The following is a 57,671-nucleotide window of genomic DNA, read 5'->3' as shown; positions in this document are numbered from 1 at the left end:
TTATGTGCTCCTCAGGAGATCTATGGTCATTGAAATCAGTTCGCGGGCCTGTTTGACGACCTGCAAATTGGCTTCATAAGAACGGTTGGCTTCACGCATGTCCGCCATTTCGACGACCATGTTAACGTTAGGATATTTCACATAACCACGCGCATCCGCAGCCGGATGGCTTGGATCGTATTCTTCAATGAAAGCGGAGGTATCCTTGCCAACTTCAGCAACCCGAACTTCGGCAGCGCCCGTGCCCTGCTCGACTTCCGTGCGGAAGGATACAGTCTTGCGACGATAAGGATCGGCATCGGCAGTCTTGGCGGTCGCCTGTGCATTGGCAAGGTTTTCAGAAACGATGCGCAAACGGGTCGACTGTGCCGAAAGGCCCGATGCGGCAATCTTCAAGCTATTCTGCAAAGCATCTGACATAGCCTACCCCTTCGCCACCGATAACATCATGCGATGAAACGCCTTCACGATGCTTGTGTTGAGCGAATATTCGCGAGCAATCTCGCCAGCCTTCATCATTTCACGTTCAACATCGACCGTATTGCCCGAATGGGTCTGCTCAGTGATATCTTCGGGGCGCAAGCGTGCACCGGCAATACCATTGGCTTCGGCTTCCAGATGTTGCGGGCTTGTTGCAGCCATGGTGAGCTGGGTCTTGTCGAGCACATCCGCAAAGGGCTGAACATCACGCGCCCGAAAATCCGGCGTGTTCGCATTGGCAACATTGCCTGCAACAGTGGCCTGTCGTACCGACAACCACTGTGCCTGCCTTGCAGCCAGATCGAAAAGATGAATGGAGCTCATGGAGTTTCCCGCCTTTATAATCTGTTAACTTAAAGGTCGGAACTTGCGTCAAGCTTGCGTGGCTTAAGCCATACGGCACAAGCGAAAAGAGAAAATACTGCTTTTGAAGAAGCGGGCGCGGAAAACTGCCCGCCCTGCGGTTTATTTGCGCATCTCAATCACGTCGCCGGTGGATGTTGTAAGCTTCCAGGTGCCAGCTTGATTGCCGCGCCCAATTGAAACGAGATGGCTGCCATCAGGCAGAAGCGAGCCTTTTTCAACGAACCAATAGCCTGATGTGTCTTCGATCATCGCCATGCCGCCAACCACTTCGCGAAGAGCAAATACCGGCTTTGGAAGAGATTGACCTTCGCCATCACCATCGCCACCGGTGCCAGCGCCTGTTCCGGGCAATCCCTTACCATTGGACATAACCGAACCAGTTGTGGTGGTATCGATATCTTCGTTGGGCGCAACCTGATCCTTTGGCTGGAACGACGGGAAGCTGCGCACTGTCTTTTGTTCGGAACGGTCGAGCGGATCGACAATCTTGCTATCGGCCTTTTGACCAGGGCTGAGATCAACGCGCTGCAGATAAGTGATGAAAGGAAGCATCGCACAGCCAACAGCGAGTGTAATAGCCGCGATCTTCAGATAGCGGTCGACCTGACTTTGCAGCTTTTTGGTTTCACTCGCCGTAGCAGCTTCAACCTCTGCGGCGAGATCGGCGAGAATGTCCTCTTCCCGTCTGTTGCGAGCCCCCTTCATTATGTTCTTCATGTCTGTTTTTCTCCGCGTAACGCTGCGGCAAGGTCGTGATAAGGATCTTCCGACAGACCTGTTTCGGGCGATTGTTGCAGCGCATCATAAATACGCGGAACCAGATCGACCGCCTGATCCAGCAACCCGTCATTGCCTTTTTGATAAGCGCCAATCGCGCGCAGATCGCGCGTTTCCTCAAAACGCGCCACCATGCTGCGTAACTGACCCGCAAGTTTGCGCTGTTCCGGCGTCCAGTTGTGCTTTGCAAGACGCGATACTGACGCCGGGATATCAACTGCTGGGAACCGCCCCTGAGCGGCAATAGCCCGATCGAGCACGATATGTCCGTCCAGCGTGCCGCGAATGGTATCGGAGACTGGATCATTGTGATCGTCACCATCAACCAGCACCGAATAAATGCCGGTGATGCTACCACCGGCCTCGGTGATACCCGGTCCTGCCCGCTCAAGAAGGCGGGGTAGCTGGCTGAAAACACTTGGCGGATAACCGCGCGAAACCGGCGGTTCCTCGGCGGCTATCGCCACTTCGCGCGCCGCGTGGGCAAAACGTGTAACGGAATCCACAATCAACAGTACGTTCTGGCCGAGATCACGAAAATATTCGGCTATCGCCGTCGCTGTATTCGGCGCAAGACGGCGCATCATCGGGCTCTCATCACCAGTGGCAACCACCGTCACGGTCTTGTTGAGATGCCCGGCCATCGTCTCTTCAAGCATCTCGCGCACTTCACGACCACGCTCGCCTGTCAGGGCCAGAACCACAGTGTCAAAATCGCCAGCGCGGGTCATCATGGCGAGCAATGTTGATTTGCCGACGCCAGAACCCGCAAAGATGCCGATACGCTGTCCAAAACAGAGCGGCGTGAAAATATCAATCACATTGACGCCAGTGCGAAGTCCCCGATCAACCCGGGCACGGCGCAATGCGGCTGGAGCCAGATTCTCAGACGCCATAGGCCGCGTGCCGGGCTGTAAAGCACCTTTCCCGTCGACCGCATCCCCAAGCGCATTGACAACCCGCCCACGCCATTCCGGTGCCGGACGGATGCGAAGCGGGCCTTCCTCAAAAACAGCTGCACCGAGTGAAGGGATAATGCGGTCGTCAAACGGCTTCACCAGCACCTGACGATCTGCCACACGGATGATTTCTGCCAGACTTTGTCCATTATCAGCGCGAATAGCCACCGCATCACCCAAACGCGCATCGCGCGACAACCCGCGCACGGCAATTGCCGAACGTGACACATCACTCACCGTGCCACCAATGCCGGTTAACGGCTTTGGTGCTATCGATTGCTGACGTGCAAAGGCGGCAAGCCGCGCGAGCGGAAGGTCAGAGATCATCCGTTTTTGGAGCCCAGCGTCTTGATGGCTTCAGCAACTGTATTTTCTTGTTGTGACAGCAGATTGTTGACCTGCTCAAAAGCGCGGCTGACACTAATCAGACGCGTCATTTCTGTCATGCCATCAACATTGGAGCCTTCAATCATGCCCTGCACGACGCCTGCGCTCATATCGTCAACGACAGGCTGTGCTGGCTTGTTTGGCACAACACCGGAATTGCCCGCATAACTCAAATCCGCATCGGCAGGAATTGAAAACAGACCAATGGCACCAATCTGCGCACCGTTCTGATAGACGGCCCCATCGCTTGAAATCTTCGGTGCACCACCATCTGGATTGAGCACAATCGGCGCACCACCAACATCAAGAATGGAGTTTCCGGTCACGGACACCAATTCGCCGGTCGGCATCATTTTCATACGCCCGTCACGCGTGTAGACCAGACCCTGCGGCGTATTAACCGACATCCAGACATTGCCTTTGACGGCGACATCAAACGGATTGCCCGTCTCAAGCATCGATCCGGCTTCGGTTCGGATAAAGCTTTTACCAGCTGTGGCAAAATTTACGTCTTCACTGGCTTTGTTCGAAACGATGGTATCGAATTTCGTCCCCTCACCGCGGAACCCCGGCGTCGAAATATTCGCGACGTTATGGGCAATGGCATCCATCCGCCGTTCAAGAGTAACAAGCGACGAAAGCCCGACATAGATGGAGTTATTCTGCATTGATCAGCGTCCGCCCGGCTTGAAGTTTTGCAAGGTGGCCAGAATGCTCGATGATATACCGACCGATGATGTTCCACCGAGCAGAAGCGATGCGATTGACGCAGGGCTGCTCGTGGTAGGATTGTTCATTTCATACATGGCCGTAAAGCGCGAAATCATCTTCGACACATAGTCGGGGTCCGACATTTTCGAGAAGTCGACTTTGGCTTCAATCATTTTGGCTTGCCTGTCGATGTCAGCATTCGACATCGCCGAAGGCCAGCCAAAAGTCGTCTGCATCATCGTCAGCAATGCCTTATCGCCGAGGATTTCGTAGGCATTGGTGAGAGTCGATGCTTTACGCTCAAAATAAAGCGCCAGACGAACACCCTCGTTCTGGCTGCCAGCCTCAGTCTCCAGTGTCTGACGGATATACTTATCCATCACACCTTGTTGTGCAGCCGTGCTTTCGGTCGCCTTATCGCCTTTGCCTTCAAAATCGAAGGTCGTTGCGAACTCCTTGTACCGCTTGTCGGTCAGCTTGTTCGCCATGGCGTCATCGCTTTTGACGCCTTCCGTAAGGATCTTGCGCACAAAAGCTTTTGCATAAGCCATGTCTTCGAGGCCAAACGCCTTCATCGCATAATTATAAAGCCGGGTATCGGACATGAAATCGTCGACGGTTTTCACCTTGCCGATATTCTCCTTGTAGTAAGCGGTTTCCCGCTCAACCACAGGCTCTTTCGAAACGCGCTGCAACGACCGTGTCATATCGGACGCGATCAGCCGATAACTCATCATCGTGTTGACCATGCGAGAACCCCCTGCAGTTTTTCTCAGTCGTTATGCGCGATCAAGCTTGTCCGAAGCTGATGCATTTCAGCGTCAAACGGCAAGCTTCGCACAAGGCGCATTCCTTAAGGTGCAAAAATAAGTTCGAACCAACGGGAGTCTTGCGCTTTGGGTATTCTCATCGGCCTCGCCATCACACTGGGCTGCATGCTCGGCGGTTTCATCGCCATGGGCGGTCACGTCAGTGTGCTTATCCAGCCGTGGGAATTCGTTATTATTCTGGGCGCAGCACTCGGCACATTCTTTGTCGCCAACCCCCTCTCGCTTGTGAAAGATACGGGCAAAGCCTGCATGGAAGCCTTCACCAACAAGGTGCCAAAGCAGCGCGATTATCTCGACGTTCTGGGTCTGCTCTACAGTCTGATGCGGGAATTGCGTGCAAAGTCGCGCAACGAGGTGGAAGTCCATATCGACAATCCAAAAGAGTCAACGATCTTCCAGGCCTATCCAAGCATTCTGAAGAACGAAGACCTAATGCACTTCATTTGCGATTATTGCCGTCTCATCATTGTCGGTAATGTACGTTCACACGAAATCGAAGCGCTTATGGATGAAGAAATCCACACGCTCTCGCGTGACAAGCTCAAACCATATCAGGCCATGGTGACGATTTCTGAAGCACTACCCGCACTTGGCATCGTTGCTGCAGTTCTTGGTGTCATCAAGGCCATGGGCGCGCTCAATCAGTCGCCGGAAGTGCTTGGTCACCTGATCGGCGCAGCACTTGTCGGAACTTTTGCCGGTATTTTCTTTTCCTATGGTGTCGTTGGTCCGATCGCTACCAAGATCAAGTCAACCCGAGACAAGCAAAACCGTCTCTATACCGTCGTGAAGCAGACGTTACTTGCCTACATGAACGGCTCGCTGCCGCAGATCGCGCTCGAATATGGTCGCAAGACCATCTCGGCCTATGAACGTCCAAGCATCGACGTGGTTGAGCAGGAAACCATGGCGACCGCGCCGATCCAGCAGGCAGCGTGATATGACTCCTCCGGACCAGAACCGCAAAAACGACGTGCTTGCAGAAAACCTTTTACGCGCAGCCGGACTTTCCGGCGACGATCTCAAATCGCTCGCGCATGTCTTTAAGGATGCATCCTCCTATTTTTGCGGCCGTCTCAAGCAGGGAAGTGCTGCTGCTTTCGATGCCGAAGCTGGTCAGGTAGAAACGGCTGATGATACGGCGATCAATGCTATTCTTGATCAGGCTGCAATCATTACACCACTCAAAGCCGACCGCTGGGGCTGCACACTTTATCTGACCGCCGACGCAACATCAGTGTTTTCCGTCATCGAAACCATGTTCGGTGCACAGGGCAATCTCGGTGGCTTCGATATTGAACGGCCCTTTGGCATGCTCGAGCGCAAAGTTTCCGATCAGCTGGCGTTACACATGGCGGCAGCACTGGATCAGGTATTTACAGGTGGTGGGCAATCGCTTTTTGCACCCGGCGAATGCATTGATACAGCCGAATTTAATAATGAAGATCTTGATCGCTCACGCCTCTTTGTCTGTCGTATCGATGTTGTCGCTGCAGGCAAATCCAGCGCGCTGCATCTTCTTCTGCCCAGAGCCACGCACAAGCCAATGCAGGATGCCGTCGCTGCTTTCCTGCGCCGTCCTGTCAACCAGGCCGACCCTGCCTGGTCCAAGAAGATGCGCAATGAAGTCAGCCGTGCACGCATTGAGCTTGAGACATTCATTCAACAGGGCAGCATGACGCTGGATGCCCTTTCAAAGCTTGAAATTGGACAGGTGCTGAAACTTCCAGCCGATGCGATGGAGCAGGTACGGCTCCGTGCCGGCGATCAGCAGCTCTTCAAATGCACGCTCGGCAAGTCCGGCATTCACTTTACAGTCAAGGTTGGCGATCCGGTCAATCAGGAAGAGGATCTCATCGATGAGCTTGTTGCTGGCTAATCTATTATCGACGCTTATGGCACTCGGCTCGCTTGGCGCACTCATCATCGTGGGCCGCAAGGCTAACGAAACCATCAAGCTCGGCAAACTGTTGACGCTGCGTGTGGCTGCGGCTTCCAATGGTCTGGAGCGTGTGGCCAGGTCATTGCAAAATCAGCGCACCGACTTGTCAGACGAGACCCTCAAGCTGGAAGCGCGTCTTACAGAGACAGCGCGCGTGCGCCGCGAGATGGACGAAGCGATCGAAGAGCTGAACCGGCTGCGTCAAGCTCTGACACGCGATATGCGACACGCACGCAATGTTTCCGAAACTGCGGCACGTATCGATGAAAAGGTGTTTTCGCCCGCAAGCGAGCCTGCACCAAAAGAAAAAAGCGCCTTGCCAGTCTTCGTGCGCCGTGCGGTCAAAAAGGCAACCGTTGAAATCGCGGGGCAGGCATGAACACTGAGAACAAGGACGAAAATATGCAGCAAGAGCTGGAAGAGGCGATTGAAGAATTGCGCGAAGACAAACCGCGCAGTGCCAAAGCTGGTGCATCAAAGCCCAATCTTGAGCTTATCATGGGCATCCCGGTCGATGTTCAGGTGGTTCTCGGTGGCACAACCATGCCAGTCGCAAACCTCATGAAGCTCGGTCGCGGTGCTGTCATCACGCTCGATAAGCAAATTGGTGATCCGGTCGATATCGTCGTCAATGGACGTGTGATTGCGCGCGGTGAAGTCATCGTGCTCGAAGATGACTCCTCGCGGTTCGGCGTCAGCCTTACCGAAATCATCGGTAAGTAACGGATCGACCATGGCCGATAATGAAACGCAAAAGCCTTCCGACGACAGCGTAAGCGGATTGATCGATACACTCACCGGTCCACAAAAAGCGGCAGCAATCCTTGTCGCCATTGGCCGTCCATCTGCATCACGCCTGCTCAAGCATTTCAATGCAGAAGATTTGCGCAAGCTCGCTGGCCATGCCCGAACGCTTGAACCCATTTCACCACTCGATTTCGAACAACTCGTAAAGCAGTTCGAAGATTCTTTTGCCGAAGGTGCGCCTGTCTCCGAAGCAGCCGAGCGCTTTGAAGGCCTGCTGCGCGAAGCACTACCACAGGATGAAGCAGACGCGGTATTCGAGGAGCGCGTTCAACCGCAGCTCGTTCAGGAATCGGTCTGGGCAGGGCTTGCAAGACTGCCGATTGAAGGGCTGCAAACCTATCTCGCAGATCAGCACCCGCAGATCATCGCCTATATCGTTTCCAAACTCCCGTCGGATCTCGCGGCACGTATTTTCGTCGGACTGCCTCCACAGCTGCGCAGTGCCGTGGTTCAACGCTCATTGCATATCGGCAACGTCGCACCTGCAGCCGCTGATCTCCTGGAAGATGTGCTGCGTCGTGATCTTCTCGGACGCAGCGATGCTGGCCCGGTCAAAGCCCATCACGGCCAGATTGCCAACATCTTCAATCAGCTCGACCGGCAGGAGATGGAAGAGCTCATGGCGAGCCTCAAAGATCTCAGCCAGGACGATATTTCCCGTATCAAGGCGAAGCTCTTCAACTTTGAAGATATCGAACGCCTGTCGCAACGTGCCCGCCTTCTGCTCTTCGATGACGTACAGACCGAGCAGATCGCAACAGCTTTGCGCGGCGCAGATGCAGCCCTACAGGAAACTGTGCTCTCGTCGCTTTCCGCGCGCGGACGCCGAATGGTCGAAAGCGAGCTGTCTGCCGAACAGGGCAATATCACCAGCCAGAACATCACAGATGCAAGGCGAGCTATTGCCCGCATTGCGATCGATTTGTCGGAGCGCGGCATCATCACGCTCGATACAGGTGAAGGTACGGAATAGGCACTCCCGACTGTCCTGAAAAACTATAACTCTTTGTTTTCAAGCATTATCTTCATGCCAAGCTGTTTCAAACTTTTGCAGAAAATGTTCCCATAACGCGTGTGACACATGTCAGATGATACCGACAAAGAGAGTAAAACAGAGGAAGCAAGCGAGAAGAAGATCCGCGACGCTCTGGATAAGGGTAATATGCCCTTTTCCCGCGAGGCGCCCATTCTTGCCGGCATTGCTTCCTTTCTGGTCATCGCAGTTTTTGTAGCCGCTCCGGCGACGACAAAACTCACTGTCGTTTTACGGGAATTGATGGACCGTCCAGAGGACTGGACACTCAACAGTGCTGAGGATGCAAGCCACCTGTTTGGCATTCTGGCACTGTCGGTCGGGATGGCCCTCATTCCGATCTTCATTATCATTCCGCTGGCGGGCATTGCGGCTTCGGCTTTTCAGAACGCCCCACGTATGGTCGGAGAGCGTATCCGCCCTCAGGCTTCCCGGATATCGTTGATCAAAGGCTGGCAGCGCATTTTCGGCCGGGCCGGTCAGGTGGAATTCCTGAAGTCGCTGGCAAAATTCCTGGCAGCCAGTGTCATTGTTTTCTTCGTCTTCTTCAAAAGCAACAGTCTTTTCACCGATGCCGTTGCGACTGATCCAAGCGCGTTGCCGGAGTTCCTGCGCGAAAATCTGGTCAGGCTTCTTGTCGCCAATGTGCTGGCAATCACGGCAATAGCCGGTTTCGATCTCGCGTGGTCGCGCATTCACTGGAAGCAGGAATTGCGCATGACCAAACAGGAAGTAAAAGATGAGCACAAACAGTCGGAAGGCGACCCACTGGTAAAAGCACGTCTGCGTTCTCTGGGACGCGATCGTGCGCGCCGCCGCATGATCAACGCCGTGCCAACCGCTACACTTATCGTCGCCAATCCGACCCATTTTTCTGTGGCACTACGCTATCGACCCAATGAGGACGCAGCACCAATTGTTGTTGCGAAGGGGCAAGATCTGATCGCCCTCAAAATAAGAGAAGTAGCTACCGCAAATTCAATCCCGGTTTTCGAGGATGTACAATTGGCACGCGCACTCTATAAACAAGTGAATATCGACCAAATGATCGCACCTGAATTCTACAAGGCTGTCGCTGAACTCATCCGTGTCATCAATGCTCGACATGCATTACATTGAACATTGATGGGTTTTGAGATGACTTTGGGATATTCAAGTATATCATATCTCTGTTCTTCTGGATCGGCGGTAGCAAGATGAAGAGCCTGCAATTTTCAAACGAACGCGAAGCAATCATTGCCGAGAACATTCGCGAAGTTGTTGCTGAACTTCGGCTGGTCGATCCAGCCGACTATATCGCTTTCATCCGTTGCGAGCTATTCGCCAACATTGCAGATATCGTTCACTCGGCGACTGAGTTGCACTTTTTCCCGGGCACGCTTGAGCTCGGGCATGGTGGCGAGTTTCAATGTGACTGGTTCACAAATCCGTCCATCGTTCTCGACATGGAGTTTCGCAATAAGGGCGTTTATGCTTATTTCCGCCTGACACTATCAGGCAAGACAGCAAGCGTTGAACTAAGCCACATTGTATTTGAAAATCCCGACGACGATCCGGCGAAGAATACGACCCGCCTGATTGACGCCATAGACAATGCCCGGTTGCCAATGTTGAAAACGGCTTAACCCAGACCAGAACGTATTACAGAAATTACACCGGAAGTTTGAAGCATCCGGTGTAATAGCAGTTTCCGTACAAACGGGACATCACATCAAATGCTGCACTTCCGGCATTTCAATGATGCCAAGCGATAGCGCTGTGGCCACTGCAGAGGTGCGGTTTGAACAGTTAAGTTTGATCTTCGCGTTTTGAAGATAAGTGACGACCGTCCAGCGAGCGATGTTCAGAATTTCCGCGATTTCACCGTCGGTCTTGCCATTGGCCGCCCAACGCAGGCAGTCAATCTCACGTGGCGTCAGGAGAGATGCCGCCGATTTTGTATTCTCACAACCGCACAGAGTATTGTGAATAATACCTGAAACACTCAACAGACGTGGGCGCATCTTGAGAAGAAACTCTTCTCGTGTAGCTTGATCCTCAAGCTCAAAGCAGAAAAGTGTACAGCCGACAGCACCCTTCGGATTGCGTGCCGAGACCGCAATAAAAACACTTCCCAGTCCATGCTTCTCTGCATCCTGTAGCATGTCGGCGACATCAGGACATGCTGCAGCATCTTCCTTGAGATCGCGAACGATGCCGCTGGAATCATTTCGATAATAGGGAGCGTCATCCTGAAAGACAGGATCAATTATGAAGTAATTCTTCGCTGAGTATCGGGTCGCCCAGCTGGAAGGGAACGTCATCACCACAGTAAGATCGGAAGAGTTTGTTTTTGTACAATCTCCCATACGCCCGCGATATGTATGCATAATATACTTGCACCCAATCTCGTCACGGATTCGCGTCAGAAGCGCTAGTGTATCGCCTTGGAACGAGGTGCCAAAGAAGGTCTTCTTAAAATTCGGAAAATGAATCAAGTCGAGAGTCATTGCATAATATCCTTGGTAATAAAGGAAAAAGGGCTTCATCTGATGCCACAAAAAATAAGTGGCGAATCGACTCCTTCAGGCCTTCAATCACTTATAAGTCACATAAAAAATGGGTCGCGTTGCAACCCGCAACAAATTGATTGCTATCTATTACACACAAAAACACACAAAAACCGCGCTGAAATATGGTTCCCACAAATGAAAACTGCGTTACCGACGTGATTATGCGTGTTTAGTCCTTCGCTCGAAGGGTGGATGTACTATTTTGAAACATCCGGGCTTCGTTTGCCGTACGCCTTGAAGAAAAAATCGAGAGCAGATTCGACATTTTTAACAATTGCCTGCCTCGAAGGAGGCTCGCTCAATACGCCAAAAAGGCGGGGCCGATAGAGGCCGGAAAGAAAAAGATCCGAAAGCTGATAAGCCTTCTCCAGTGGATCAAATGGTTCAAGTTCGCCTGCCTCGATCATTTTGGAAAAATAATCCGCCATGATCAGATGACTGCGTTTAGGACCACGTTCGTAAAAGCGCGCAGACAATTCAGGCTTGCGATCACTCACACCAAGAATGATGCGTTGTGCACGAATTGCAGTGGTCGATGTTATGAGCGTAACCAGCGTAACACCAAAATCAGCAAGCTCCTCGCGGGTCGAAAATCCCTGGTCGATCTTGTCGAGAAGTTTGCTGAAAGTCGTCGTCCGATAGTGTTCGCACAAGGCAACGAACAGATCTTCCTTGCTGTTGAAGTAAACGTAAATCGTTCCCTTGGAGACACCCGCTTCGCGCGTAATGTCGTTCATGCTCGCAGCATCAAATCCCATACGCAGAAACACATTTTGCGCACCTTCCAGAATCTGCTGTCGCTTTATCGGATCTTGTCCTGCGGCCAAACGGGTACGTCCGCCTTCCGCATCTGGCTCAACCGCAAATGCACTGACCTCATTGCTATCCAAGGCAGCTGCAGTACTCTGTTCTATGCGGTGTTCACGATTCATTGTACAAAACTCATAATTTTCTCGAACCAATTGGTTCGATGTCACTTGATATGGTCAACTTATTGCTCTAAGTCAACATCGAACCAAGCGGTTCGTTGAAGCGGTTATAAAGAAAGTTTCCAAATGTCCGCCCATAAGTCTGTTGATACGGCTGATATCCGCCCCTTCCCGACCCCAACGGCTCAGGGAGAACAGTCCAGAGTGAATACCGAACCTCTGAGCGAACGGCCGGCACCGCAAACAGCCCCGGATAAAACCGCACCTGATGCCACACTCGACACCGCAACAAGCGGCAAGAAAAAGGGCTTCGGCAAACGTGTTGTTCTGCCAGTCGTTCTTATTGCTGCGGTCGCAGGCGGCCTTTGGTACGGCTATGACTGGTGGACCGTTGGCCGCTTCATGGTTTCAACGGATGACGCATATGTGCAGGGTGACATTGCTTCTATTGCACCGAAAGTCACCGGCTATATCGACAACATTCCAGTTGTTGCGAACCAGCACATTAAGGCTGGTGATGTGATCTTCCAGCTTGATGCTGGAGATTATCAGATTGCGCTGGATGAAGCGAACGCCAAGCTCGATACGCAGAAGCAGACGCTTGCACGTATCAGCACGCAGATCGATGCTTCAAAGGCGACCTTGCAGCAAGCTCAGGCAGACGAACAGGCCTCGCAGGCTGTTCTGAAAAATGCCGAAAGCACCATGGTCCGCATCCAAAAGCTTCATGACACCCGGTTCTCGGCACAGTCAGAGTTGGACAACGCACAGTCGTCGCTCGATCAGGCAAAAGCAAAGCTTGCTGGTTCAAATGCACAGATCGCTTCGGCAGATGCGAATATCGAAGTGCTGAATGCGCAGTATAAAGAGTCAGAAAGCACCATGCGTTCGCTGGAGCTCGCCCGCGACAAGGCTGCCCGCGATCTCAACTTCACCACCCTGCGTGCACCTTTTGATGGTGTTGTTGGAAATCTCTCCGGCAAAAAGGGTGATCTTGTTTCTGCGGGGCAGAAGATTGCGGCACTTGTTCCTGTGAATGAGCTCTACATCGATGCCAATTTCAAGGAAACGCAGCTCGGCCACATCAAAACCGGTGAGACAGCGCGTATCTATGTCGATGCCATCGACGGCCCTTACTTTGAAGGCAAGGTTGCGTCGGTCGCCCCGGCATCGGGCGCCGTGTTCTCGCTGCTGCCGCCTGAAAATGCCACCGGCAACTTCACCAAGATTGTGCAGCGTGTTCCCGTCCGCATCACTATTCCTCAGGACGCGCTCGATTCTGGCAAAATCCGCGCCGGTCTCAGCGTGACGGTCGAAGTGGACACACGCACCGCACCGGAAGACAAAGCCAATTAAAGGGCCAACCAAGGCCAATTAAAAGAAGCGATTGCGTTTGAGAGCGCATACCGAAAATTGTGAAACAGTCTTCGGTATGCGCGTGAAAACGGCTCATTAGAACATGTGGTGGCGCAGCGAGTAGCTTTCGCGTCCCTTTCCTCGTCCTATTCGGAGTGCGCGGTCATGGCTGCAAACACCACGATGGGGCCAATGGCCCCTGCAGAAGATCGCATCGATCCCAAGAAGGCGATTGCCTTTCTTGCGATGGTGTTCGGCATGTTCATGGCCATTCTGGATATCCAGATTGTGTCTGCATCGCTGTCTGAAATTCAGGCAGGCCTCAGCGCCAGCTCCGACGAAATCTCCTGGGTTCAGACATCTTATCTGATTGCGGAAGTTATCATGATTCCGCTGTCGGGCTTCCTCGGTCGCCTTGTCTCAACCCGCGTTCTGTTCACAGTTTCTGCTGCTGGCTTCACACTTGCCTCCATGCTCTGTGCGACTGCCACCAATATCGATCAGATGATCGTCTATCGCGCCATTCAGGGCTTCATCGGCGGCGGCATGATCCCGAGCGTGTTTGCGGCAGCATTCACGATTTTTCCGCCATCCAAGCGCTCCATCGTTTCGCCGATGATTGGCCTTGTCGCAACCCTTGCGCCAACCATTGGACCAACCGTGGGCGGCTATCTCAGCCACGCCTTCTCCTGGCACTGGCTGTTTCTCGTCAATGTTGGCCCCGGCATTCTGGTAACGGTTGCTGCCTGGAACCTCATCGACTTCGATGAAGGCGACAGCTCGCTCTTGAGCAAATTCGACTGGTGGGGCCTTGCTGGCATGGCGGCATTCCTGGGCTCGATGGAATACGTACTGGAAGAGGGCCCGCGTAACGACTGGCTGCAGGACGAAGCTATCTTCATTCTGACCGGTGTTATGATCATTGGCGGCATTCTCTTTTTCTTCAGAGCCTTCACGGCCGAAGAACCCATTGTGGACTTACGCGCCTTCAAGAACGTCAATTTTGCTTTCGGCTCTTTGTTTTCGTTCGTGATGGGCGTCGGCCTCTATGGTCTTACCTATCTCTATCCGCTTTATCTCAGCAGCATACGCGGCTATGACGCCCTGATGATCGGTGAGGCGCTGTTTGTGAGCGGTCTTGCCATGTTCTTCACAGCGCCACTGGCGGGCTTCCTGTCTACGCGCATGGATCCGCGCCTGATGATGATGATCGGTTTCTTAGGCTTTGCGGTCGGCACGTGGCTGGTCACAGGGCTTACGGCAGATTGGGATTTCTACGAACTTCTGCTGCCGCAGATCCTGCGCGGCTGTTCGCTGATGCTCTGCATGGTGCCCATCAACAATCTGGCGCTTGGTACGTTGCCCCCCGCTCTCCTGAAGAACGCTTCCGGTCTGTTCAATCTCACTCGAAATCTCGGCGGAGCCGTCGGTCTGGCTGTCATCAACACGATCTTGATGCGCCGCAGTGACATGCATTATGAGCGGCTGGCTGAACACGTACGCTGGGGCAACGCAGAAGCCGAACAGATGCTAGCCAAACTGACCGCCAAGTACAACGCGGCAGGCATGGATGGAGCAACAGTCGCAATTGCCAAAATGTCGGGCATGGTACGCCAACAGGCGACACTGATGTCCTTCATTGATGTCTTCTTCATTCTGACCATGATGTTCTGCACGCTCGCAGTCTGTGCAATGCTGCTTCGTAAACCCAAGCAGGCAGCAGCAGGAGGTGGCGGCGGTCACTAAAGCATGTCTCCCAAAGCCTAATTCCCCACAGACCCTAGAACGCAGTGTGCCCGATCAGGTGAACAAAGATCGTTCCAGCAGTTTATGCCGACTGCATGGTTCCTTGAACGGATAAAAGTCTGAGGAATTGGGCCGCAAAGGCCGCAACCATCTCCATCATAATTGGGTTTCATACGAACCCAATTATGCTTCGCAGGCATTTCACAAATTTTCGTTTATCGGATACGTGCACGCATCATGCCGCGCGCAGGCAAACCTCTGTCGTTTTGAGAAACGCGTCTTTTTAAAATGTGACAACAACGAAACCTTTGTCATATTTATTGTCATAAAAGTGCAGTTAACCCTTATGGATCAATTGCTAAGTCTCTGAAAACGTGTTTCACTTTCTGTCGTTGACATTTTGTGACAATCCGCAAACTGTCATCCAACCGTCATCTAGGGCGGCTATCGGGAGTGCGCGAACACTGGAATCGACCGGGAGCGTTCGTCCGACTTAACAGGGGAGTTTAACAATGCTTGCATTTACTGCGCGTCTGCTGTCGCTTTCGACGGCAATCGCTGTCGGTGGGGTTTCGATCGCTGCCGCCGAACCATCAGCTGAACTCGTCGCTGCGGCGAAGGCCGAAGGCGAACTGACCACAATCGCGCTGCCACATGACTGGTGCGGTTACGGCGAAATCATCAAGAGCTTCAAAGACAAATACGGTCTCAAGGTCAACGAACTCAACCCGGATGCCGGTTCGGGTGATGAAATCGAAGCCATCAAGGCCAACAAGGATAACAAGGGCCCGCAGGCTCCTGACGTCATCGACGTAGGCTTTGCTTTCGGCACCACCGCCAAGAAAGACGGCCTGATCCAGCCTTACAAGGTTGCAACCTGGGACGAAATTCCAGATAGCGCCAAGGATGCTGAAGGCTACTGGTATGGCGACTATTACGGCGTTCTCGCTTTTGAAGTGAACAAGGACATCGTCAAGGACATCCCACAGGATTGGGAAGACCTGCTCAAGAGCGATTATGCCAATTCGGTTGCTCTCGCTGGTGATCCGCGCGTTTCCGCACAGGCCATTCTCGGTGTTCACGCTGCAGGTATCGCACGTGGTTCGGAACCAGGTGTAGAAGCTGGCAAGAAGGGCCTTGAATTCTACAAGGAACTCAACGCCAACGGCAACTTCGTTCCTGTTATCGGCAAGGCTGCTTCGCTCGCACAGGGCTCAACCCCGATCGTCATCCGTTGGGATTATAACGCTCTCGCCGACCGCGATACGCTTAAGGGCAATCCGGAAATCGAAACCGTGATTCCAAAGACGGGCGTTATTGCTGGCGTTTACGTCCAGGCAATCAGCGCTTACGCACCACATCCAAACGCTGCAAAGCTCTGGATGGAGCACATCTATTCGGATGAAGGCCAGCTTGGCTATCTGAAGGGCTACTGCCACCCGATCCGCTTCAACGCAATGGCGAAGGCTGGCAAGATCCCACAGGAACTGCTCGACAAGCTGCCACCGGCCGATTCTTATGAAAAGGCTATCTTCCCAACCTTGGAACAGATTGAAGCCGCTCAGGAAGAAATCACCAAGAACTGGGATAGCGTCGTCGGCGCAAACGTTCAGTAAGCGGTTTCATCTCGCCCTGTTTATGCCTGCGACGACCAGAAATGGTCGTCGCAGTGTCTCCTGAACGTTCCGGCACTTGATTGAATCTGGACCGAAAGAGATCATAGTCTCTTTATTTCACGCATAGTCTTATCCGAAAAAAGCCATCCGCTCTTCGGGATTATGCTTTAAAGAAAGAACGCATGAATCCATCAGCCGAAACAACCGCACCAACCAGCGGGGTGCGTAAGCGTCAATTGCCACTATCGTGGATTGGCGTCGCGCCTTTCTTTCTGTTTGCCATTCTCTTCCTGTTATGGCCGACGATGTATCTCATTATCGGCGCCTTTCAGGACCCCGACGGCAACTTCACACTTCAGAATGTCCATGATCTTTTCCAGCCTCAGATTCTGAGCGCATACTGGATTTCGATCAAAGTCAGCCTTGCATCGGCGCTCGGTGGCGCATTGATCGGCTTCTTTCTGGCCTGGGCCGTGGTGCTTGGCAATCTGCCGCGCTGGCTGCGCCCAACAGTTCTGACCTTCTCGGGCGTTGCATCGAATTTTGCCGGTGTTCCGCTGGCTTTTGCCTTTTTGGCAACATTGGGCCGCACCGGCTTCGTGACCATCCTGCTGCGTGAGTGGTTCGGCTTCAATCTTTACTCGACCGGCTTCAACTTGCTGAGCTTCTTCGGTCTGACCATCACCTATCTGTTCTTCCAGATTCCGCTGATGGTGCTCATTCTGACGCCCGCACTGGACGGTCTGAAGAAAGAATGGCGTGAAGCCTCTTCGATCCTGGGCGCGACTAATCTTCAATATTGGCGCATGGTTGCGTTTCCGATTCTATGGCCAAGCCTGCTTGGCACAACGCTGCTGTTGTTTGCAAATGCCTTTGGTGCGATTGCAACCGCCTATGCACTGACCGGCTCATCGCTCAACATCGTTCCGATCCTGCTTTATGCGCAGATCCGCGGCGACGTTCTGCATAACCAGAATCTGGGCTACGCGCTGGCGCTCGGCATGATCGTTATCACCGGTCTTTCCAACCTCCTTTACATTTGGCTGCGTATGCGTGCCGAAAGGTGGCAGCGATGAAAAAGGGCTTCAACCTCCAGAAGATCGGTGCGTGGATCGCCTTCTTCATTGGTGCGATCTACTTCCTCGTACCGCTGATCGGCACCTTTGAATTTTCGCTGCGTATGCGTCGTGGCGAATACTCCTTCGACGCCTATCGCGTGGTTTTCAGCGATCCGAATTTCCAGGCAACGTTCGGCTATTCGATCCTGCTTGGTATCCTGACGATCATCTTCGGCGTGCTGCTTGTTGTGCCAACCGCCTATTGGGTTCGCCTGCGTCTGCCGCACCTGCGTCCGCTGATCGAGTTCATCACGCTGATGCCACTCGTCATTCCGGCAATCGTCATCGTGTTCGGCTATCTGCGCATCTATAATTCGTCATCGTGGCTGCCGTTTACCTCATCGACGCGGGCAACCGATCTGCTGCTGATGTTCGGTTATGTAACGCTGGCACTGCCTTACATGTATCGTGCAGTCGACACTGCCATGCGCACGATTGATGTTCGCACGCTGACCGAAGCAGCCCAGAGCCTTGGCGCTGGCTGGGGCCGGATCATGTTCAAGGTCATTTTCCCGAATGTGATCTCCGGTGTCATGAGCGGTGCCTTCATCACCTTTGCTATCGTCATTGGTGAGTTTACGCTGGCATCCCTGCTCAACCGTCCTGCCTTTGGTCCTTATCTCCAGCTCGTCGGCGCCAACCGCGCTTATGAACCATCTGCGCTGGCGATTATCTCGTTTGGTATCACATGGCTCAGCATCATCATGTTGCAGCTTGTCTCGCGCCTCAATAAATTCAAGACAAACGCCGGGTAACATTCATGGCTTTTCTTAATCTCCAGCACCTGAAAAAGAGCTTCGGCGCCAATACTGTCGTCCACGATTTCAACCTCGCTGTCGAAAAGGGCGAATTCGTTTCCTTTCTCGGCCCATCGGGCTGCGGCAAAACTACCGTTCTGCGCATGATCGCAGGCTTTGAAGGTGCCGATAGCGGCGCAATCGAAATTGACGGCAAGGATGTGGTCGATCTCAAGCCCAACCAGCGCAATATAGGCATGGTCTTTCAGGCCTATGCGCTGTTTCCAAACATGACTGTTGCCCAGAACGTGGCATTCGGTCTGCGTGTTTCGGGCAAGTCGAAAGCTGAAATCGACGCGACGGTCAAGGAAATGCTCAGCCTCATCAAGCTTGAACATCTTGCGGATCGCTATCCTTATCAGATGTCCGGCGGCCAGCAACAGCGCGTGGCACTGGCTCGTGCGCTTGCAACCAAGCCGCAGGTGCTTTTGCTCGACGAACCTCTTTCAGCGCTCGATGCAAAGATCCGTATCTCACTGCGTCAGGAAATCCGTGCGATCCAGCAAAAGCTCGGCATCACCACGGTTTTCGTGACCCATGATCAGGAAGAAGCACTGTCTATCTCTGATCGTATCGTCGTGATGCATGAAGGCCGGGCTGATCAGATCGGTACGCCGTTTGATATCTATAACCGTCCTGCCTCGCGTTTTGTTGCGTCCTTCGTCGGTACACTCAACATGCTTGAAGCATCTGTCAACGAACCGGGACAAAACAGCATTGAACTTGATGGCCGCACAATCAAGGTGACCGAAGAACTCGGCCACCATCCAAAGGGCAAGGCGATCACGCTGGCTCTGCGCCCCGAAGCGGTTAGCCTGGAGGCACGTAAGAGCCACGATACGTCGCTCGATGCGACCATTGAGGATGTGCACTTCCTCGGTTCAGTTATTCGTACGCGCGTGGCACTTGGCAAGAACCAGTTGTCATTCGACACGTTCAACGATCCGACGCAGCCACCGCCACAACGCGGTGACAAGGTGACGGTGCATTTTGCGGCCCATGATTTACTTGTTTTGGCCGATTAATCCCAAAAAATAACAAAAAAGCCGCTCAAACGGGCGGCTTTTTTGTGAAACCTGTGTTCAAGGCGCGTCAAGATTATGGCCCTTTTGTGATTTTGATCACTCAGGGCCGAAACCTGTCAGCGCTTAATTGCCCCAAGGACCGTGGAAATCACCATCCTTGTCGATGCGCTTGAAGCCGTGCGAACCGAAGAAATCGCGCTGGCCCTGAATGACATTGGCCGTACCCTGCGACTGCGTAAAGCTGTCGAAATAGCTCAATGCCGAACCAAGTGCAGGAAGCGGCAGACCTGCAAGTGCGGCCTGTGCAACGATCTTGCGAAGACCCTTCGATGCCTTGCTCATGCGTTCAATGAAGGCAGGAACCAGCAGAAGGTTCTCGATTTCCTGACCTTCAAAAGCCTGTGCAATATCATCGAGAAACAGCGAGCGGATGATGCAGCCTTCGCGCCAGATGCGGGCGGTGGTTGCAAGCGGGATGTTCCAGCCGTGTTCCTTGGACGCTGCGGCCAGAACTGCAAAGCCCTGCGCATAGGCAACAATTTTTCCGGCCAGCAGACCCTGCTCAAGATCGGCAAGGAACTGCGCCTGATCAGCAATATCCAGCGTGCGCGGCGCAGGCTTGTAAGCCTTTTCCGCAGCCTGACGATCAGCTTTCAGCGACGAGATCGAGCGTGCATCAACGGCTGCTTCAATCCCGGTTGCAGGAACACCGAGCATCTGCGCTTCAATCGCCGACCAGCGGCCAGTGCCCTTCTGTCCAGCTTGATCGAGGATCATATCGACCATCGCCTTGCCGGTTTCAGGATCAGTGGCCTTCAGAACTTTTGCAGTGATTTCAATGAGGTAGGAATTGAGCGGGCCTGCATTCCACTTCTCGAACACATCACCGATTGCAGGCGCCGAAAGACCGAGGCCATCACGCAGGATGCCGTAGATTTCGGCAATCATCTGCATGTCGGCATATTCGATACCATTGTGAATGGTCTTTACGAAGTGGCCTGCGCCATCCGGACCAACCAGCGCACAGCAAGGCTCGCCCTTATACTTTGCCGCCGCAGCCAGGAGGATTGGCGCGATGCGATCATAGGCTTCCTGCGTACCGCCAACCATCATTGACGGTCCATGACGTGCACCTTCCGCGCCACCCGATACACCCATGCCGACAAAGGTTGGATCGTTCGGGCCGAGTGCCTTCAGACGACGCATCGTGTCACGATAGTCGGAGTTGCCAGCATCGATCATGATGTCGCCCTGCTCAAGATAAGCCTTGAGGCGGGTTGTTTCAGCGTCAACTGGTGCGCCAGCCTTGATGAGGAAGATAATTGGACGTGGCTTGCGGATATTGTCAGCCAGTTCTTCAAAAGTGGCGCAAGGGATGATCTTGTCACGCAGCGCGCCAGCTTTTTCGATGAATGCTTTCAAGACAGGCTCGTCGCGGTCATAGACGGCTACCGTGTAGCCCTTCTCGGCGATGTTCAGCGCAAGGTTCGAACCCATGACGCCGAGACCGACCATTCCGATATCTGCTTTTTCCATTTTTTGCCCTTTTGAAACACAGCCAACTGGCTTGTCATACAGAAATAGAGAGCCGACAGACTAGACTGTCTTAGCTGCTGCTGTCCCACTATGTAGCGCCAGCAGAGCCAGTCTGTATCCTATTGTTGGATGATCTAGGGCATATGACGCAAATTTGATAGGCCTTTTTCTAAAAAACTAACCGATTTAAATGCTCAGACGCGCTCCAGTTTCTCATGCGGCAGTGGTGGCAATTCGATCTCGATATTGTCGCCAGCCTGCACGTTTCCACCCGTAAGAACGATCGACATGACACCCGCTTTGCGCACCAGTTGGCCGTCTTCCGTTCTATCGAGAACAGCGCCCAAAAGCCCCTTCCCGAAGTTTTCAATCTGCGAGCATGGATTGCGTAAGCCTGTGATTTCGAGAACAACATCGGACCCGATTTTGAGGATGGCCGACTTGGGCAGAGCGAGCAGATCAATCCCGCGCGTGGTGATGTTTTCACCCAGCTGCGCGGGCGCAATGTCAAAGCCTTTCTCGGTCAACTCATCGAAAAGCTCGGCCTGAATGAGATGGACCTGACGCAGATTTGGCTGGGTTGGATCAACTTTGACACGCGAACGATGCTTGACCGTCACACCTTTATGCGCGTCGCCTTCAACGCCCTGACCTGCAACAATGCTTATCTCTGAAACCAGCTGTTTCGAGAAACGATGCTCGGCGTCGCGCGCAACGGCTACAACAATTCCACCCATATTTTTACCTTGATCACATGAAGAGGGAAACGGCAGGCAAAGCCGGTCGTAATCCCGGATATCATGCGATATACAACAGACAAATGACAAGGGTATCGCGAAGGGGTTGGCGGTAAAACCATGACGAGTAAGCAACGCGACGGCAAAAATTTTCGTTGGGGTATATGGGGAACGGGCACGATTGCCAATGCCTTTGCAGCCGACATTCAGGCAAGCGGCGACATGCGTGTGACTGCGGTGTGTTCGCGCTCGATGGAGAGTGCGACAAGTTTCAAAACCCGCATCGGCGCGGACAAAGTCTTTGATGATGCCGCTGCATTCCTCAACAGCGCTGATATCGATGCCGTTTACATTGCCACGCCCAATGCCATGCATGTGCCGCAGACATTACAGGCAATCGCCGCAGGCAAAGCGTGTCTCACAGAAAAGCCGCTGACGCTCGATGCAGACGGTGCAAACCAAATTGCAACCGCAAGCAGGGCGCATAATGTTTTTGCCATGGAAGCGATGTGGAGCCGGTTCCTTCCGGCGATTCATGCCACCCGTGAGCATATCAAAAGCGGTCGCATCGGGACGGTAAAGCGTATCGAAGCGGACCTCTCCTATTTCCGTGCGGAAGATCTGCAAAGCCGGTTTTTCAATCCGGCACTTGGCGGCGGTGCTGCCTTCGATCTCGGCGTCTATCCGGTTTCGCTTGCGCTGAGTTTTCTCGGCTTGCCCGACGCTGTCAGCGGACGTTGGACCAAGGCCAAAAGCGGCGTCGATATGCGAACTGAAATCACGCTGACATATGCAAATGCCACAGCTGAGCTCTCATGCGGCTTTGATCGGGATGGTCAAAACCAGATGCTGATTGAAGGCACAAACGGCGCGATCCTCATTCACGCACCGTTTCTGAAAGCACAGCGTCTGACGATTTTTTCCGCGAGTATGCTGAATTCAGCCCTTGGTCCGAAAGGGCCGGGTGGCTTGATTGGCAAGGTTCTGAACCGCCTGCCTTTGCCGGGCAGAACGGTTGAACACCATGCTTTTGCTGGAAACGGATTGCAGTTTCAGGCGCAAGCCGTGCGCGATGCCGTGACACGCGGCGAGATTTCAAGCCCGATCATGCCGCTTGAACACAGTGCTGCGGTGGCAAACATCGTCAGCACTGTGCTTGGAAAGCAACCTGATTAGAAGCTGCTCTGAACCTTATAGGGTGCAGCGTTTTCGCCAGCATTATTGAGTGCGAGGGCTACTTCGGTGATGTGCAGGGCCACCGCACCGGAGAAAAAGGCCGTCTTACCGGTTTCAATGGCGCGTGCCTGATCAGCCACGCCACGCATGAAATCGATCTGCGATGGGAATGACGGCAGGCTTAGCGCATCGCCTTTTGGATAGGCGAGCTTGCTGCCAACAGCCGGTTTCCATGGCAAAGTCTTGCCAAGCTTTGCTTCCAGACGACCAAAGACACGCGACAGGATAGAACGCTTTCTGGTGGTCGATTCAAGCCGCACAGCAGAACGGTTATCCCAAAGATCATCGACGGTGATTGAGCCCTTGTCAGCCACGATTGTCAGGCTGCGATCCTTCGGCATTGCAAGGCCGGACGTCAGACGCGCAACAAGACCGGATTTGAAACGCAGGCAACCGACGGAAAAATCAGGCGCCATGTGCAGATGCTCCGTTCCCGGTCCCTTGTTCTGGAAGGTGATCGAGGAAAACGCTGTCACGCTTTCAACTGGACCAAAAAGCGACACGAGCCATGAGAGAGCGTAACCTGCATGTTCCAGCGTGCAACCAATCTCAAACTCATGCAGACCCGGCCAAGGTGCACCCGATTGCGAGCGCCATGTCGCCCATTTGTCACGAAAAACCGGGCCGTCTTCCATTTCGGCATAGACCAGACGCGGGGTGCCGATCTCGCTGATCGAGTGTGAGACCAGTTTCTGCGCGTCACTGAGACCATTGGCCGGTGCGGCTGCCAGTGTCAGTCCGTTTGCCTCAGCAAACTCAACCAGCGCTTTGGCGTCGTTGAAATCCATCGCCAGCGGCTTTTCCGAATAGACATGCTTGCCCGCCTCAAGAGCGGCGCGTGAAATGGCATAATGACTTTCCGGCGTCGTCAGGTTGAGAACGATCTGCACGTCTTTATCGGCAAGAATTGCCTCAAAGCTTTCATAAGCGCGCACGTTATAATGCGCTGCAAATATCTTGAGCCGTTCAGCCGAGCGGTCAAAGGCACCGAGCAGCTTCAATTGCGGATAATTGCGCAGCGTGGTCATGTAGTAATCGGCGACGAAGCCCGTGCCAATGATCGCAATATTCATGGATAACTCCGATTAGAGCATTTCCAGCAAAAGTGCGAAGCGGTTTTGCGTAGGATAATGCGTAAAAACAAAAAGATAGAGCGGTTCCTACTATTCTTTTTCAACAGGAACCGCTCTAGACAGACCGTTTTGGGATGGTGACTTTGGCCGTCATGCGCAGGCCAAAAATCGCAAAGATGAGCATGAGCCAAACCGGGTCCATGCGACGGAAGAAGAAGCTTTCCAGCATCGCATTGAGCGTGCCAAAAAACACAAACATCAAAAAGAAATCGGCAAGAAGAAAGTTCTCGCGGGTTGGTCTGCACCGCATATAATTCACCAGCGGCATGATGATGATCACGACGATCGCGCAGATGAGACCGACGAGTCCCATCGAAAGCGTTATATCGAGATAACCGTTATGACCATGAACGATGCCACGCACATCCCAGTCGAGATAATAAGGGTTCGCGGCTTCCTTGACGCGCTCTGCGCCCCAAAAGCTCTCATAGCCAAATCCGATCCATGGGCGATTATGCAATGCCTCTATCGCAAAAGCCCAAATCGATGTGCGTCCTGTAAATGTCGGATCGACCGAGAAATGCATGATGATTTGATGCAATGGCTCAAACAGGACTGTGCCGATGGTGAAGAGCGCAAAGATCACCTGAATGCCAAAGATCATCAGAGGTGCCAGTCCGCGCAGACCGAACATGCCGGGGCCAATGACCAGCAGCATGGCAAATGGGACCAGAGCGGCAGTGGTCTTCGAGCCTGTATGGGCAACAAAGAACAACGCAACCAACGCAATCAGCGCACCACTGATCCGCCAGCCACGCCGCCAAAGATAAATGCCAGCGAAAGCGAAAATTGCCATGACAGGCCCGGCGATGTTCTTGTGGGTGAAAACACCACGCCACAGAAATGAATTCTGCGGCTCGCCAGCGTCAACGCCATGCGTGCCAAGATTGGGCAAAAGCACCACACCAGTATAGGAGACGAAAATAACGATAGATGCCACAACAAGCAGCATCCACGAATAACCATCTGCATCCTGAGGCAACGCAAGAACAGCGACGATAGCCAGAACACCAATCAGCGTCAGCATGATGCCACGAATGGCGGTCGGTGGATCTGGGCTGACAAAGGCTGAAGCCAGTAAAAGGCCAAACATCAGCAGCCAGCCAAGGCTTATAAGCCTCAAAACCTTGCCAGGATCAGCAAACATTGCAAGCGCTGCCAAGGCAATGGCCCCGACAAGGCCAAAGCCAAGCTGATTGACAACATCGCCCGCCTGTTGACCATCAGCAGGAACGGCCGGTGAAAACGGACGAAAAGAAATCAGCAGAATGCAGAATATAACCGTCGCAGTGACGAGCGCTATCTTGCGCATCGTCACTCGCATAGGATCGGACGAAATCAGATCAGTTCTTGTCCGGATTGCGATACTGCTCATTCAAATATCCAAAATGCGCCATCACCCGGCCCAGACCGATATGGATGAAGTAGGTTCCAACCGGCGCAAAGCCAGCTGCAAAGCCTCTTCTCACAGCCTTGATCGGTGAATAAGCCAAAAGAGCCAGGCTCTTGAGGAACACGCGCACCTGACCGAACGGCTCATCCTTACGCTTGCGCTGTTCGATCAGGGTCGAAAGAACGCCATTGCGAAGACCACGCGAGGTGATCCAGTCGCTTTCCAGACGACGCGCCGGCACGGTTTCGCGCACGATACCTTCCGCACACCAGGCAACTTTAAAGCCCTTAGCGATTGAGCGCGACAAGAAGTCGGAATCGCCACCACCGGTAAAGTTGAACTTCAGGTCCATGAACGGATAGCCGATGGCTTCCAGCACAGGACGTGCAATCAGCAGATTGCCCGAAGAATAGATGATCGGAACAGGGCCCGTCGTATCATAATGCGGCAGGAAAACCGGATGCTTTGCCCACTGTTCCGAATTCGGCTTTTCAAAAATCGGATACTGCGGACCACCGACCAGACTGACGTCATAGCGTTCTGCGGTAGCAACCATGTTTTCGATCCATTCAGGATCAGCCAGTTCGTCATCATCGATCACGATGACATATTTGAAGTTCGGGAAAAACTTCGTCGCAGTCAACCAGCCTGCATTATAGGCATTACAATTGCCACGATGGGATTCTGCAATAAGCATACCCGGATACTTGCCAGCCTCGAAAAGCGGAGCGGCAACGGTTGCGCCTTCCTTTTTTTCAGTCTCGTTCTCGATAACGACAACAGCCCAGCGGCGCTTGGTCACCTGCGCATTCAGCGTATCAAGTGTTCTTATCAGATGTTCCGGTCTACGAAATGTCGGCAGTGAAACGACGACTTCGATATCTTCATGACGAAGACCGGGTGTTTTAGCGATTACTTCAATATGATCCGGTAAATCTGGCATCTCAGCTTCCGATTATTTCAGAGAATTATTATTTTATGCTTATCTTGCCACTATTGATAAACGCTTAAAGAAAAGTTCACCGCATGGCTGTAGACACTGGCTTCAATAAATATTCATTAAGAGCCGTCAGGAGTTGAATTGCAACCGTTCCGTCTTGTCTTCGTGACGTCACTTGTTCCTCATGCCGTCGCTTCAACAGGTTATGAAGTTGCGAACGCCGCAGTCATCGATGGCCTTCGTCGTGCTGGCGCCCATGTGACTGTTCTGGGCTTTACATGGCCAGGCCACAAGGCTGCCGAAAGTGCAGACACAATCGTGCTTGGTGAAGTGGAAGTGCGTACAGAAGGTGCGGGCATCAAGCGCAAGATTGGATGGGTCCTGAAATCCGTCCTCACCGGGCTTACGGTTTCCTCAGCAAAATTGCGCGTGATCCCTGCTATCGAGCTGCACAATGCGATCACCGAACTTGGCGAATTTGATGCCTATGTTCTCAACGGCGTCACGCTGCCCGGTGCCTTCGAAGAAATCTTCAAAAACAAACCATCGCTGTTCGTTGCGCACAATGTTGAGTATCGTTCGGCAGAAGAAAACGCCGCAGACGCCAAAGGCAAGGTTCAGAAATTCCTCTTCGGTCGCGAAGCCCGTATTCTGAAAAAGCTGGAAAACAGGCTTTGCAAACAGGCGAGTTTCGTTTTCACATTCGCGGAAGACGACGGTCCGGCGCTGGGCCTCAGCACCGAAAAATTTGCGACATTACCGCTTGTCATGCCAGGGAACGACGCTGCGGCAAAGGTGCCGTCGACGAAATATGATCTGGCACTGATCGGGACATGGACATGGCACCCGAATCGCATCGGACTTGAATGGTTTCTGCGCGAAGTAAAACCATTGCTGCCGAATGACATTTCAATAGCAATTGCTGGAAACACACCGGCTGATTTGGTTGCGGCATGGCCCGGCGTCAATTTTGTCGGCAAAGTGCCTGACGCGACCGAATTTGTAGAAAGTGGAAGGCTTATACCACTGATCAGCCGTGCGGGTACTGGTGTTCAGCTCAAAACAATCGAGACATTTGAACTTGGCATGCCGAGCGTCGCAACTGCCCATTCTGTTCGTGGTATCAGCAATATTCCAGAGAACTGCACAATCGCCGATAAGCCCGCAGAATTTGCCGCAGCCGTTGTACAACGTCTGAAAACAATCAATGAAGGCGACAATCAAAGGCTTGATGGTAAGGCTTTTAAACAGGCACAAATCAAAGGCATGGACAGCGCAATCGCCCGAGGGTTAAAGAAACTTCAGGACGTCACAGGAAAAGCAGACTGACATGACGAATAGCTCCCCCGAAAAGCTCGAATATCGAAATATTCTCGGCATAAAGGTTGTCTGTTTCGACTGGGACAGTTCATTCGCCTATTTCGAAAAGCGGATCGAAAACCATGAATTCATGAAGCAGGGTTGGCTTAATGCCAACAATGCCAATATAGCGCATGAAGATCCGGCCTATATGACTGCTTTGAAAGATTTTCTGATTCTGCCTGATGGTATTGGCGTCGATATCGCCAGCAAAGTTGCCTATGGCGAGAAATTCCCGGCCAATCTGAATGGTACGGATTTCATCCCGGGCCTGATGGAACACATCAAACGCCCGATGAACGTCGCCCTTCTCGGTGGCGGTCCCGGTGTTGCTGCGGAAGCTGCACAGCTTTTCAAACAGCAAATACCACAGCATGATTTTCGCGTGATCTCAGACGGCTATTTCAAGCCAGCCGATATTGATGGCATTCTAAGCCAGCTTAAAGAATATCATCCGGATATTTTGCTGGTCGCCATGGGCGTCCCACGGCAGGAACTGTTTATCGACAAATACATCACAGCCGAACACTGCACGATTGCAAGCGCTGTCGGCGCCTTGTTCGACCTGCATACTGGCCGTGTACAACGCGCGCCACACTGGGTCCGCACACTCAAGATGGAATGGGTACACCGCCTGTTGCAGGAGCCTCGCCGTCTGGCAAAGCGCTACCTCGTCGGAAATCCGGTCTTCCTCTGGCGCGTTGCCAAGGAGAAGCTGTCAGGGGGTAAACCTTGAAGACAGCTATTGTCACTGCAAGCTGGGATCAGGATTTTGAACGTTGCAAGCTCCTGTGCGAAACCATGGACAAATATGTCACCGGTTTCACCAAGCATTACATCCTTGTCGATAGCAAAGATGTAGCACTATTCCGGCAGATTGAGAGCGCCAAACGCATCATCATCGACGAGCGGGATTTGCTGCCCTCATGGATTCGTGCATTCCCCGATCCGACTTATCTTGGTCGGCGTCGTGTCTGGCTTTCGTTTAAAACCAAGCCATTGCGCGGCTGGCATGTGCAGCAGTTGCGCCGCATTGCGCTGGCCAGCAAGGTCGAAGAAGACGGTCTCCTCTATACCGATTCAGATACTGCTTTTGTGAAGCCCTTCGATTGCAGCACGCTCTGGCAGGATGATAAATTACGCCTGTTCTACCGGCCCAATGCGCTGGCCAATCCCGAATGGCCGGAACATCCCGTCTGGGCAGAAAATGCCGGAAAGCTTCTTGGCGTCAAAAATGGTAAAAGCGCGCTGAATGACTATATCGGCCAGCTTGTTTCATGGCGTAGAGATTCAGTTGTCGGCATGTGCGAACGCATCGAAAAGCACACTGGTCAGCATTGGGTGGCAGCTATCGGCAATGTCCGCCGCTTCTCCGAATGCTTTATCTACGGCCATTATGTCGATGATGTTCTGGAAGGTGCAGGTCACTTTCACGACACCCATGATCTGTGCCGTATGCAGTGGTTTGCACCGCCGCCAACGGAAGAAGAGTTCCGGACTTTCATCGCCGAAATGGAACCGCATCAGGTTGCCATCGGCATGCAATCCTTCCTCAGCCTGTCGGTCAATGATATCCGCCGCATCATCGGTGGTTGAAATCGCAGGAAACCGGAGCGCTCATCACAGGCGCTTCGGCTTTTATACCAAGGTGCTAGAGCATTTCCAGCAAAAGTGCGAAGCGGTTTTGCGTCGGATAATGCGAAAAAACAAAGAGATAGAGCATTTCCAATGATTCAAGAAAAACAGGAAATGCTCTAGCACGCAAAATCCTGTTCACCTCCCAACCTGATCTGCGCTATGCTCTGATTCTGGCTTCCTCCACGCCTCCTCCCTCCAATCGGGAAAGCATTTTTCATGCGGGAAATCTAACCATCGAACCAGCTGTTCGAGCGAATGCATAAGGAGGGATTGCAATCAAAGCTCGCATAGGAGGTTTTGATGAAATTATCGGCTCCCATCTATCATTTGAAACGCCGCGCGAAGCTTATGGCGCGCGATGAAAGCATACCGCTTCATTCGGCATTGGATCGCATAGCAAAGCGCGAAGGCTTCAAAAGCTGGAGTACACTGACCCATAAATATACCAACGCCGTATCGGCTGCGGAACTTTATGCGCGCTTACAGCCGGGTGATCTGGTTCTGGTTGGCGCAAGGCCCGGCCATGGCAAGACACTGCTCAGCCTCGAAATCCTCATTGAGGCCATGAAGAAGGGAAATCGTGGCCTGTTCTTCTCTCTCGACTACACGAGAAAAGACATCCGAAAACGATTTGAGATGCTTGGCGTCAACGAACATGACTTTGACAGACAGTTCGTGTTCGACACATCTGAAGTAATCAGCGCCAATTACATTATAGAGCAATCGCAGAATGAACCGCGCGACACATGTATCGTCATCGACTATCTGCAATTGCTGGATCAGAAGCGTGAAAATCTGGAACTGATGCTTCAGATAAGGGCGCTGAAAGCTTTTGCGGAGGAGCTGGGCCTGATCATTCTCTGCATCTCGCAGATTGATCGCAGTTTCGATGCGGACCTCAAGGCCTGCCCGGATTTAAGCGATGTGCGTCTTCCCAATCCGCTTGATCTATCGCTGTTCAACAAAGCCTGTTTTCTTAACAACGGCACGGTGACGCTTCAGGCTAACTGAACCAATAAAGCGTTTCCAGCAAAAGTGCGAAGCGGTTTTGCGTTGGATAATGCGCAAAAACAAATAGATAGAGCGGTTCCAATGTTTCAGTCTTAACTGGAACCGCTCTAAGAAAAAAGCTTCTGTGGCGTCGTCTTCACGCCACAGAAGACAGTCTCTCGGCACCCATACGATAAGAAATCGCACCTGCAAGATGTATCCGGCTGATCTGATCCACACCATCGAGATCGGCCAATGTACGGGCTACTTTCAAAATGCGATGATAGGCACGCGCGGAAAAACGCATCTGTTCGCTCGCGTCGCGTAACAGTTTTAAACCCGCAGCATCCGGTTTGGCCACGTCCTCAATCAGATTTGCCGAACAGTAAGCGTTGGTCAGGGATGCATCCAGCCCAAGCGCTGCATAGCGCGCGCTTTGTATTGCCCGCGCCCGTGCGACACGTTTGGCAACGCTTTCGCTTCGTTCGGATTGCGAGGGCTGAATGAGATCAAGAGCTGAGACAGCAGGCATATCAACGCGCAAGTCGATACGATCCAGCAAGGGGCCGGAAATTCGAGCCTGATAATCGCTCTGGCAGCGAGGACCGCGCGCGCATGTGTGCCCCGGTTCTCCTGCCATGCCACAGCGACATGGGTTCATAGCGGCAATCAGCTGAAAGCGTGCGGGATAGCTTGTGCGATGATTGACACGTGCGATCATGCATTCACCAGTCTCCAGCGGTTGTCTGAGAGAATCGAGTACCTGCGGCGAAAATTCGGGAAACTCATCAAGAAACAAAACGCCATTATGTGCAAGCGACACCTCACCCGGTCTCGCCCGCAACCCGCCGCCGACCATTGCTGCCATGGATGCCGAATGATGCGGGGCGCGAAAAGGTCTGCGGTCCGACAGTTTTCCACCCGATAGCTCGCCTGCAATGGATGTGATCATTGAAACATCGAGCAGTTCACGCGGGCTGAGTTTTGGCAGGATCGACGGCAGTCGCTGCGCCAACATGGATTTTCCTGATCCCGGCGGTCCGACCAGAAGCAAATTGTGATTTCCAGCAGCAGCTATCTCCAGCGCCCGCTTGGGTGTCTCCTGCCCTTTGATGTCGGCCAGATCAGGCTGCACTTCACTTGATACGCGCATGGAAGGATCAGGCGGCGTCAGCACCTGTGTTCCGCGAAAGTGGTTAGCCAGAGCAATCAGGCTGCGTGGCGCAAGAATATCGACATTGGCCCCTGCCCATGCCGCTTCCGGCCCACAGGCATAAGGACAGATCAGCCCCTTGTCTTCACGATTGGCACCAATTGCTGCAGGCAATACACCCGCAACAGCCGTTATGGAACCATCAAGCGAAAGCTCTCCCAAAACCAGATAGGACTGTATGGCATCTATCGGGATAGCACCGATTGCTGCCATCAGCCCAACGGCAATCGGCAAATCATAATGCGAGCCTTCTTTCGGCAGGTCGGCAGGAGCCAGATTGACCGTGACCCGCTTGGTCGGCATGGAAAGGCCGGAAGCGTGTAGTGCTGCCTGTACCCGCTCACGGCTTTCGGCCACTGCCTTATCAGGCAGGCCAACAATCGAGATGTTGTGGCTAATTAATTTATCGATTACATTCGCATCATGGACAGAGAAAACACTAAACCGCTCGCTTATTCCTACGTTCGCATGTCGACGGATATGCAGCTTAAGGGCAACAGTTTAGAACGACAGAAAGAAAAATCGAAAGAATATGCAATTCGCCATGATCTTCAATTGGTTGAAAATTTTGAAGATATTGGCGTTTCTGCGTTCAAGGGTAAGAATATTAAGGAGGGAATGCTCGGGGATTTTATCTCCCTTATCGAAAACAAAACTGTCCCTGCTGGGTCTTACCTATTAATTGAATCGCTGGACAGACTCAGTAGAGAAAACATATTTGAATCTATCCCCTTATTCATAAAAATACTTAAGTCCGGAATCAAAATCGTTACACTTATCGATGAGCAAGTGTATGGCGCGGAAAATGCTGATTTCAAAGATTTGCTGTACCCGATGGTTGTACTCAGTCGCGCCCATGAGGAATCGGTCGCAAAAAGTTTTCGAGTTGGCAAAGCATGGGCGAACAAGAGGAAAAACATCCACCAACGCAAACTTACAAAAGTATGCCCCGCTTGGCTGAAGCTGAATACAGACTCAAACTCGTTTGAGGTTATTCCGGGCAGGGATGATGTTGTTAAACGTATATTTGACCTAGCCGATTCAGGATATGGATCTTATTCGATTGGCCGCATTCTCAACAACGAAGGCGTTCTTCCCTTTAGCGAAAATTCAAAGGGTTGGCATGCTTCATATATCACGAGGATACTCAACAACAGATCGGTTTTGGGTGAGTTCCAGCCGCACAAGTTGGTGAATGGAACCGCCGAGCCTGATGGCGATATAGTCCCGGATTATTTCCCACACTTGATTGATGAGGAACAGTTTTTGCGCATTAAACATGCGCGCCGGAAGCGACTGGTCGAAGGAGCTGGTCGAAAAGGTCCTGTGTATCGAAATTTATTTTCGAGAATTGCCAAGTGTGCTTACTGCGCCTCCCCCATGCGCTTTGTACACAAAGGGCAACCACCCAAAGGAGGTCAGTTCCTAAGATGCACCAACGCTGAGCGTCATTTCGAATGCTCCGCATCGGGTTGGCGATATGACCATTTTGAAAACGTATTTCTTTATTTTGTTCATGAACTTGACCTCGTTGAAACTTTAAAACGTGCTGACGAACAATCAGAACGGTACACGCTGGAGCAAAAACTGGTCTCCATTAATGAAAATATACGAGGGAAGAGGGAGCTACTGAATACAACTTTTGACATGCTTCAAACAAGCAATGCCTCCAAGGATTTCATCCAGTCGAAAATTGAAGAGATTTCATCCGAAATTCTGGAACTTCAAAATCAGAAGGGAGCGGTGGAAGCCAAACTGGAGAAAGATGCTGCCCTCGCTCCGGTTGATGACCAACAGATCAAATCGTTGATCAAGGAACTTCAGGATGCTGACGATGGCGATCTGGAGCGAAAACGTCGTGTCGTTGCCAACAGACTCCAGATGATGATCAAATCTCTTACCCTTGCTCCGGACGGTTTGCGAAAAGATGCCGAAAAACTGGTGCTATCTCAATTTGGATCGTCTGAAGCGCTGTTCGATTTCTTCGAAACAGGAGCGCAGTCAGGTGAGGCGAGCACAGGTATGTCCTTCTCCGTCGTTCTGTTGGACGGCATTATGAGACGAGTGACTGTAAGCCGGAGGGAGCCTCTAAAAGTCATACAACTGATAGCCGTCGATAAGCATGGTCTCATTATCGAAACTGAACAAACCCACGAAAGTCTGAAAATCTGACCCTGTTTCAGCGGCAGCAATCCCTTGCTATGGCCTTTTTCAGAAGATCGCGTTGTCTTGACCTAGAATTGACGGGATTCTCGTTTCACCAAGTAAGGAGAAACGATATGGCGAAGCCGAAAAACGTTGCGGACGTTCCCGCCGACAAAGCAATCATCGAGGAAGCGATTTCGGAAGGGAAAAAACTGATTGCTGCTGGCAAATCCAAGATTGATACTGCGTTGGCAATCTACGCAAAGCTGGAAGGGATGGAGCAGGACGTGATTGTCAGAGCATTTATCGAAGGCGCAACACTGACAGAAAAAGGCGCCCTCACGTATTGGTACAACTGCCGACGGCGTCTAGCTAAGGAACGCCGTAGTGAACCCGCCAACAATCACTAAATGCATTATCAAAATCCGTAAATGTTATATATGGGAGGTGGGGACACAACATTTACGGATTTTATCTTTCCACCATCATCAACGGTAAGGGGGAAGGCGTGGAAAAAACTCTAAAATCGAATTGCCCCCTCTCCCCATATTCCTCGTCATCCCACGATTTTTGAGTTTTTTACAGGGCTTCTCCCGGGACAAATAGCTCGATTTCCAATTCGGGGTAATGTTCCACCTGCAACTTCTTCAAGGCTTTGACGACCCTGTCCGTAGCCGGTGTGCAGTGTGGTTCGAACGTCTTTCTTTTGCCGTTGTCGATATCGCTGATTTTGCACGGTATACCGCAAGCCTCCAAGGCAATAACAAAGTCGGCGTGTTTCATTTTTTGTTTGCTTCGGATGAGGTCGAACCCCGCTTGGTGCTGCTGATAAGCTCGTGTCAAGCTTTCCCGAAGCCTTTTTAAATCTCCGTCGGTTTGTCGCAGATACTTCTTGGATCGATCTCCGAGGGAATCTCTTGACGTGCGGTATGTTTCAAACGAGTTGAAATCCTCGAGTGTTTTTAGAAGGTGTGGAGATTTCTTGTCGTAGTTTTCCCAGTTCTCGCGCACAAGATTGAATTCTGCAACGTCCTCCACCGGCCTCGTTTCGAACGTAAGGTGTATGTACTGCTTGCCTTCGAACTCGAAGATAGTATCGCGCGCGTTTTTGGGCTTCCTTTTCCAGTCAAATTCCATTGAAAGTCGCTTGGTCACGGATCGAAAAACGAAATCGGTTTCGCCGCGCAGCATGTCTTTGATACCGACGCCCGATTTGTATTGAATTTTTTGGTCGGGACTGCGGTTGAAGAACAGTCGTAACGTCTCCTGATTCTCTTCAAACAGACCGTTGAGCGGGTTTGTTTTGATGCCTCCTTTTTGTAAGACAATCCCGTTGTCGCCGTCACCCGGTCTCAACGTTGCCGCGCCTCGCGTTCGCCAGCCGACAGGTTGGCGAACTATATGCTTAATCTCCAAAGGACTGCCTTTATCCAGATGACTTCGGGCCTGTCGAAATGATTCGAATAACTCTCCGCTGGTTGCCTTTGTGATATTTTGGTCGCTGGCATTGGAGAGGAAGCCGTCTGTGGTGACACTGAAGACATGTACGTCCTCAGGGAAACCGTTGAGAATTTCGCCGAGGACTGCTCGCGTGTACGACGTGATGAATGATGCAAAATACGGCTGGGTGATCTTGCTCGGTGGAAGGGCTTCCATTCCATCGTTTTGAAGGTTGTATACCCGCTTTTCACGAAGACCTTGGGCCGTTTTGCCGTAGGTGCTGTTGCCGACCTCTTTCCAAAAAAGGTTGTCAAAAGTTCCCTTCTTATGCGCTGTACGCTTTTCGATGCATTCCTTAATGAAATCCCTGAAAACTGGTTGCTTTGGATCGGATGGTACGTGAACGCCCTTGCGGAAAGTCAGTAGCGCTCCGAGTTTCTGGGCAAGATACAGTTCGGGAGCCGAGCACTTCGAGTTGCCCTTACGAGGAAAGATGATTCCATTGGCCGTGCGGACAGGGAGAGTTGGGAAACGTACAGTTTCGGGGAACTCAAAGTCCACGGAGAAGAAACTGAGGTCGAGCGGTCCAACATTATCAAGCGTTGTCAGATTAGTGATATTGTCCCAGTCAGGCATGCCTATCAGTGACATCGCTGTGGTATATGCAGAACTGAGATCGTGGTCCCTCCACTGACCTTCGTCTGCAATGCCGAATATGAACTGCTCGTTTCTGCCGCCATGGTAGGTTTCTGTGATGAACGCCTCGTTGAAATAAGCTTCCTCTTTCAGCGGTGTTACGGTCTTGATTTTGAAATAGCCGTCTTTCTTGCTGAAAAATCTCTCTTTGATGGCCTCTCGCCCCAAGATTTGATTGCTATCCAACCCATCGTTTTTCCATCCAAGAAGCAGCAACCCGGTTCCAAAGGACGTCAACGTTGCAGGCATTTTGAAGGAGTCGAAAAGCTTTGTACTCTGCTGAATTATCCGTTCGGCAAAACGGACGCACACCTGCGCATCGCGGATCGCATACTCACGAAACTCGCTCCACCGTTCCTTTCTGAAACGGGCCATGTTTTCCTTGATTTCCCGCTCTTCCTTCGGCGTCTGACCGAGCTGGATTTTTGGGAAACCGAGAAGATCACCGATATCTGCAAGCGATTTAGCGTTGCTCGGAGCAAGCAGGATAGTGTCGCGGACGATGACGTTGAACTCGGCAATCGGATTATCCTCTTCGCCAAACCTTACTGGAATAGCACTGTCAATGCTGACGAATGTGCTTCTGACATTTGAAGTCAGTCGAGCGTTGTCCTTGAAATCACTGAATGCCGGGAAGTCGGCGCGAATGAAATGCCCTAGAAGGTAGATGGATTTCGGCACCTTCACATCGGGAAATTTCTCGATCAGCGATCCGACCGCAATACCCAGAAACTCGGCGAGCGTTAACCGCTGTTCCGCATCGGGGATAATAATTCCATCTGTTTCAGGCGTGCCAGGCTGTCCATCTTTAGTAATCAGCTTGATCGAGAACTGGTACGAAAGAAGCTCATTTTTTGCACCTGCTTCGATGGAGTTTTCCTGCTCGTTTGCCTTCAAAGACTGATATTCGGTGTCAAAACCAAGGAGCAGATAAGCGCTCGGGTCCTTCCTTGTCTTTCGCTTTTTTCCGGCAACGGGCGGCTCAGAGATGTTCTCGCTCTGAATAGAAACCGTTTTTGTTCTGCCCCCTTCATCGTCGGGTTCGATCTTGAAGGTGAATTTGTTCTCAAGCTTGGGCTTAGGCATCTACGCCCTTTCCGGATTCTACCACATCCATATGTTGGGGAGCGTCGTCATAATCTCGAGGGCTTGCCAGAATACTTGATCTCATAGTGCCGTTGAACGTTGCCCTGCATCGGTAGGATATCTCGATATGCAAAAAGGGAGCCTATGTTGCTGGTAAAACGTGGAAATTCGAAGTTCTGGTATGCGCAGTTTCAAATTGAACATCAAACGATTGTCCGGTCAACAAAGACGACTGACCGCAGAATTGCCCTGCAAGTCGCCGCCAAGATTCGGGCTAATTTCCACTCCGAGTTACTGCTTGGCAAAAAGGAGGCGATTACGTTGGAAACTGCTCTTCATCGATTTGCGAACTCGAAGCTCGGAACCTCGAACTACCGGAATCTGGAAAGTCAGATCAGGGTGATACTGAAAATACTGAATGGCTCGATTCCTTTGATGAAGGTCAACTCCGACACACTGGAACGGTTTCGGCAAAAGCGACTATCCCAAGGATGCGCATCGCAGACTATCAAGCACGGCATGAACTGTCTGATAGGAGCGATTCAGCTTGCTCGGAAGGACGGTTATCAAAGTCCGTCAATCAGCGCGCCCCTCATTAGAACACCCAATTCCAGAGCGCGATATCTGAGTATCGAGGAAGAGCGTCGCCTGCTGCACGAACTGTCCCCCTCACGTGTCGCAAATGGCCTATCTGCTGACCCGTCCCGTCGAGAAGATCGGCAAAAATGGATGCAGGACAATTATGATCTCGTCGTTATGCTAATCGATACCGGAGCGCGCTACAGCGAAATCGCTAACATTGCGTGGCAGGACATTGATTTAACCCGTGGTGAAATACGCCTGTGGCGCTCCAAAGTTCAAAATGAGAGCGTGATCTACATGACGGATCGCGTGGAAACGATCCTGCACCGTCGTCTACGGGAGAGCAATGCGCCAACCGTTTTCGTGAATAAGGCCGGAGAGAAGAGAGGATATTCAGCAACCGCCATTCGCAAGGCCTTCCGTCGCGCTGGCCTTGAAGACTGCACTATTCACACGCTTCGTCATACGCACGCGACGCGCCTTGTTCAAAACGGACTCTCAATCCAAGAGGTCAAGGCTGTGCTTGGTCACTCCGATATTCGAACAACGATGCGATATGCCCATCTTGAACAGGCTGTTGTTACCCGCAAGGCACGTGACGTTGTGAACGGCCTCAATGCCGTTAATTCCTCTGGTGACGGTAGAGCATAAGCATCTCAAGCTTATTGCCTAGCGCGTGAGACACCCGAACTCTCGCTGGAAAGCCTCGGTGTCGCTATAGTGGTACGGCTTCCTTCTATTTCCAATGATCTGCTTCCGTTTCTACCTAGCCTTCTACTTCAGCTGAAAGCGGAGCAATTCAGATTATGCCCCTTACTCGACTCTGTTCGTCAGGATTCGACGAAACAGCTGTGTCCTAAGCTTTGGTCAACTCTTTTATAAATATTAATCTCTCTACTCGGCCTTACGTGTGAAATGATTCCAAAACTTCTTGTCGATTACCGTATCTAACCTTTCCCATACTTCTGGACATCGCAATTGATATCAGCAAAGCCGTCGTCGGCAATATTGACTTGTCCGCGCAAGCTCGGTGGGAACTGCTAAGAATGCACCGAAAGCTTCCTGCAGTTCCCTCCAAACCTCAATAAATCCTGTGGATTGATCTAGATCAATTCTGATTTCACATCTTTGTACAACGCAACCAATTCGGCCATGCCCATGTCTAGGATTGGCTCATACATAAACGCATTCAGGTGTATATTGGCTGGCGTGATTAAATTAACGCGGCGCAGAATCCCGATAGTCTCTGTTTGATTGTTGAACAAACCCTTGAATTTTCCGAACAATTCCCCTGTTTGCTTTTTCGCTACATCATACTCCGGTTCGCTGGAACGTATTTTGACTATCATGTAGCGTTCGGCCCAAATTCTAATCGCAATCGACAGAGCTATCTTGTGCTCAAGATTTATACCATCTGCCACATTCTCACATTCGTCAGCAGCTGCAAATAAGTACTCGATAACGCTTTGTTTTAGATCAATATCTGGGAACTGGCAGCTGACTAAATGACTTTCAAAAACAGCTTTGTAATCTTGAACGGTAAGACCTTCAGTCTCGTCCTTGAAATGGAGCATCCTAGTGAGTTGCTGATAGTCAACGCTAGTGTTTCCTTCAGCATCTTTATCGCCCTGAGTATACTCGATTAGATTTCGCAGAAACGGAATGTAAGCTATTAGAACTGAAGGCTCAGCCAACCTGCCCTGCCATTTACGAAACGGACTTTGAATATCAGTCCTTTCGAATGGCTCCAGCTTGATTCCATCATTGGTCCGAAAGGCCAGCCTACACTGATGTGCCGGGCAAATTTGCCTACTCGCAACGGTGCGAAGGAAATCGAAGTTATGAGTCAAAACGATAGCCAGAAAATCGACGCCCTCGACCTTGGTTACATCTTCTAGGAAATCAATGACTGCGAACTTATTCTTATAGTCAAACGAGTCCGAAATATCGTCAAAAATGAAGAGGGTCTTGGTGCGGTTCTTCCACCGCACAAACACCTCATACATGATATCCAAGATGTAGAGCGCTCTGCCTTCGCCAGTGCTCAGCGCCCGGAGTAGGTCTTGCTTTTCTGATGGAGCATATCTCCTCTCGTCCTCGGCTTCCTTGACAATGAACGCTATGGACGGAGCACTACCTTTCAGGATCGCATCTGCTTTGTTCTCAACAGCAAGCTCGAATGGAAGATAAAGAAAACGACGATTGAAGTCCGTAACAACGGTATCCCAATCAACCCTACTTCCATCCGCCTCGGTGACAATTTCGGCTAGGGCACTTTGGCCGGTTCTATACTCTGAAACGAGCGTCTTGTACTCACCAAATGCAACCAGAAGATACTGTATCCAGAGGGCACGCTTCAGACCTTCCGGATCGCTCAGCATCGGCAGAAGGTGTTTATTCTCGGTAATATAGTCCCGGAAAACCTGTAGCTCTTTGTTTTTCAGCTTCGAGTTGAATGTGTCGAACTTCTTCGCTACTGCGTCATCGTTCAGTACCCGACGCTTCTCCTCTTGAATGCGCTCCCTAAGAGATTGGTCCGACGAGACCTCTTCCATCTTGTCGGTGTTTTTATCTACCAAGCTAATGCGATGTCCCGCACTGAAGAAGTTGTTCGCCTCAAGCTGCTGCTGAACATTTGCAACATTGTGATATTGAAAGCTCCTTCGAAGGATTGGAGATTGCTCAGTTATCTCGTCATATTTTTGCGCGAAATCTTCGACCGCTGCCGCTACATCTTCGCTGGAAAGGAATTGTTGGACTTTTTGGTCATAAATGATTTTATAATCAGTTTTACAGAGGTCTGATTGGCTAGTTGCGGCAAGTTCATCCTCTACTGCACAAAGTGCTTCATAGTAACTTCCGCCAAAGACTTCCTCGATAATCGAGTCTAAATTTTCCCTCGATCGTTCACCGAACCCTGCAGCATTCCTGAGAGCTTTATCCAAAGCCTTTTTTGCTTCGCTAATATTTTTATGTATTTCCTCGTACTTTGACCTGAGTTCGGCGTTTGCGAGTAGAGTAGATACTTGGCTCGATGAGAATTTGTCATCGTAAGACTTAACGACGAAGATTTCCTCTTTCTTAAGCTCTTCGCCATTCAGCGTTACTTCACAAACTGGCTTGCGGTCGGGAAAATGTTGATCTTTCGGCATGTTGCCTTCTGAAAGGTCAATCATTGTTTTTGCAAACGATGTTTTCATGACCCCGTTCGGCGCGTAGATTGCGAAGCCTTTATGCTTGAACTCCAGCTTCGCGTCTAATTTCCCAATTCCGTAGCAATATCTAAGATTTATGTTCAGCGTGTCGGTCACCATATTCTCCAAGTCATGCCTGCCCCAATAAGTTGTTTCAATTTGGCCCTAACTATCCCCTGCACACAAGAAAATATTCACCGCAAAAACACTGTCTCCCGGTCCTTTTTAGCTAACATGTTCGCTATGCAGATCTTACAGGCTTCGCGTAGGCAACGGGTATCTCGTTACTTTCAATTCAGCGTCATCGGCAAGGGGTCCCGTTTAAACGCCGATTGACATCAAAGTGCAGCTCCGCCACGTCTTTTCCACGTCTACGATATCATCGAACTTCTGGAATGCGACCGACGCTTTTACGCCTTGAGGATGCCTTTCGCATAGATCTCCGGCTCAATCTTCTCGGAAAGAGCACGATAGGACGCATCGATTTCACCTTGGCGAGCAGAAACCGCTATACCTTGGCCGACCAACGCCTCTAATGTATTGCGAATCTGATACCAGCCCACGTCGGGCCTGTTTAGCTTGAAATCGTCGCGAATGCTCTTCGCGATCTGCTTCTTCTCGACGGCTTTGAAGTACGCCGCCCAGACCTTTCGCCCATCAGCCAGAACCTTCTTGGCTTCCTTTGAGAGCTTTAGGGTTGCGAGATGGCTCGACATAAAGTCAGATTCGAAGCGGCTTGACGCCCCCACTTCCTCCTCAGAGTAAGGGATAAAATGGTTCACCAGTGACCAGCTCTTTCCCTGCCAAACAAGGCCATCGGCGCCGACAGAAAGGTTCCTATTGTTAAAGAGCATCCAGACTAGGCAATCGTTGGCCATCTCTTCGGGGATGTCGTGGGAAGGGATAAGGAATTGGTCGCGATCGTTAAGCCAGGTCTGCCGGATGATACGCCTTGCGGTGAACACGACAGCAGACTGCCACAGGTTTTCCTTTGTCACCAGAAAGCCCCCGGCGCTGGCGTAACCGGAAGAAAAGAGAACGGTGACGCCCGCGTTCTGGAGGTCTGATCCCTTGCTGATCATACCGCCAATGGCACCGTCAGCCCACTTGGTGCCCCGAACATCACCTGTGCGTGTGGTTGGCTCAAGCGCATTTGTCAGGGGCAACGCCGGTGTCGCGTTGGGCTTCGCGCGCTTGATCCAGGCATTGAGCAACCCGTCTTTTGGGACGTCGTAGAAGCGTTTTGCCCCGATCGGCTTGGCATGCGTGTTGAGAACCTCCGCCTCGATTTCAAATGGCTCCTTGCGTTTCTTGGCTGTGTCCCATACCAAAAAACCAATGGGAAACTCACCTTTCAGCCCGTCGAAAGTATGGCTGGGGACGACGAACCCGCCCAGATATCGGGCATTCCACTTATCACGGAAGCCGTCGAAGTTTGGAGCGTTGACGTACTTGAGCTTTGAGAACATGGCCACGATTGCATTGGGGAGCTCGGTCTGGATTCGCAGCAGGAACTGGATGAAAAGTTCCCTTCGCGCGAACCCAACGTTACCGCCCAAAGCACGTCCCACCACCGTGGTCGCTACGCCTGTGCCGGCATTCATGGCCTCGGCATAGGGAGGGTTGATTAGTACGACGATCTTCTCCTTGGCGGCGATGGCGTCCCGGAGTTCCTTCGGGAGCTTGTTCGTGAGACTGTAGTCTATCTTGCCGTCTTCGGTGACATCGTCGTTGAGATAGTCGTACTGGAATCGGTGAGCGGCAACACAGGTCTTGGTCGCCTTCATAACGTCGACATCGGACTGGTCGAGGGTCGACATGAACAGGTTGCGGTGATTAGAGTGTTTGACTTCGAGGTTCCCGACCCCGCAGCACATGTCCCAGACTTTGTACTTCTTCTGCCAGTTTTTCCCCAGCACGAAGGCCAGATGATCATAGGCTTTGTCGACGACATGCAGCGGGGTGTAGAATGCGCCCTTGAAGACGCGCTCCACTACCGGGATTAGGCTGTCTCTGCGCTCGAGAATCTCGTTCCGATAGTCCTTCTTGGGAGGGCGGTGGTAAATCGACCAGAAGCGACGGTAGCCTTCTACGTTGCGAAGGGCATGTAACTTACCGTGAAGGTCGAACACCGGATCACCGTCCCTGAAGAGCAGTGTGGCGGTCAGATCCTTGTGAGTCGAAACGGTGCCGTCATTCATGATGTCGGCAAAGAAGAGAAGGTTGAAGCTGTCTTCCTCGACATCCTCGATCTCCTGACCGATCATTTCCACCCACTTATCGAACACCTGCTTGAGATTGTCCGGGGTGATCTGAGTCCGGATAATAGCGCCGGACGCGATTGCGTCCTTTACCGTCGTGACGAACTCTGCGGCATCGTTCTTGATATTGAAGGCCACGAAGTGCGTGCCGATGTGTATTGAGATCGCATCCACGGCCTCCTTAGGCACTGCTGAAGCAGACTTGCCCCACTTGATGGTCTTCTTAGCCAAGAACGGGATCACGTGGCTGCTCTGCATCAGAGCCGCCTTCTCAGTGTCTATTACACACAGCAACGCCGGAACATGCTCGCCCTTGTTCAACGCCACCTGCACATAGTGAAGCAACTGAGTGAACATCTCATAAAAGGTCCAAGAACCGTTGGCCTTCGCCTCAAACCAAACTTCTTTTGTTTGGATATCAATGATGTTCTTGGAGTAGCTTTTTAGTCCGAGAACTTTGATGTAGGCATCCTTGACATCTTCTTCGCTTTTCGCCTTCTGCAGACTGGTATAAAGCCCCACGTTCAATACCTTCCGATGTGCGCAAGTTATCCCTCCGCGAGGGAAGTACAGCATTTCCATTAAAGAAAACGATTCCGACATAATAGCATTGATCATTCTACCGCAACCGGCACAAGAGGCACGAATCTGTTCCTACCCTCGCGATTGTGGTTCCTGCTGCTGCAATCACTTTGCGCACGATACTTGCCATTTGGTCGTAGCCTGCCATACGGGTCACCCCTTCACGACAACATCTTTGATCCAGAAAACAATATTCAGGAAAATTCTCATAAAAGTAAGAAATATTATCGCTCATTAAGAATAAATACATCACGACAAAATATCTGTAGGCCTATACGTCGTGTAAATACCTTCGCATATACGCCTACGATTATACCAATTTTACATTTCCTCCCATTTTTTCGGTCAGGAGATTTAAATTACTATTATATAAGGATGGATAATTTGAATAATATAAAATTATTAAATGAATACGCTAAATGGATAGATGATAAAATTCTTCATTATTCAAATTGCTACATTGGCAATGATATGAAAATTAATTCAAAAGAATTTATTGAGAACTACGGATATTACATAACATTTAATTTTGATATTCAGAAGATTATACGTAAATATCAATTACTGCCGTCATCTCACCATCAGATCAATGAGAGAAATTTCAAAAATGTCAGGTTCTTGTACAACTTAATATGTCGAGAGGTGTTAGGGCGTAATTTTATGAAAAATTCTAACGGCTTACCTCTAGTAATAATGTGTTCAGATGTAAACAATACGAAGTTCTGGTCATACAGCGGTGATATTACCAACCTCCATATACACTCGATCTGGATATCTAACCCAGTTATCAATGTCGATTTGGATCAATCTATATCAAGTATATTAGAAAGTGATACGTCTGAAAACTTCGACTTTCGTGATGTACATATCGAGCGTATCACGTCATATGACCTAACCGCTGATGCCCCTTCAAGAATTGCTACATATACGGCGAAATTCATACCGTTTAACACCCACGAACCGGACATAGCATCCGACATCAGAATATTGCCTGAGTACAATTCTCAATTATGATACTTGGGACAGGATGTCAGATATTAGCTGTCTCCACGGCTATCTGAAGCTTTTGATGACGTACTTTTCGCCGATCTCATAGCTTACGAGTTGACCATTTTCGCATGAATAATTCGAATCGGAATCCGCCGCACCAAATGCAACACCAACTTGGTCAGGTTCCTCAAAGCTGATGTACCACTGTTTGGTATCTTCTTTTTGTAATTTCATGAGAATGTACGTGAAGCATCTGGAGTCTGCATCGTTCAGTCCTCGTTGAAGATAGACTTCGGTTTTCCGATCCAGCTTATCTAAACGCATTTTTTCCGCGTAAGCCGGGGATAGATGACCTACGAATAGCGCCATCAAGCACACTGTGGGAACCAAGGGAATTCTCATCTGTTCGCGCCTCCGTCAACATGACCACTCGATGTCAGTGTGCATTTCAACTCATGAGGAATGCACGCGATTCTAGGCGTTGAGCAAACCAGTTCGCGACCACCCAAAGAACAAGTGATGCATCCGTCATCTATCGCAGTGCACGTCTTGTTCTCGCTCAAGATTTGATCGGCTGCCTCCACTAAACTGGGCCTCTCCGATTCAACCGGAACGGGTGTCTCTGCTGCACCCAAGAGAAGTACCAGCATGGAAAGCCCCAAACCATTCCAGATTCTTGTTTTCAGGATGTTTGAAGACTGTTCACGGTTGGTTTTGACGGAGTTTAGCACTCCTAACTCCTATATCAGGACGACAGTTTTGTAGGATCGACGTTAACGTGAATCACCGGAGCAACGACGTTGTGATTGGAAACATTCGCTGACGCACGCGCTAACCCGTTCAGTAAATTAGCTTGACGGACCATTGAGCCTAGCATGAACAGGTCGATCAGTTGGCCAATTCCCAGCAAACCGAGAGTGCAAAGCCAAAGCAAGCCTGTCCACGGTCTACCCAGGTAGAAGCGGTGAAGTCCGCATAGCCCAACGAAGCCGCAACACCACAACAAGAATGCTGTCACTCCTGATTTCACTATCATTCCCTTTCTCGAGACAAATCGGTTCTTTCCTCAAAAAATAGAGGGAAAGCACCTGAAACCCATATCAATGGATAAGTTTTTGGAAATTATTATATAATTAGACTGGTTTCAACTGAAATATAATACCTCTGGATATTCTTTTGCGCAGTTTCTTGTCTCATCAGATATGAATGACGAGTACCCGCTCCACGACAACAACCGCGCGAAGCTTTGGCGAACGCCTCAAAACTGCGAGAAAATATTTCGGATTAACGCAGGACGAATTGGCGTTGAAGTCCGGACTATCAACGATCACGCTCAGTAAATTGGAGTCTGGAGTAAACAAGCCGTCTTATGACGCGGTCCTCTCACTCTGTAACTCGTTGGAAATTGAACCAAATTATTTCTTCGGTTGGTCGGATGAAATGTCTGAGCATACCAAATCGGAGCGCCGTCTGAAGCTGCGGAGCCTTATCCTTCATGCGGAAAAGCTGGACGATGCATGGATAGACGAATTAATTTCACTTTCAAAACTCGCGTCATCCCGCCAATGATCGGCTAATTCTACGTTCCAAGGGACGATGAATTAGTGTAAACATTCTAATTTAATTAGCCCATACATCGACATGCCCATCTTGCCCGGTGCCACCATCACCTGCACATCGACAGGCACCGCCTCTATGCCCTGAAAGGCGACTGTCCCCACGCGCGCTACCATATGCCCCCGCACAACACGCAACTCACCTAAAAGATGAGGAAATACTTAAATACAACCATAAGATTTAAGCATTTTCGACGGGCGCAATCAAGAGACAGGGCCGATCTGATTGCGTCAGACCGGCCCTGTAAATATTCTCTCTGAAGGTGCGCGTGTTACTTGCGCTTGGCTTCAACTGCATCCCAGAACAGGGCAGCGATATTGGTGCCGTCGAAGCGCTCAATCTCGCGAATACCCGTTGGCGAGGTCACATTGATCTCGGTCATGTAATCGCCAATCACGTCGATACCGACGAGGATGAAGCCGCGCTCTTTCAGCGACGGGCCGATACGGGCACAGATTTCCTGTTCACGCGCTGTCAGCTTGCTTTGTTCTGCACGGCCACCGACATGCATGTTGGAACGCGCATCGGTTTCCGAAGGCACGCGATTGATTGCACCCACCGGCTCGCCGTCGATGAGGATAATACGCTTGTCGCCTGCGCGCACATCTTTGAGATAACGCTGCGCGATAAACGGCTCCCTGAAAAGCTGGCCGAACATTTCCAAAAGCGATGTCAGATTGCGGTCGCCATCAGCCAGATGGAACACGCCTGCACCGCCATTGCCATAGAGTGGCTTCAAGATGATATCGCCAAACTCGCGGCGGAACTCCAGAACCTCCTGCGGATCCTTGGTGATCAGCGTTTCCGGCATCAGATCGGGGAATTCGGTGACGAAGATTTTTTCCGGGCTGTTGCGGACCCATGCCGGATCGTTCACCACCAGCGTCTTTGGATGAATACGCTCCAGAAGATGCGTTGTGGTGATGTAATTCATGTCGAACGGCGGGTCCTGACGCAGCAGCACCACATCCATTTCCGTCATATCGCGACGCACCGGCTCGCCCAGTGTGAAATGATCGCCCTTGATGTCGCGAACTTCCAGCTTTTCCAGACGTGCCGAGACAACGCCATCGCGCATGGAAAGGCGGTCCGGCGTGTAATGATACAGCTCATGGCCGCGCTTCTGCGCTTCAAGCGACAGAGCAAAAGTGGTGTCACCCGTAATATTGACCGTGCTGATATGGTCCATCTGGACCGCAACTTTTAGCGACATGATTTCCTCGCGATTCTCAGTTGCCGGAACTTAAAACGGAATGGGCAGGCAACATAGCCCTTTCTGCTTACACAAATATTTGTAGCTGGATCGCTGCCCTGCCCTTCATTATGTTGAAACGGCAAAGCCCGGGAGGAACAGGTGAGCGTAGTCAAGACAACCATATTTGCTGAATATATCGCGGAACTGGGGGAAGGTCCGGGCTATGATCCGCTGACCGGTCAGTGCTGGTGGTTCGATATTCTCGGTCACAGACTGATCGAGAAAGACGATAGCGGTGAAATCCGCACGCATGATCTCGGTATGAAAGCCAGCGCACTTGCGGTTATCGATCGTGAGCGGCAGTTGATCGTCAGCGAGCACGGGCTTTTTGTGCGCGAGCGCGCCAATGGACGTCTGACGCTGCACCATCCGCTCGAAGCCGATAACGACGCCACGCGCTCCAATGATGCCCGTGTGCACCCATCCGGTTCCTTCTGGATCGGCACGATGGGCAAAAAAGCGGAACCGGATGCAGGTTCGATCTGGTGGTATCGCGAGGGGCAAGTCAAAAAGCTTTTCTCTGGCATCACGATCACCAATTCGATCTGTTTTTCGCCAGATGGCAAGATCGCTTATTTTGCAGATACCGACCGTAACATCATCTGGCGCGTCGATACGGATCCCGAAACCGGCCTGCCGACATCGGAGAAAAGCGTCTTTCACCATCGTGTCGAAGATGGTGGCGTTGATGGCTCGGTGGTTGATGCGGAAGGCACCTTGTGGAATGCCTGCTGGGGCGGAAGCGCGCTGAACGCTTATTCGCCGCAAGGGCGTCTCTTACGCTCGATCAAACTGCCCGTTACCCAGCCAACCTGCCCGGCCTTCATTGGTGCAGACGCCTCGGTCCTGATTGTCACCAGTGCACATGAAGGCATGAATGAAAATGCCCGCAATGCGGATCCGCACGCGGGCAAGGTCATATTGCTTGATCTGTCTGTCGCAGGCCGTCACGACCCGCCAGTCAGGCTTTGAAAATTACACGCCTTCAACGATAACGATTTCGCCGTCCGCTACAGTCTGGCGGATGGCTTTTGCCGCCTGATATTCCGGCGAATTGTAACAATCAAGCGCGTGCTGCATGGTTTCAAATTCGATGATGACGTTGCGCGCGCGGCCCGGTCCTTCGACGGCTTCGGCTTTGCCACCGCGTGCGATGAACTTCGCCCCATAGCGCTCGAAAGCAGGCTTGGCGGTCGAAACATAATCCTTGTAACGCTCCGTATCACGGGCATCCACACGGGCGATCCAATAAGCTTTGGTCATTAGGTCCTCCTCAGAAATCGATTAGAGCGCCGGGCGTCCTATTGGACGCCCAAAGGTCGCTCTAACCCTTTAAAATCAGAGCATAATTTTACCTTAAACTGATCCAAGTTTAAGGAATTATGCTCTAGGCAACCGAGCGCATTTCTTCGAGAATGGCAAGGGCTGAAGCCTTGCGATCCGCTGCGCCGACAATTGGTCGCGCAACAACGAGATGGCTTGCACCGGCTTTCAGCGCATCGGCTGGCGTCATCACGCGCTTCTGATCACCCTTCTCGGCTCCCGCCGGGCGAATACCGGGCGTTACAACTGCCATATCGGGACCGATTGCCTGACGAATTGCAAAAGCTTCAGCAGCGGAAGCCACAATCCCACCCATACCAGCGTCGCGCGCCTGTTGCGCACGCTTGAGCACCAGTGCTTCCGGCGTATCGGAATAGCCTGCTTCTTTGAGATCGGCATCATCCATCGAGGTGAGAACCGTCACACCCAGCAGGCAAAGATCAGACCCTTTGGCTGCTTCCACAGCCGAGCGCATGGCTTTTGGATAAGCGTGGAGGGTGAGCATGGAAACGCCCATCTTCGCGACATTTTCCACGCCCTTGGCGATGGTGTTGTCGATGTCGAGGAGCTTCATGTCGAGGAAGATTTTTTTCTTCGCGGCAATCAAGCTTTTTGCGAAATCAAGACCGCCTGCGAACACCAGCTGATAGCCGATCTTGTAGAACGTCACAGCATCGCCCAGTTCTTCGACCACTTTTTCCGCTTCAGCAACGGTTGGCACGTCGAGGCCCACGATCAGCTGATCGCGCAAATCTTTCGTCGTCATGGAAATCTCCGCTGTAATTTTTGTTTTATTCGCACAACAGGGCGCGGTACGAAAGATACCGCGCCCTGAAATATGCAGATAGAATTGATTATCGGCTTGCTTATTTGGCCGAATGCGCAATCAGGCTTTTGCAAACAGCGGTGAGCATTTTCGCCTGCCGTTCGTTTTTGAGCGTGCCGTCGTCATCAAACGCATCGGCAGCACCGCCCACAGAGCATTGCTCTGTCACAATCTGCGTACCGACATTCATCAAAACAGCGCGCAGGTGATAAAGCCCGCGCATACCGGCAAAGGCACCGTTGGAAGTCGAGCACAGTCCAACCTTCAAACCCGCATAAGGCCTAAACGGCTTGTCACCATCCCTGGAAATACGACTGACCCAATCGACTGTATTTTTAAGCAGCGGCGGGATCGACGCATTATATTCCGGCGAACAGATCATCAGCCCGTCATGCTCGGCAAAGAGACGACCAAGCTTCATGGCATTTTCAGGAATACCCTCTTCGGCTTCCAGATCTTCATTCATGATTGGAAGCTGATAATCGGCCAGCGTTATGCGCGTAACCTTCGCACCCTGTCGCATGAGTTCTTTTTCGGCTGCATCGGCCATCTGGTCCGAAAATGCACCCGTGCGGATAGAGCCCGCAAAAACGAGAATTCGTGCAGTCATTATTACTCCAGTTATCAGGCAAGCGGGCGGCGATAGACCCAGAGCTGTGCAGGCGGTACATTGCGCACGACAAAATCATAATGCTGCACACTATAATTGCCCTTGCCTGCCGGAACCGGTGGACGCGGACCATAGGTGATCTGTATGAGCGGACGGCCGCGCGGAATACGCGACAAAAGATCTTCCATCAGCTGAATACGGCTTTCCATCGGGAAATTCAGCATAGGTACAGCAGAAACGATACTGTCGAATTTCTGATCTTTCATGTCCCCCAAAGCGCTATCAAGATCGAACACATCGCCCTGAATGATGTTCACATCTGGGAAGGTCCGGTCGAGATGTTCCACGAAATCCGGTGAATATTCAACCGAGTAGAGATCGGCTGGCTTCACACCTTGGGCAAGAATGGCTTTGGTGATCACACCTGTGCCCGGTCCAAGCTCTAAAACAGGCAGGCCTGATTTTGTATCGATGACGCTCGCCATGCGTCGCGCCGTAATCGAACTCGTCGGCAATATTGCACCGACCGCCTTTGGTCCGTCTATCCAACCTTTGAAAAAACGGATTTCTTCATCGAACTTAGCGGCCAGTTTCCTGCCGAGCTGCCCTGCCATTCTTCATTGCTCCCATTGTCGTTATCAGGCAAGTTTATGCCGCATTGGAGTATTTAGGCAAGGCGACATTAAGGAATGCATTAAAAAAAGGGAGCCAAACGGCTCCCTTTTTTCACTCACCTATACCTTCGAAAAACTCCTTCATCCGGGAGAAGAAGCCTGCCGATTTCGGGCTATTCTCCTTGGATGAGAGCTGTTCAAATTCCGTCAGCAACTCGCGTTGCCGTTTGGACAGGTTCTGCGGTGTCTCAATATCAATCTGGATATAGAGATCGCCCACTGCCTGCTGGCGCAGAACCGGCATGCCCTTGCCCTTGAGTCGGAACTGTTTGGCATTCTGGGTGCCTTCTGGCACCTTCACACGCGTCTGGGTGCTGTCGAGCGTGGAGACCTCAAAATCTCCGCCCAGTGCCGCCGTGGTCATCGAGATCGGCACTTTGCAGTAAAGATCGGCACCGTCGCGCTGGAAGAACTCGTGTGGCTTGACCGACAGGAAGATATAGAGATCGCCCGATGGGCCGCCGCGCGTTCCGGCTTCACCTTCGCCTGCGAGACGAATACGGGTGCCATCTTCAATACCGGCCGGAATGTTGACCGAAAGCGAACGCTCCTGCGTCACACGGCCCTGACCGTGACACTTGCCGCAAGGGTCCTTAATGATCTGACCGCGACCGTTACAGGTTGGGCAGGTGCGCTCTACAGAGAAGAAGCCCTGCGCAGCACGTACACGACCCGAACCCGAACACATGGTACAAGTGGTCGGCTGCGAACCGGCCTTAGCGCCCGAACCCGAGCATTCATCACAGGTAATGGATGTCGGCACACGGATCTGTGCAGCCTTGCCGGAATAGGCTTCCTCAAGGGTGACTTCCATATTGTAGCGCAGATCGGCACCGCGTTCGCGTCCGCCATTGGAGCGACGGCGACCGCCACCCATCATCTCGCCAAAAATATCTTCGAAAATATCGGCAAAACCACCGGCTCCACCGAAACCGCCGCCACCGCCAAAACCATTGCCCATGCCGCCATTTTCAAAGGCTGCATGACCGAAACGGTCGTAGGCTGCGCGCTTTTGCGGGTCTTTCAGCGTTTCATAGGCTTCGCCGATTTCCTTGAACTTGCGTTCAGCATCCGGATTATTCGGATTGCGATCCGGATGGTACTCCATGGCGAGCTTGCGAAAGGCGGTTTTGAGCACCTTATCGTCTGCAGTTCGCTCCACACCCAGAGCTTCGTAATAATCGATCTTCATAGTTCGTTATCCCGACGGCTGGATCGCATCCATTTTCCGGATAGCGTCTCCACGGTCCCATTTTTCGCAAAGCGGCCTCTAAATGACCTGTCTGCTGGACTGTTTTTATTTTTGTCCGTCCGGTGCAACCGTCCCGAAAGGCCGCAAAAGCCCGGGAATGACCCGGGCTTAAGCTTTACGGACAAGGCTTACGACTTTTTCTTGTCGTCGTCGATTTCTTCGTAATCGGCGTCAACGACATCGTCGTTAGAAGAAGCGTGCTCACCACCTTCAGCGCCACCTTCTTCAGCAGCCTGTGCTGCTTCATACATGGCCTGACCAAGCTTCATCGAAGCTTCGGCAAGTACTTGCGTCTTCGCCTTGATATCTTCAGCATCATCGCCTTCAAGCGAGGTCTTCAGCGCTGCGATTGCGCCTTCGATTGCCTGCTTGTCTTCAGCCGAAACCTTGTCACCATATTCCTTCAACGACTTTTCAGACGAATGAAGCAGGCTTTCACCCTGGTTCTTGGCTTCAACCGCATCGCGACGCTTCTTGTCAGCTTCAGCATTTGCTTCAGCATCCTTGACCATCTTTTCGATGTCAGCGTCCGAAAGACCACCCGATGCCTGAATGCGGATCTGGTGTTCCTTGCCTGTGCCCTTGTCCTTTGCAGACACGTTCACAATGCCGTTGGCGTCGATGTCGAAAGTGACTTCGATCTGTGGAACGCCACGCGGTGCCGGCGGAATGCCAACGAGGTCGAACTGGCCGAGGATCTTGTTGTCGGCAGCCATTTCACGCTCGCCCTGGAAGACGCGGATCGTCACGGCCGACTGGTTGTCTTCAGCGGTCGAGAAGGTCTGCGACTTCTTGGTCGGAATCGTCGTGTTGCGTTCGATCAGGCGGGTGAATACGCCACCGAGCGTTTCAATGCCGAGCGAAAGCGGGGTCACGTCGAGCAGCAGAACGTCCTTGACGTCGCCCTGCAGAACGCCGCCCTGAATTGCCGCGCCCATGGCAACAACTTCGTCCGGGTTCACGCCCTTGTGTGGTTCCTTGCCGAAGAAAGCCTTAACGACTTCCTGGATCTTCGGCATACGGGTCATACCGCCAACCAGAACCACTTCATCGATATCACCAGCCTTCAGGCCTGCATCGCGAAGAGCTGCCTTGCATGGCTCGACCGTGCGCTGAACGAGGTCGTCAACAAGGCTTTCAAACTTCGAACGCGAAAGCTTGATTGCAAGGTGCTTAGGACCGGTCTGGTCAGCCGTGATGAACGGCAGGTTGATTTCGGTCTGCTGAGCGGACGAAAGCTCGATCTTGGCCTTTTCGGCAGCTTCCTTGAGGCGCTGCAGAGCAAGCTTGTCTTTCTTAAGATCGATGCCCTGTTCTTTCTTGAACTCGGCAACCAGATATTCGACCAGACGCATGTCAAAGTCTTCACCGCCCAGGAACGTGTCACCGTTGGTGGACTTCACTTCAAACACGCCGTCACCGATTTCGAGAACCGAAACGTCGAACGTGCCGCCGCCAAGATCGTAAACAGCGATGGTCTTGCCTTCGCTCTTGTCGAGACCATAAGCAAGAGCTGCAGCCGTTGGTTCGTTGATGATACGCAGAACTTCAAGACCAGCGATCTTGCCGGCATCCTTGGTTGCCTGACGCTGAGCATCGTTGAAGTATGCCGGAACCGTAATAACGGCCTGGGTAACAGTTTCACCCAGATAGGATTCAGCGGTTTCCTTCATCTTCTGAAGGATCATCGCGGAAACCTGCGATGGGGAATATTTCTTGCCGTGGGTTTCAACCCATGCATCGCCATTGTCACCCTTGACGATCTTGTAAGGCACAAGATCCTTGTCCTTGGTGACCATTGGGTCATCAAAGCGGCGGCCAATAAGGCGCTTTACGGCAAACAGGGTGCCTTCAGGGTTGGTGACAGCCTGACGCTTCGCAGGCTGGCCAGCGAGGCGTTCGTCACTATCACTGAAAGCGATGATCGAAGGCGTCGTGCGAGCACCTTCAGCATTTTCGATGACCTTCGCGTTTTTTCCGTCCATGACGGCAACGCAGGAGTTGGTCGTTCCCAGATCGATACCAATAACTTTAGCCATATTTCTCTCCATTCAGCAAACCGCCTGAACCTCTACCGAGCGTTCCATAGGCGGCTCCTATCGGTTTCACAATGCTTGCTTCAAGGTTGCGGTACGGATGATCACCATTGACCAACCGGGCCTGTCATCAAAGCCTCGTGCGTGGCGTATATAAGAAAGGCAGTTTTTTACTGCAAGTCACAAGCTATGTGACTCAGAAAGATTTCTTCCTGACAGTTGTTCCAGTCACACAAATCAGACATTCACGAAACCGTCGCTTTTACCAGCACGATATATAGCATCGATGAATTTCTGATTTGCCTTCGAGTTTTCCAGAGAAAACAGCATCACACCTTCACCTTTCGTGGCACGCACGAAATTTTCGGCCTGAAGCTGGTAGTGGTTTGTATCGGAGAACGACCATTCGGTCGCTTCCGTATGCCCACCATTATAGAGCGTAATGCGGCCATGACCATATTTGCCGGTATTAAATGGTGCATGAACTTCGATAAAGCCCTTGTCGCCGTGGAAAACCATGGTCTGGCGGGCGCCAAGCTGGGTTGCGACATAGAAAGTCAGGTCGAAACCATCGAATCGCGCCGACACATTGGCATAGCGATCGGTGCCGAACTTCGGATCGAACTCAACCGAGGCCTGAACCGATAACGGTTCTTTTTCGGTCACCATGCGCGTCACGACGGTCGGATACACGCCGATATCCGGCAGCGCACCGCCGCCGAGTTCCGGCTGATTGCGCATATTGCCCGGATCATTGTTGAAATAGCTGAATGCGCCCTGCACATGACGCAGAGTGCCAATCGCACCTTCTTGCAGAAGAAAACGCAGCTTGATCCATTGTGGATGGTAATAGACCATGAAGGCTTCGGCTACCGTAACCTTATGCTTGTCGCGCGCGGCAATCAGCTGATCGATATCCCCGGCCTTCAATGCAATCGGCTTTTCACAAAGCACATGCTTGCCCGCCTCAGCTGCTTTCAGCGTCCATTCGATATGCTGCGAGGTCGGCAGCGGGATATAAACGCCATCCACTTCATCGCTTGCCAGCAGTTCTTCATAGGAACCGAAGGCGAGCGGTGCACCGAAGCGGTCAGCAACAGCGCGAGCGCGTGCATGATCGCGGCTGGCAATCGCATGAACCACACCATTGTCGGAAGCACTGAGCGCCGGAATGACCTGTGTAACACCGATCTTGGCGGTGGAAAGAATACCCCAACGAAACATGCTATTCCCTTCTTCCAAACTTTGCCTGGTCTCGTGCTTTCAAGCAGAGTTCCAGCACGCGCAATGCACCTCGGCATCATATTTTGTGGCTATCGATGGCACGATTGATGCCGAATATGAAACAAAAAATTCGCACCACTGAAACGTTCCAATGAGGTTCGGCAGAACGAAATGCCTTACGCCACCAGAAAGCGGTGCTGCATCTCATAAGACCCGCGAAAGAAATCGATGAATGCGCGCAGAGCGGGCCGCATCTGGCGGCGGCTTGGGTAATAAAGATAAAGGCCCGCAAAAGGCTGGCACCAATCTTCCAGTACTCTGACCAGACGCCCGTCCTCCAGCGCATCCCGAACATGATCTTCAAACAGATAGGCGAGGCCAACACCATTGAGAATGGCTTCAAGAATCAGTCTGTCATCATTGAGAATAAGCGGTCCTCTGATTGCAACCTCTATCTCTTTGCCTGCTTTTTCAAATTCCCAGTTGTAAATCTGACCGCTGGAGAAGCGTTGACGCACACAGTGATGCTGCATCAGATCGTTCGGATGTTCCGGAACTGGAAATCTGGTGAAATAAGAGGGAGAACCCACGATTGCTGCACGCAGATCGCTTGTCAGGCGGGCGCAGATCATATCGGCCTCAAGGCTTTCGCCAAGCCGCATACCGGCATCAAAACCGTCAGCCACAATATCAGTGAGCGCACTCTCTATTGTCAGATCAAGTGTGATGTCGGGGTGGGCTTTGGCAAACTCACCGAGCCGTGGCGCAAAGACAAACTGCGCTGCGATATGCGGCATCGTAATCCGCAGAGTGCCTGCCGGGCGCTCGCGCGCTTCGATCGCAGCACCCAGCGCCTGATGAATTTCCTCTAGCGCAGGCGCGAGCCGTTCCAGTAACTGTCGTCCTGCATCGGTCGGCGCCACGCTGCGTGTGGTGCGCGACAAAAGCCGAATACCAAGACTGTCTTCAAGGGCCGCAACAGCATGACTGACTGCGGATGGCGCAATCGACAATTCTCTCGCCGCACCACGAAAGCTGCCATGGGCTGCAACCGCGGCCAGAACTGCCAGTTGGGAAAGCTGATTTCGATTCATTGTTCTAAAATATAGAATAACCCGTGAAAATAAATCAGTATTATCGAACGCCTGTTCGAGAGTTAGTTTCAGCCTAACCGGACGCCATGCACTTTCAGGGTTTCCGTGCTCCCCAGATTTTAGAACTCGTCCCGAAAGGAATATCGATGAAAACGCGCAAGCTTGGCCAGGAATTGACTGTCTCCGCAATCGGTCTTGGCTGCATGGGCATGAGCTATGCCTATGGCGGACAGGAAGAACAGGATGCCATCCGCACATTGCACCGTGCTTTTGATCTCGGCATCACATTCTTCGATACGGCTGAGGTTTATGGTCCTTATGAGAATGAAAAGCTCTTGGGCAAGGCGCTCAAGCCATTTCGTGACAAGGTGACCATTGCTACGAAATTCGGCTTCAAGATCGAAGACGGCAAATCATCTGGTGTGGACAGCCGCCCCGAAAATATCCGTGCCGTGGCAGAAGCCTCTTTGAAGCGCCTTGATATCGAAACGATTGATCTCTTTTATCAGCATCGCGTTGATCCGAATGTCCCGATCGAAGATGTGATCGGCACCATGAAAGACCTGATCGATGAGGGTAAAATCCGCACCATCGGCCTCTCCGAGGCAGGTGTAAAGACAATCCGCCGTGCGCATGCAGTCCACCCGATTGCAGCTCTTCAGAACGAATATTCCCTCTGGACACGTGATCCGGAACAGGGTGTTCTGGCACTGTGTGCCGAACTCGGCATCGGCTTCGTGCCCTATAGCCCGCTCGGTCGCGGCATGCTGACGGGACAGGTGCGCTCGCAATCCGATCTGGCAGAGGGTGATTTCCGCAAGACGCTTCCCCGCTTCCAGCCGGGCAACCTCGAAGCCAATAACAAACAGGTCGATCTGATTGCTGAGATCGCGCGCGAAAAGCAGGTGACACCGGCGCAGCTGGCGCTCGCCTGGGTACTCAATCAGGGCGATTTCATTGTTCCCATCCCCGGCGCCCGCAAGATCAACCATCTGGAAGACAATGCAAAAGCAGTCAATGTGACATTGACCACCGAAGAACTTGAACGGCTGAACACGCTTTTCGATTCTGAGAAGATTGCAGGCAAACGTTATACCGAGGCCTCGCTCGCCATGACCGGGCTTTAAAACAAATATTTAGAGCGCCGATCTGATCCAATCAGATCGAAACGCGCTCTA

Annotated in this window: 52 protein-coding genes and 2 pseudogenes (1 of these 54 running past the window's edge); 24 read left to right on the top strand and 30 right to left on the bottom strand. The window is 51.9% G+C overall.

Annotated elements, in window-relative coordinates; all coding sequences use genetic code 11:
- A protein-coding gene (locus CEV33_RS13720; protein WP_094541009.1) for a flagellar hook-basal body complex protein FliE crosses the window boundary here: on the bottom strand, position 1 shows a 1-nt sliver of it. It extends 335 nt beyond the left edge of the window; a 1-nt sliver of its 336-nt coding sequence is all that appears in the window; the start codon is cut by the window's left edge — 1 of its three bases falls inside, at position 1; its stop codon lies beyond the left edge, outside the window.
- Positions 1-420 (bottom strand): flagellar basal body rod protein FlgC, encoded by a 420-nt coding sequence (gene flgC / locus CEV33_RS13715; protein ID WP_094541008.1) that lies wholly within the window; start codon positions 418-420, stop codon positions 1-3. The genes CEV33_RS13720 and flgC overlap by 1 nt, the downstream gene beginning before the upstream one ends.
- Positions 421-423: 3 nt before the next feature.
- Positions 424-804 carry a flagellar basal body rod protein FlgB gene (flgB, locus tag CEV33_RS13710; protein ID WP_094541007.1) on the bottom strand — a complete coding sequence of 127 codons (381 nt, stop codon included), beginning with the start codon at positions 802-804 and terminating at the stop codon, positions 424-426.
- Positions 805-945: 141 nt separating this feature from the next.
- On the bottom strand, positions 946-1,554 hold the full coding sequence (locus CEV33_RS13705) for a hypothetical protein (RefSeq protein WP_374818401.1): 609 nt from the start codon (positions 1,552-1,554) through the stop codon (positions 946-948).
- Between the two features lie 5 nt (positions 1,555-1,559).
- Positions 1,560-2,909 carry a flagellar protein export ATPase FliI gene (gene fliI / locus CEV33_RS13700; RefSeq protein ID WP_094541005.1) on the bottom strand — a complete coding sequence of 450 codons (1,350 nt, stop codon included), beginning with the start codon at positions 2,907-2,909 and terminating at the stop codon, positions 1,560-1,562.
- Positions 2,906-3,637 carry a flagellar basal-body rod protein FlgF gene (gene flgF, locus CEV33_RS13695; RefSeq protein WP_094541004.1) on the bottom strand — a complete coding sequence of 244 codons (732 nt, stop codon included), beginning with the start codon at positions 3,635-3,637 and terminating at the stop codon, positions 2,906-2,908. Before flgF ends, fliI begins: the two co-directional genes overlap by 4 nt.
- Positions 3,638-3,640: 3 nt before the next feature.
- Positions 3,641-4,429: a DUF1217 domain-containing protein gene (locus CEV33_RS13690; RefSeq protein WP_094541003.1), complete on the bottom strand. Its 789-nt coding sequence runs from the start codon at positions 4,427-4,429 to the stop codon at positions 3,641-3,643.
- A gap of 147 nt (positions 4,430-4,576) precedes the next feature.
- On the opposite strand from CEV33_RS13690, the gene motA reads away from it, so the two are divergent.
- The 7 genes from motA (at position 4,577) to CEV33_RS13655 (ending at position 9,917) form a co-directional block, all read left to right on the top strand.
- Positions 4,577-5,449, top strand: coding sequence for a flagellar motor stator protein MotA (gene motA / locus CEV33_RS13685; protein WP_094541002.1), 873 nt, complete (start codon positions 4,577-4,579; stop codon positions 5,447-5,449).
- Between the two features lies 1 nt (position 5,450).
- Positions 5,451-6,389, top strand: a complete 939-nt coding sequence (locus CEV33_RS13680; RefSeq protein ID WP_094541001.1) for a FliM/FliN family flagellar motor switch protein — start codon at positions 5,451-5,453, stop codon at positions 6,387-6,389.
- Complete coding sequence (locus CEV33_RS13675; RefSeq protein ID WP_094541000.1) at positions 6,370-6,831, top strand: BAB2_0123 family type IV secretion system effector; 462 nt, start codon at positions 6,370-6,372, stop codon at positions 6,829-6,831. Before CEV33_RS13680 ends, CEV33_RS13675 begins: the two co-directional genes overlap by 20 nt.
- On the top strand, positions 6,828-7,175 hold the full coding sequence (gene fliN / locus CEV33_RS13670; protein WP_094540999.1) for a flagellar motor switch protein FliN: 348 nt from the start codon (positions 6,828-6,830) through the stop codon (positions 7,173-7,175). The genes CEV33_RS13675 and fliN overlap by 4 nt, the downstream gene beginning before the upstream one ends.
- 10 nt (positions 7,176-7,185) lie before the next feature.
- On the top strand, positions 7,186-8,232 hold the full coding sequence (locus CEV33_RS13665) for a flagellar motor switch protein FliG (protein ID WP_094540998.1): 1,047 nt from the start codon (positions 7,186-7,188) through the stop codon (positions 8,230-8,232).
- Positions 8,233-8,340: 108 nt separating this feature from the next.
- Positions 8,341-9,411, top strand: coding sequence for an EscU/YscU/HrcU family type III secretion system export apparatus switch protein (locus CEV33_RS13660; RefSeq protein ID WP_094540997.1), 1,071 nt, complete (start codon positions 8,341-8,343; stop codon positions 9,409-9,411).
- 77 nt (positions 9,412-9,488) lie between these two features.
- Positions 9,489-9,917 carry a hypothetical protein gene (locus tag CEV33_RS13655; protein ID WP_094540996.1) on the top strand — a complete coding sequence of 143 codons (429 nt, stop codon included), beginning with the start codon at positions 9,489-9,491 and terminating at the stop codon, positions 9,915-9,917.
- 81 nt (positions 9,918-9,998) lie between these two features.
- Here CEV33_RS13655 and CEV33_RS13650 read toward each other — a convergent pair whose 3' ends face one another.
- Together CEV33_RS13650 and CEV33_RS13645 are read right to left on the bottom strand one after the other, a co-directional pair.
- Complete coding sequence (locus tag CEV33_RS13650) at positions 9,999-10,781, bottom strand: helix-turn-helix transcriptional regulator (protein ID WP_094541044.1); 783 nt, start codon at positions 10,779-10,781, stop codon at positions 9,999-10,001.
- Positions 10,782-11,041: 260 nt separating this feature from the next.
- Entirely contained in the window at positions 11,042-11,776 is a 735-nt protein-coding gene (locus CEV33_RS13645) for a TetR/AcrR family transcriptional regulator (protein WP_094540995.1), read from the bottom strand.
- A gap of 123 nt (positions 11,777-11,899) precedes the next feature.
- Between CEV33_RS13645 and CEV33_RS13640 the strand changes: the two genes are divergently transcribed.
- From CEV33_RS13640 to CEV33_RS13615, 6 genes are all read left to right on the top strand, one after another.
- Entirely contained in the window at positions 11,900-13,129 is a 1,230-nt protein-coding gene (locus tag CEV33_RS13640; RefSeq protein ID WP_094540994.1) for an HlyD family secretion protein, read from the top strand.
- A gap of 165 nt (positions 13,130-13,294) precedes the next feature.
- Complete coding sequence (locus CEV33_RS13635) at positions 13,295-14,875, top strand: DHA2 family efflux MFS transporter permease subunit (RefSeq protein ID WP_094540993.1); 1,581 nt, start codon at positions 13,295-13,297, stop codon at positions 14,873-14,875.
- A 512-nt stretch (positions 14,876-15,387) separates the two neighbouring features.
- On the top strand, positions 15,388-16,491 hold the full coding sequence (locus CEV33_RS13630; RefSeq protein ID WP_094540992.1) for an ABC transporter substrate-binding protein: 1,104 nt from the start codon (positions 15,388-15,390) through the stop codon (positions 16,489-16,491).
- A 182-nt stretch (positions 16,492-16,673) separates the two neighbouring features.
- Positions 16,674-17,567, top strand: coding sequence for an ABC transporter permease (locus CEV33_RS13625; RefSeq protein WP_094540991.1), 894 nt, complete (start codon positions 16,674-16,676; stop codon positions 17,565-17,567).
- Entirely contained in the window at positions 17,564-18,364 is an 801-nt protein-coding gene (locus tag CEV33_RS13620) for an ABC transporter permease (RefSeq protein WP_094540990.1), read from the top strand. The genes CEV33_RS13625 and CEV33_RS13620 overlap by 4 nt, the downstream gene beginning before the upstream one ends.
- Before the next feature lie 5 nt (positions 18,365-18,369).
- Positions 18,370-19,431 (top strand): ABC transporter ATP-binding protein, encoded by a 1,062-nt coding sequence (locus CEV33_RS13615; protein ID WP_094540989.1) that lies wholly within the window; start codon positions 18,370-18,372, stop codon positions 19,429-19,431.
- Between the two features lie 123 nt (positions 19,432-19,554).
- Here CEV33_RS13615 and gndA read toward each other — a convergent pair whose 3' ends face one another.
- Positions 19,555-20,967 (bottom strand): NADP-dependent phosphogluconate dehydrogenase, encoded by a 1,413-nt coding sequence (gene gndA / locus CEV33_RS13610; RefSeq protein WP_094540988.1) that lies wholly within the window; start codon positions 20,965-20,967, stop codon positions 19,555-19,557.
- Between the two features lie 194 nt (positions 20,968-21,161).
- Entirely contained in the window at positions 21,162-21,704 is a 543-nt protein-coding gene (locus tag CEV33_RS13605; RefSeq protein WP_094540987.1) for an MOSC domain-containing protein, read from the bottom strand.
- 120 nt (positions 21,705-21,824) lie between these two features.
- On the opposite strand from CEV33_RS13605, the gene CEV33_RS13600 reads away from it, so the two are divergent.
- Positions 21,825-22,880 carry a Gfo/Idh/MocA family protein gene (locus tag CEV33_RS13600; RefSeq protein ID WP_094540986.1) on the top strand — a complete coding sequence of 352 codons (1,056 nt, stop codon included), beginning with the start codon at positions 21,825-21,827 and terminating at the stop codon, positions 22,878-22,880.
- Here the strand turns inward: CEV33_RS13600 and CEV33_RS13595 are convergent.
- From CEV33_RS13595 to CEV33_RS13585, 3 genes are all read right to left on the bottom strand, one after another.
- A complete protein-coding gene (locus CEV33_RS13595) occupies positions 22,877-24,013 on the bottom strand; it encodes a Gfo/Idh/MocA family protein (protein WP_094540985.1) in 1,137 nt (378 codons plus the stop codon). The genes CEV33_RS13600 and CEV33_RS13595 overlap by 4 nt on opposite strands.
- Before the next feature lie 115 nt (positions 24,014-24,128).
- On the bottom strand, positions 24,129-25,448 hold the full coding sequence (locus CEV33_RS13590; protein WP_094540984.1) for an O-antigen ligase family protein: 1,320 nt from the start codon (positions 25,446-25,448) through the stop codon (positions 24,129-24,131).
- Positions 25,417-26,409: a glycosyltransferase family 2 protein gene (locus CEV33_RS13585; protein WP_094540983.1), complete on the bottom strand. Its 993-nt coding sequence runs from the start codon at positions 26,407-26,409 to the stop codon at positions 25,417-25,419. The genes CEV33_RS13590 and CEV33_RS13585 overlap by 32 nt, the downstream gene beginning before the upstream one ends.
- Before the next feature lie 138 nt (positions 26,410-26,547).
- On the opposite strand from CEV33_RS13585, the gene CEV33_RS13580 reads away from it, so the two are divergent.
- From CEV33_RS13580 to CEV33_RS13565, 4 genes are all read left to right on the top strand, one after another.
- Positions 26,548-27,735: a glycosyltransferase gene (locus tag CEV33_RS13580; protein ID WP_094540982.1), complete on the top strand. Its 1,188-nt coding sequence runs from the start codon at positions 26,548-26,550 to the stop codon at positions 27,733-27,735.
- Between the two features lies 1 nt (position 27,736).
- Positions 27,737-28,501 carry a WecB/TagA/CpsF family glycosyltransferase gene (locus CEV33_RS13575; RefSeq protein WP_094540981.1) on the top strand — a complete coding sequence of 255 codons (765 nt, stop codon included), beginning with the start codon at positions 27,737-27,739 and terminating at the stop codon, positions 28,499-28,501.
- The gene (locus CEV33_RS13570) at positions 28,498-29,361 is read left to right on the top strand and encodes a DUF6492 family protein (RefSeq protein WP_094540980.1); all 864 of its coding nucleotides are present in this window, start codon (positions 28,498-28,500) and stop codon (positions 29,359-29,361) included. The genes CEV33_RS13575 and CEV33_RS13570 overlap by 4 nt, the downstream gene beginning before the upstream one ends.
- A 342-nt stretch (positions 29,362-29,703) precedes the next feature.
- Positions 29,704-30,414, top strand: coding sequence for a DNA helicase (locus tag CEV33_RS13565; RefSeq protein WP_094540979.1), 711 nt, complete (start codon positions 29,704-29,706; stop codon positions 30,412-30,414).
- A gap of 136 nt (positions 30,415-30,550) precedes the next feature.
- On the opposite strand, the pseudogene CEV33_RS13560 reads toward CEV33_RS13565, so the two are convergent.
- Positions 30,551-31,993, bottom strand: a pseudogene (locus tag CEV33_RS13560) (YifB family Mg chelatase-like AAA ATPase); the annotation flags it as partial.
- Positions 31,994-32,029: 36 nt separating this feature from the next.
- Here CEV33_RS13560 and CEV33_RS13555 point away from each other — a divergent pair.
- Entirely contained in the window at positions 32,030-33,778 is a 1,749-nt protein-coding gene (locus CEV33_RS13555; RefSeq protein WP_094540977.1) for a recombinase family protein, read from the top strand.
- Positions 33,779-33,885: 107 nt separating this feature from the next.
- Positions 33,886-34,161, top strand: coding sequence for a hypothetical protein (locus CEV33_RS13550; RefSeq protein ID WP_094540976.1), 276 nt, complete (start codon positions 33,886-33,888; stop codon positions 34,159-34,161).
- A 169-nt stretch (positions 34,162-34,330) separates the two neighbouring features.
- On the opposite strand, the gene CEV33_RS13545 is transcribed toward CEV33_RS13550, so the two are convergent.
- Entirely contained in the window at positions 34,331-36,973 is a 2,643-nt protein-coding gene (locus CEV33_RS13545) for a DNA polymerase (RefSeq protein ID WP_094540975.1), read from the bottom strand.
- 144 nt (positions 36,974-37,117) lie between these two features.
- Between CEV33_RS13545 and CEV33_RS13540 the strand changes: the two genes are divergently transcribed.
- Complete coding sequence (locus tag CEV33_RS13540) at positions 37,118-38,206, top strand: tyrosine-type recombinase/integrase (RefSeq protein ID WP_094540974.1); 1,089 nt, start codon at positions 37,118-37,120, stop codon at positions 38,204-38,206.
- 452 nt (positions 38,207-38,658) lie between these two features.
- Here the strand turns inward: CEV33_RS13540 and CEV33_RS13535 are convergent, their stop codons facing one another.
- From CEV33_RS13535 to CEV33_RS13515, 4 genes are all read right to left on the bottom strand, one after another.
- Complete coding sequence (locus CEV33_RS13535) at positions 38,659-40,869, bottom strand: hypothetical protein (RefSeq protein ID WP_094540973.1); 2,211 nt, start codon at positions 40,867-40,869, stop codon at positions 38,659-38,661.
- 290 nt (positions 40,870-41,159) lie between these two features.
- Entirely contained in the window at positions 41,160-43,628 is a 2,469-nt protein-coding gene (locus tag CEV33_RS13530) for a hypothetical protein (protein ID WP_235818425.1), read from the bottom strand.
- A gap of 1,017 nt (positions 43,629-44,645) precedes the next feature.
- Positions 44,646-44,984 carry a hypothetical protein gene (locus tag CEV33_RS13520; RefSeq protein ID WP_141211590.1) on the bottom strand — a complete coding sequence of 113 codons (339 nt, stop codon included), beginning with the start codon at positions 44,982-44,984 and terminating at the stop codon, positions 44,646-44,648.
- 343 nt (positions 44,985-45,327) lie between these two features.
- Positions 45,328-45,618 (bottom strand): TM2 domain-containing protein, encoded by a 291-nt coding sequence (locus CEV33_RS13515; RefSeq protein WP_235818424.1) that lies wholly within the window; start codon positions 45,616-45,618, stop codon positions 45,328-45,330.
- 170 nt (positions 45,619-45,788) lie between these two features.
- Here CEV33_RS13515 and CEV33_RS13510 point away from each other — a divergent pair, with 170 nt between their 5' ends.
- The gene (locus CEV33_RS13510; protein ID WP_094540970.1) at positions 45,789-46,151 is read left to right on the top strand and encodes a helix-turn-helix domain-containing protein; all 363 of its coding nucleotides are present in this window, start codon (positions 45,789-45,791) and stop codon (positions 46,149-46,151) included.
- A 56-nt stretch (positions 46,152-46,207) separates the two neighbouring features.
- Here CEV33_RS13510 and CEV33_RS24805 read toward each other — a convergent pair.
- Both CEV33_RS24805 and gshB read right to left on the bottom strand, forming a co-directional pair.
- Positions 46,208-46,315: pseudogene (locus tag CEV33_RS24805) on the bottom strand (magnesium chelatase domain-containing protein); the annotation flags it as partial.
- Positions 46,316-46,470: 155 nt separating this feature from the next.
- The gene (gshB, locus tag CEV33_RS13500; protein WP_094540969.1) at positions 46,471-47,412 is read right to left on the bottom strand and encodes a glutathione synthase; all 942 of its coding nucleotides are present in this window, start codon (positions 47,410-47,412) and stop codon (positions 46,471-46,473) included.
- A 141-nt stretch (positions 47,413-47,553) separates the two neighbouring features.
- On the opposite strand from gshB, the gene CEV33_RS13495 reads away from it, so the two are divergent.
- Positions 47,554-48,426 carry an SMP-30/gluconolactonase/LRE family protein gene (locus tag CEV33_RS13495; RefSeq protein WP_094540968.1) on the top strand — a complete coding sequence of 291 codons (873 nt, stop codon included), beginning with the start codon at positions 47,554-47,556 and terminating at the stop codon, positions 48,424-48,426.
- Between the two features lie 3 nt (positions 48,427-48,429).
- Here CEV33_RS13495 and CEV33_RS13490 read toward each other — a convergent pair whose 3' ends face one another.
- The 8 genes from CEV33_RS13490 to CEV33_RS13455 form a co-directional block, all read right to left on the bottom strand.
- Positions 48,430-48,717, bottom strand: coding sequence for a DUF1330 domain-containing protein (locus CEV33_RS13490; RefSeq protein ID WP_007872716.1), 288 nt, complete (start codon positions 48,715-48,717; stop codon positions 48,430-48,432).
- Between the two features lie 124 nt (positions 48,718-48,841).
- Positions 48,842-49,543, bottom strand: coding sequence for an orotidine-5'-phosphate decarboxylase (gene pyrF / locus CEV33_RS13485; RefSeq protein ID WP_094540967.1), 702 nt, complete (start codon positions 49,541-49,543; stop codon positions 48,842-48,844).
- Positions 49,544-49,643: 100 nt separating this feature from the next.
- Positions 49,644-50,213: an NADPH-dependent FMN reductase gene (locus CEV33_RS13480; RefSeq protein WP_094540966.1), complete on the bottom strand. Its 570-nt coding sequence runs from the start codon at positions 50,211-50,213 to the stop codon at positions 49,644-49,646.
- 14 nt (positions 50,214-50,227) lie between these two features.
- Positions 50,228-50,827 (bottom strand): phospholipid N-methyltransferase PmtA, encoded by a 600-nt coding sequence (gene pmtA, locus CEV33_RS13475; protein ID WP_094540965.1) that lies wholly within the window; start codon positions 50,825-50,827, stop codon positions 50,228-50,230.
- Positions 50,828-50,939: 112 nt separating this feature from the next.
- Entirely contained in the window at positions 50,940-52,079 is a 1,140-nt protein-coding gene (gene dnaJ, locus CEV33_RS13470; RefSeq protein ID WP_094540964.1) for a molecular chaperone DnaJ, read from the bottom strand.
- Between the two features lie 188 nt (positions 52,080-52,267).
- On the bottom strand, positions 52,268-54,178 hold the full coding sequence (gene dnaK / locus CEV33_RS13465; protein WP_094540963.1) for a molecular chaperone DnaK: 1,911 nt from the start codon (positions 54,176-54,178) through the stop codon (positions 52,268-52,270).
- A 234-nt stretch (positions 54,179-54,412) separates the two neighbouring features.
- Positions 54,413-55,399 (bottom strand): Gfo/Idh/MocA family protein, encoded by a 987-nt coding sequence (locus CEV33_RS13460; protein ID WP_094540962.1) that lies wholly within the window; start codon positions 55,397-55,399, stop codon positions 54,413-54,415.
- 176 nt (positions 55,400-55,575) lie between these two features.
- A complete protein-coding gene (locus CEV33_RS13455; RefSeq protein WP_094540961.1) occupies positions 55,576-56,493 on the bottom strand; it encodes a LysR family transcriptional regulator in 918 nt (305 codons plus the stop codon).
- 146 nt (positions 56,494-56,639) lie between these two features.
- Here CEV33_RS13455 and CEV33_RS13450 point away from each other — a divergent pair, with 146 nt between their 5' ends.
- Entirely contained in the window at positions 56,640-57,620 is a 981-nt protein-coding gene (locus CEV33_RS13450) for an aldo/keto reductase (RefSeq protein ID WP_094540960.1), read from the top strand.
- Positions 57,621-57,671 lie beyond the last annotated feature (51 nt).

Origin of the sequence: Brucella grignonensis, assembly GCF_002252505.1 — a bacterium.
GTDB lineage: Bacteria > Pseudomonadota > Alphaproteobacteria > Rhizobiales > Rhizobiaceae > Brucella > Brucella grignonensis.
This window is presented reverse-complemented; position numbering and strand designations above follow the sequence as displayed.

Excerpts from the sequence above, each read along its gene's own strand:
- CEV33_RS13490 (WP_007872716.1), bottom strand. The coding sequence starts at position 48,717 with ATGACCAAAGCTTATTGGATCGCCCGTGTGGATGCCCGTGATACGGAG.
- CEV33_RS13540 (WP_094540974.1), top strand. The coding sequence starts at position 37,118 with ATGTTGCTGGTAAAACGTGGAAATTCGAAGTTCTGGTATGCGCAGTTT.
- CEV33_RS13550 (WP_094540976.1), top strand. The coding sequence starts at position 33,886 with ATGGCGAAGCCGAAAAACGTTGCGGACGTTCCCGCCGACAAAGCAATC.
- flgB (WP_094541007.1), bottom strand. The coding sequence starts at position 804 with ATGAGCTCCATTCATCTTTTCGATCTGGCTGCAAGGCAGGCACAGTGG.
- CEV33_RS13575 (WP_094540981.1), top strand. The coding sequence starts at position 27,737 with ATGACGAATAGCTCCCCCGAAAAGCTCGAATATCGAAATATTCTCGGC.
- CEV33_RS13680 (WP_094541001.1), top strand. The coding sequence starts at position 5,451 with ATGACTCCTCCGGACCAGAACCGCAAAAACGACGTGCTTGCAGAAAAC.
- CEV33_RS13515 (WP_235818424.1), bottom strand. The coding sequence starts at position 45,618 with ATGATAGTGAAATCAGGAGTGACAGCATTCTTGTTGTGGTGTTGCGGC.
- CEV33_RS13520 (WP_141211590.1), bottom strand. The coding sequence starts at position 44,984 with ATGAGAATTCCCTTGGTTCCCACAGTGTGCTTGATGGCGCTATTCGTA.
- CEV33_RS13545 (WP_094540975.1), bottom strand. The coding sequence starts at position 36,973 with ATGCCTAAGCCCAAGCTTGAGAACAAATTCACCTTCAAGATCGAACCC.
- CEV33_RS13645 (WP_094540995.1), bottom strand. The coding sequence starts at position 11,776 with ATGAATCGTGAACACCGCATAGAACAGAGTACTGCAGCTGCCTTGGAT.
- flgF (WP_094541004.1), bottom strand. The coding sequence starts at position 3,637 with ATGCAGAATAACTCCATCTATGTCGGGCTTTCGTCGCTTGTTACTCTT.
- CEV33_RS13675 (WP_094541000.1), top strand. The coding sequence starts at position 6,370 with ATGAGCTTGTTGCTGGCTAATCTATTATCGACGCTTATGGCACTCGGC.
- CEV33_RS13450 (WP_094540960.1), top strand. The coding sequence starts at position 56,640 with ATGAAAACGCGCAAGCTTGGCCAGGAATTGACTGTCTCCGCAATCGGT.
- gndA (WP_094540988.1), bottom strand. The coding sequence starts at position 20,967 with ATGGAAAAAGCAGATATCGGAATGGTCGGTCTCGGCGTCATGGGTTCG.
- dnaK (WP_094540963.1), bottom strand. The coding sequence starts at position 54,178 with ATGGCTAAAGTTATTGGTATCGATCTGGGAACGACCAACTCCTGCGTT.
- CEV33_RS13615 (WP_094540989.1), top strand. The coding sequence starts at position 18,370 with ATGGCTTTTCTTAATCTCCAGCACCTGAAAAAGAGCTTCGGCGCCAAT.
- CEV33_RS13600 (WP_094540986.1), top strand. The coding sequence starts at position 21,825 with ATGACGAGTAAGCAACGCGACGGCAAAAATTTTCGTTGGGGTATATGG.
- CEV33_RS13535 (WP_094540973.1), bottom strand. The coding sequence starts at position 40,869 with ATGGTGACCGACACGCTGAACATAAATCTTAGATATTGCTACGGAATT.
- CEV33_RS13665 (WP_094540998.1), top strand. The coding sequence starts at position 7,186 with ATGGCCGATAATGAAACGCAAAAGCCTTCCGACGACAGCGTAAGCGGA.
- CEV33_RS13460 (WP_094540962.1), bottom strand. The coding sequence starts at position 55,399 with ATGTTTCGTTGGGGTATTCTTTCCACCGCCAAGATCGGTGTTACACAG.
- CEV33_RS13655 (WP_094540996.1), top strand. The coding sequence starts at position 9,489 with ATGAAGAGCCTGCAATTTTCAAACGAACGCGAAGCAATCATTGCCGAG.
- CEV33_RS13530 (WP_235818425.1), bottom strand. The coding sequence starts at position 43,628 with ATGATCAATGCTATTATGTCGGAATCGTTTTCTTTAATGGAAATGCTG.
- CEV33_RS13585 (WP_094540983.1), bottom strand. The coding sequence starts at position 26,409 with ATGCCAGATTTACCGGATCATATTGAAGTAATCGCTAAAACACCCGGT.
- dnaJ (WP_094540964.1), bottom strand. The coding sequence starts at position 52,079 with ATGAAGATCGATTATTACGAAGCTCTGGGTGTGGAGCGAACTGCAGAC.
- CEV33_RS13510 (WP_094540970.1), top strand. The coding sequence starts at position 45,789 with ATGACGAGTACCCGCTCCACGACAACAACCGCGCGAAGCTTTGGCGAA.
- CEV33_RS13565 (WP_094540979.1), top strand. The coding sequence starts at position 29,704 with ATGAAATTATCGGCTCCCATCTATCATTTGAAACGCCGCGCGAAGCTT.
- CEV33_RS13455 (WP_094540961.1), bottom strand. The coding sequence starts at position 56,493 with ATGAATCGAAATCAGCTTTCCCAACTGGCAGTTCTGGCCGCGGTTGCA.
- gshB (WP_094540969.1), bottom strand. The coding sequence starts at position 47,412 with ATGTCGCTAAAAGTTGCGGTCCAGATGGACCATATCAGCACGGTCAAT.
- pyrF (WP_094540967.1), bottom strand. The coding sequence starts at position 49,543 with ATGACGACGAAAGATTTGCGCGATCAGCTGATCGTGGGCCTCGACGTG.
- CEV33_RS13660 (WP_094540997.1), top strand. The coding sequence starts at position 8,341 with ATGTCAGATGATACCGACAAAGAGAGTAAAACAGAGGAAGCAAGCGAG.
- CEV33_RS13555 (WP_094540977.1), top strand. The coding sequence starts at position 32,030 with ATGGACAGAGAAAACACTAAACCGCTCGCTTATTCCTACGTTCGCATG.
- fliI (WP_094541005.1), bottom strand. The coding sequence starts at position 2,909 with ATGATCTCTGACCTTCCGCTCGCGCGGCTTGCCGCCTTTGCACGTCAG.
- CEV33_RS13625 (WP_094540991.1), top strand. The coding sequence starts at position 16,674 with ATGAATCCATCAGCCGAAACAACCGCACCAACCAGCGGGGTGCGTAAG.
- CEV33_RS13620 (WP_094540990.1), top strand. The coding sequence starts at position 17,564 with ATGAAAAAGGGCTTCAACCTCCAGAAGATCGGTGCGTGGATCGCCTTC.
- CEV33_RS13590 (WP_094540984.1), bottom strand. The coding sequence starts at position 25,448 with ATGAGCAGTATCGCAATCCGGACAAGAACTGATCTGATTTCGTCCGAT.
- CEV33_RS13605 (WP_094540987.1), bottom strand. The coding sequence starts at position 21,704 with ATGGGTGGAATTGTTGTAGCCGTTGCGCGCGACGCCGAGCATCGTTTC.
- pmtA (WP_094540965.1), bottom strand. The coding sequence starts at position 50,827 with ATGGCAGGGCAGCTCGGCAGGAAACTGGCCGCTAAGTTCGATGAAGAA.
- CEV33_RS13640 (WP_094540994.1), top strand. The coding sequence starts at position 11,900 with ATGTCCGCCCATAAGTCTGTTGATACGGCTGATATCCGCCCCTTCCCG.
- CEV33_RS13630 (WP_094540992.1), top strand. The coding sequence starts at position 15,388 with ATGCTTGCATTTACTGCGCGTCTGCTGTCGCTTTCGACGGCAATCGCT.
- CEV33_RS13690 (WP_094541003.1), bottom strand. The coding sequence starts at position 4,429 with ATGGTCAACACGATGATGAGTTATCGGCTGATCGCGTCCGATATGACA.
- fliN (WP_094540999.1), top strand. The coding sequence starts at position 6,828 with ATGAACACTGAGAACAAGGACGAAAATATGCAGCAAGAGCTGGAAGAG.
- CEV33_RS13635 (WP_094540993.1), top strand. The coding sequence starts at position 13,295 with ATGGCTGCAAACACCACGATGGGGCCAATGGCCCCTGCAGAAGATCGC.
- flgC (WP_094541008.1), bottom strand. The coding sequence starts at position 420 with ATGTCAGATGCTTTGCAGAATAGCTTGAAGATTGCCGCATCGGGCCTT.
- CEV33_RS13650 (WP_094541044.1), bottom strand. The coding sequence starts at position 10,781 with ATGACTCTCGACTTGATTCATTTTCCGAATTTTAAGAAGACCTTCTTT.
- CEV33_RS13595 (WP_094540985.1), bottom strand. The coding sequence starts at position 24,013 with ATGAATATTGCGATCATTGGCACGGGCTTCGTCGCCGATTACTACATG.
- CEV33_RS13480 (WP_094540966.1), bottom strand. The coding sequence starts at position 50,213 with ATGACTGCACGAATTCTCGTTTTTGCGGGCTCTATCCGCACGGGTGCA.